General features: G+C 70.2%; 55 protein-coding genes (2 of these 55 running past the window's edge). 32 read left to right on the top strand and 23 right to left on the bottom strand.

From position 1 onward, the window contains the following. On the bottom strand, positions 1–82 hold the start of the coding sequence (locus ACWGE0_RS07345; protein WP_452260061.1) for a hypothetical protein. It extends 104 nt beyond the left edge of the window; 82 of the gene's 186 nt are visible here — the first part of the coding sequence; its start codon is at positions 80–82; the stop codon falls past the left edge of the window. Positions 83–219: 137 nt separating this feature from the next. On the opposite strand from ACWGE0_RS07345, the gene ACWGE0_RS07340 reads away from it, so the two are divergent. Together ACWGE0_RS07340 and ACWGE0_RS07335 are read left to right on the top strand one after the other, a co-directional pair. Further along, on the top strand, positions 220–2,157 hold the full coding sequence (locus ACWGE0_RS07340) for a protein kinase domain-containing protein (RefSeq protein WP_452260060.1): 1,938 nt from the start codon (positions 220–222) through the stop codon (positions 2,155–2,157). A gap of 35 nt (positions 2,158–2,192) precedes the next feature. Beyond that, a complete protein-coding gene (locus tag ACWGE0_RS07335; RefSeq protein ID WP_452260059.1) occupies positions 2,193–2,819 on the top strand; it encodes a maleylpyruvate isomerase family mycothiol-dependent enzyme in 627 nt (208 codons plus the stop codon). Positions 2,820–2,823: 4 nt separating this feature from the next. On the opposite strand, the gene ACWGE0_RS07330 is transcribed toward ACWGE0_RS07335, so the two are convergent. Beyond that, positions 2,824–3,372: a TetR/AcrR family transcriptional regulator gene (locus tag ACWGE0_RS07330; protein ID WP_452260058.1), complete on the bottom strand. Its 549-nt coding sequence runs from the start codon at positions 3,370–3,372 to the stop codon at positions 2,824–2,826. Positions 3,373–3,485: 113 nt separating this feature from the next. On the opposite strand from ACWGE0_RS07330, the gene ACWGE0_RS07325 reads away from it, so the two are divergent. Together ACWGE0_RS07325 and ACWGE0_RS07320 are read left to right on the top strand one after the other, a co-directional pair. Continuing rightward, positions 3,486–4,952: an aldehyde dehydrogenase gene (locus ACWGE0_RS07325; protein ID WP_452260057.1), complete on the top strand. Its 1,467-nt coding sequence runs from the start codon at positions 3,486–3,488 to the stop codon at positions 4,950–4,952. Next, entirely contained in the window at positions 4,949–6,319 is a 1,371-nt protein-coding gene (locus tag ACWGE0_RS07320; RefSeq protein ID WP_452260056.1) for an MDR family MFS transporter, read from the top strand. Before ACWGE0_RS07325 ends, ACWGE0_RS07320 begins: the two co-directional genes overlap by 4 nt. 4 nt (positions 6,320–6,323) lie before the next feature. Here ACWGE0_RS07320 and ACWGE0_RS07315 read toward each other — a convergent pair whose 3' ends face one another. After that, complete coding sequence (locus tag ACWGE0_RS07315) at positions 6,324–7,178, bottom strand: LLM class F420-dependent oxidoreductase (RefSeq protein WP_452260055.1); 855 nt, start codon at positions 7,176–7,178, stop codon at positions 6,324–6,326. Beyond that, complete coding sequence (locus ACWGE0_RS07310; RefSeq protein WP_452260054.1) at positions 7,175–8,524, bottom strand: GMC family oxidoreductase; 1,350 nt, start codon at positions 8,522–8,524, stop codon at positions 7,175–7,177. The genes ACWGE0_RS07315 and ACWGE0_RS07310 overlap by 4 nt, the downstream gene beginning before the upstream one ends. Before the next feature lie 253 nt (positions 8,525–8,777). On the opposite strand from ACWGE0_RS07310, the gene ACWGE0_RS07305 reads away from it, so the two are divergent. The 10 genes from ACWGE0_RS07305 to ACWGE0_RS07260 all read left to right on the top strand — a co-directional run bounded on the left by ACWGE0_RS07305 (position 8,778) and on the right by ACWGE0_RS07260 (position 23,523). Then, entirely contained in the window at positions 8,778–11,243 is a 2,466-nt protein-coding gene (locus ACWGE0_RS07305) for a TIR domain-containing protein (protein WP_452260053.1), read from the top strand. After that, positions 11,240–13,909, top strand: coding sequence for a hypothetical protein (locus tag ACWGE0_RS07300; RefSeq protein WP_452260052.1), 2,670 nt, complete (start codon positions 11,240–11,242; stop codon positions 13,907–13,909). Before ACWGE0_RS07305 ends, ACWGE0_RS07300 begins: the two co-directional genes overlap by 4 nt. Positions 13,910–13,911: 2 nt before the next feature. After that, on the top strand, positions 13,912–14,355 hold the full coding sequence (locus ACWGE0_RS07295; RefSeq protein WP_452260051.1) for a J domain-containing protein: 444 nt from the start codon (positions 13,912–13,914) through the stop codon (positions 14,353–14,355). Then, positions 14,355–15,020, top strand: a complete 666-nt coding sequence (gene grpE / locus ACWGE0_RS07290) for a nucleotide exchange factor GrpE (protein WP_452260050.1) — start codon at positions 14,355–14,357, stop codon at positions 15,018–15,020. The genes ACWGE0_RS07295 and grpE overlap by 1 nt, the downstream gene beginning before the upstream one ends. A gap of 8 nt (positions 15,021–15,028) precedes the next feature. Then, positions 15,029–16,978 carry an Hsp70 family protein gene (locus ACWGE0_RS07285; RefSeq protein ID WP_452260049.1) on the top strand — a complete coding sequence of 650 codons (1,950 nt, stop codon included), beginning with the start codon at positions 15,029–15,031 and terminating at the stop codon, positions 16,976–16,978. Between the two features lie 2 nt (positions 16,979–16,980). Further along, positions 16,981–18,399, top strand: a complete 1,419-nt coding sequence (locus ACWGE0_RS07280) for a tetratricopeptide repeat protein (RefSeq protein WP_452260048.1) — start codon at positions 16,981–16,983, stop codon at positions 18,397–18,399. Further along, the gene (locus ACWGE0_RS07275) at positions 18,366–20,306 is read left to right on the top strand and encodes a hypothetical protein (RefSeq protein WP_452260047.1); all 1,941 of its coding nucleotides are present in this window, start codon (positions 18,366–18,368) and stop codon (positions 20,304–20,306) included. The genes ACWGE0_RS07280 and ACWGE0_RS07275 overlap by 34 nt, the downstream gene beginning before the upstream one ends. Positions 20,307–20,311: 5 nt before the next feature. Next, positions 20,312–20,530, top strand: coding sequence for a hypothetical protein (locus ACWGE0_RS07270; RefSeq protein WP_452260046.1), 219 nt, complete (start codon positions 20,312–20,314; stop codon positions 20,528–20,530). Further along, positions 20,523–22,070 (top strand): hypothetical protein, encoded by a 1,548-nt coding sequence (locus tag ACWGE0_RS07265; RefSeq protein ID WP_452260045.1) that lies wholly within the window; start codon positions 20,523–20,525, stop codon positions 22,068–22,070. Before ACWGE0_RS07270 ends, ACWGE0_RS07265 begins: the two co-directional genes overlap by 8 nt. A gap of 73 nt (positions 22,071–22,143) precedes the next feature. Further along, positions 22,144–23,523, top strand: a complete 1,380-nt coding sequence (locus tag ACWGE0_RS07260; protein WP_452260044.1) for an amidohydrolase family protein — start codon at positions 22,144–22,146, stop codon at positions 23,521–23,523. On the opposite strand, the gene ACWGE0_RS07255 is transcribed toward ACWGE0_RS07260, so the two are convergent. Next, positions 23,524–24,255 carry a TetR/AcrR family transcriptional regulator gene (locus tag ACWGE0_RS07255; RefSeq protein WP_452260043.1) on the bottom strand — a complete coding sequence of 244 codons (732 nt, stop codon included), beginning with the start codon at positions 24,253–24,255 and terminating at the stop codon, positions 23,524–23,526. A gap of 86 nt (positions 24,256–24,341) precedes the next feature. On the opposite strand from ACWGE0_RS07255, the gene ACWGE0_RS07250 reads away from it, so the two are divergent. Next, positions 24,342–25,205: an NAD(P)H-binding protein gene (locus ACWGE0_RS07250; protein WP_452260042.1), complete on the top strand. Its 864-nt coding sequence runs from the start codon at positions 24,342–24,344 to the stop codon at positions 25,203–25,205. A 4-nt stretch (positions 25,206–25,209) separates the two neighbouring features. Here the strand turns inward: ACWGE0_RS07250 and ACWGE0_RS07245 are convergent, their stop codons facing one another. Further along, the gene (locus tag ACWGE0_RS07245) at positions 25,210–25,854 is read right to left on the bottom strand and encodes a dihydrofolate reductase family protein (RefSeq protein ID WP_452260041.1); all 645 of its coding nucleotides are present in this window, start codon (positions 25,852–25,854) and stop codon (positions 25,210–25,212) included. Positions 25,855–25,931: 77 nt separating this feature from the next. Continuing rightward, on the bottom strand, positions 25,932–26,603 hold the full coding sequence (locus ACWGE0_RS07240; protein ID WP_319972373.1) for an AIM24 family protein: 672 nt from the start codon (positions 26,601–26,603) through the stop codon (positions 25,932–25,934). A 414-nt stretch (positions 26,604–27,017) separates the two neighbouring features. Between ACWGE0_RS07240 and ACWGE0_RS07235 the strand changes: the two genes are divergently transcribed. Both ACWGE0_RS07235 and ACWGE0_RS07230 read left to right on the top strand, forming a co-directional pair. Next, on the top strand, positions 27,018–27,458 hold the full coding sequence (locus ACWGE0_RS07235; RefSeq protein WP_452260040.1) for a hypothetical protein: 441 nt from the start codon (positions 27,018–27,020) through the stop codon (positions 27,456–27,458). Positions 27,459–27,560: 102 nt separating this feature from the next. Beyond that, positions 27,561–28,700 carry a carboxylate-amine ligase gene (locus ACWGE0_RS07230; protein WP_452260039.1) on the top strand — a complete coding sequence of 380 codons (1,140 nt, stop codon included), beginning with the start codon at positions 27,561–27,563 and terminating at the stop codon, positions 28,698–28,700. A gap of 8 nt (positions 28,701–28,708) precedes the next feature. On the opposite strand, the gene ACWGE0_RS07225 is transcribed toward ACWGE0_RS07230, so the two are convergent. Next, entirely contained in the window at positions 28,709–29,935 is a 1,227-nt protein-coding gene (locus tag ACWGE0_RS07225) for an amidohydrolase family protein (RefSeq protein WP_452260038.1), read from the bottom strand. A gap of 86 nt (positions 29,936–30,021) precedes the next feature. On the opposite strand from ACWGE0_RS07225, the gene ACWGE0_RS07220 reads away from it, so the two are divergent. The 5 genes from ACWGE0_RS07220 (at position 30,022) to ACWGE0_RS07200 (ending at position 33,608) form a co-directional block, all read left to right on the top strand. After that, positions 30,022–30,480, top strand: coding sequence for a MarR family winged helix-turn-helix transcriptional regulator (locus ACWGE0_RS07220; RefSeq protein ID WP_452260037.1), 459 nt, complete (start codon positions 30,022–30,024; stop codon positions 30,478–30,480). A gap of 63 nt (positions 30,481–30,543) precedes the next feature. After that, complete coding sequence (locus ACWGE0_RS07215; RefSeq protein ID WP_452260036.1) at positions 30,544–31,671, top strand: sensor histidine kinase; 1,128 nt, start codon at positions 30,544–30,546, stop codon at positions 31,669–31,671. Further along, positions 31,668–32,381, top strand: a complete 714-nt coding sequence (locus ACWGE0_RS07210; RefSeq protein ID WP_452260035.1) for a response regulator — start codon at positions 31,668–31,670, stop codon at positions 32,379–32,381. Before ACWGE0_RS07215 ends, ACWGE0_RS07210 begins: the two co-directional genes overlap by 4 nt. 54 nt (positions 32,382–32,435) lie before the next feature. Then, positions 32,436–33,116, top strand: a complete 681-nt coding sequence (locus ACWGE0_RS07205) for a DUF2306 domain-containing protein (protein WP_452260034.1) — start codon at positions 32,436–32,438, stop codon at positions 33,114–33,116. 210 nt (positions 33,117–33,326) lie between these two features. After that, complete coding sequence (locus tag ACWGE0_RS07200) at positions 33,327–33,608, top strand: DUF3040 domain-containing protein (RefSeq protein ID WP_452260033.1); 282 nt, start codon at positions 33,327–33,329, stop codon at positions 33,606–33,608. Positions 33,609–33,612: 4 nt separating this feature from the next. On the opposite strand, the gene ACWGE0_RS07195 is transcribed toward ACWGE0_RS07200, so the two are convergent. After that, the gene (locus tag ACWGE0_RS07195; protein WP_452260032.1) at positions 33,613–34,206 is read right to left on the bottom strand and encodes a class I SAM-dependent methyltransferase; all 594 of its coding nucleotides are present in this window, start codon (positions 34,204–34,206) and stop codon (positions 33,613–33,615) included. A gap of 289 nt (positions 34,207–34,495) precedes the next feature. Further along, complete coding sequence (locus ACWGE0_RS07190) at positions 34,496–35,836, bottom strand: endo-1,4-beta-xylanase (RefSeq protein WP_452260031.1); 1,341 nt, start codon at positions 35,834–35,836, stop codon at positions 34,496–34,498. Positions 35,837–36,189: 353 nt separating this feature from the next. On the opposite strand from ACWGE0_RS07190, the gene ACWGE0_RS07185 reads away from it, so the two are divergent. The 5 genes from ACWGE0_RS07185 (at position 36,190) to ACWGE0_RS07165 (ending at position 40,728) form a co-directional block, all read left to right on the top strand. Beyond that, on the top strand, positions 36,190–36,840 hold the full coding sequence (locus ACWGE0_RS07185) for a TetR/AcrR family transcriptional regulator (protein ID WP_452260030.1): 651 nt from the start codon (positions 36,190–36,192) through the stop codon (positions 36,838–36,840). Then, positions 36,837–38,501 carry an FAD-binding dehydrogenase gene (locus tag ACWGE0_RS07180; RefSeq protein ID WP_452260029.1) on the top strand — a complete coding sequence of 555 codons (1,665 nt, stop codon included), beginning with the start codon at positions 36,837–36,839 and terminating at the stop codon, positions 38,499–38,501. The genes ACWGE0_RS07185 and ACWGE0_RS07180 overlap by 4 nt, the downstream gene beginning before the upstream one ends. A 133-nt stretch (positions 38,502–38,634) precedes the next feature. After that, positions 38,635–38,925: a DUF4342 domain-containing protein gene (locus ACWGE0_RS07175; protein ID WP_452260028.1), complete on the top strand. Its 291-nt coding sequence runs from the start codon at positions 38,635–38,637 to the stop codon at positions 38,923–38,925. 235 nt (positions 38,926–39,160) lie between these two features. Further along, the gene (locus ACWGE0_RS07170) at positions 39,161–40,198 is read left to right on the top strand and encodes a DUF1996 domain-containing protein (protein ID WP_452260027.1); all 1,038 of its coding nucleotides are present in this window, start codon (positions 39,161–39,163) and stop codon (positions 40,196–40,198) included. Then, positions 40,198–40,728: a DUF305 domain-containing protein gene (locus ACWGE0_RS07165; RefSeq protein WP_452260026.1), complete on the top strand. Its 531-nt coding sequence runs from the start codon at positions 40,198–40,200 to the stop codon at positions 40,726–40,728. Before ACWGE0_RS07170 ends, ACWGE0_RS07165 begins: the two co-directional genes overlap by 1 nt. A gap of 13 nt (positions 40,729–40,741) precedes the next feature. Here ACWGE0_RS07165 and ACWGE0_RS07160 read toward each other — a convergent pair whose 3' ends face one another. Genes ACWGE0_RS07160 through ACWGE0_RS07150 form a run of 3 tightly spaced genes read right to left on the bottom strand, consistent with a single transcriptional unit; the run spans position 40,742 to position 43,690 of the window. Further along, on the bottom strand, positions 40,742–41,305 hold the full coding sequence (locus ACWGE0_RS07160) for a TetR family transcriptional regulator (protein WP_452260025.1): 564 nt from the start codon (positions 41,303–41,305) through the stop codon (positions 40,742–40,744). A 41-nt stretch (positions 41,306–41,346) separates the two neighbouring features. Beyond that, positions 41,347–42,732 (bottom strand): alpha/beta hydrolase fold domain-containing protein, encoded by a 1,386-nt coding sequence (locus tag ACWGE0_RS07155; RefSeq protein WP_452260024.1) that lies wholly within the window; start codon positions 42,730–42,732, stop codon positions 41,347–41,349. 22 nt (positions 42,733–42,754) lie between these two features. Beyond that, positions 42,755–43,690, bottom strand: coding sequence for an oxidoreductase (locus ACWGE0_RS07150; RefSeq protein WP_452260023.1), 936 nt, complete (start codon positions 43,688–43,690; stop codon positions 42,755–42,757). A gap of 153 nt (positions 43,691–43,843) precedes the next feature. On the opposite strand from ACWGE0_RS07150, the gene ACWGE0_RS07145 reads away from it, so the two are divergent. The 4 genes from ACWGE0_RS07145 to ACWGE0_RS07130 all read left to right on the top strand — a co-directional run bounded on the left by ACWGE0_RS07145 (position 43,844) and on the right by ACWGE0_RS07130 (position 46,553). After that, positions 43,844–44,422, top strand: a complete 579-nt coding sequence (locus ACWGE0_RS07145) for a hypothetical protein (RefSeq protein ID WP_452260022.1) — start codon at positions 43,844–43,846, stop codon at positions 44,420–44,422. 18 nt (positions 44,423–44,440) lie between these two features. Further along, positions 44,441–45,076 carry a TetR/AcrR family transcriptional regulator gene (locus tag ACWGE0_RS07140; RefSeq protein ID WP_452260021.1) on the top strand — a complete coding sequence of 212 codons (636 nt, stop codon included), beginning with the start codon at positions 44,441–44,443 and terminating at the stop codon, positions 45,074–45,076. 83 nt (positions 45,077–45,159) lie between these two features. Beyond that, the gene (locus ACWGE0_RS07135) at positions 45,160–45,885 is read left to right on the top strand and encodes a hypothetical protein (protein ID WP_452260020.1); all 726 of its coding nucleotides are present in this window, start codon (positions 45,160–45,162) and stop codon (positions 45,883–45,885) included. Further along, the gene (locus ACWGE0_RS07130) at positions 45,882–46,553 is read left to right on the top strand and encodes a DUF4166 domain-containing protein (protein WP_452260019.1); all 672 of its coding nucleotides are present in this window, start codon (positions 45,882–45,884) and stop codon (positions 46,551–46,553) included. The genes ACWGE0_RS07135 and ACWGE0_RS07130 overlap by 4 nt, the downstream gene beginning before the upstream one ends. Before the next feature lie 21 nt (positions 46,554–46,574). Here ACWGE0_RS07130 and ACWGE0_RS07125 read toward each other — a convergent pair whose 3' ends face one another. From ACWGE0_RS07125 to ACWGE0_RS07095, 7 genes are all read right to left on the bottom strand, one after another. Further along, on the bottom strand, positions 46,575–47,021 hold the full coding sequence (locus ACWGE0_RS07125; protein ID WP_452260018.1) for a hypothetical protein: 447 nt from the start codon (positions 47,019–47,021) through the stop codon (positions 46,575–46,577). A 125-nt stretch (positions 47,022–47,146) separates the two neighbouring features. Beyond that, positions 47,147–48,022, bottom strand: coding sequence for a CU044_5270 family protein (locus tag ACWGE0_RS07120; RefSeq protein ID WP_452260017.1), 876 nt, complete (start codon positions 48,020–48,022; stop codon positions 47,147–47,149). After that, positions 48,015–48,584, bottom strand: coding sequence for an RNA polymerase sigma factor (locus ACWGE0_RS07115; RefSeq protein WP_452260016.1), 570 nt, complete (start codon positions 48,582–48,584; stop codon positions 48,015–48,017). Before ACWGE0_RS07115 ends, ACWGE0_RS07120 begins: the two co-directional genes overlap by 8 nt. A gap of 186 nt (positions 48,585–48,770) precedes the next feature. After that, positions 48,771–49,439, bottom strand: coding sequence for an RraA family protein (locus ACWGE0_RS07110; RefSeq protein ID WP_452260015.1), 669 nt, complete (start codon positions 49,437–49,439; stop codon positions 48,771–48,773). 58 nt (positions 49,440–49,497) lie between these two features. Continuing rightward, complete coding sequence (locus ACWGE0_RS07105) at positions 49,498–50,403, bottom strand: AAA family ATPase (RefSeq protein ID WP_452260014.1); 906 nt, start codon at positions 50,401–50,403, stop codon at positions 49,498–49,500. A 144-nt stretch (positions 50,404–50,547) separates the two neighbouring features. Beyond that, the gene (locus ACWGE0_RS07100; protein ID WP_452260013.1) at positions 50,548–50,892 is read right to left on the bottom strand and encodes a hypothetical protein; all 345 of its coding nucleotides are present in this window, start codon (positions 50,890–50,892) and stop codon (positions 50,548–50,550) included. 28 nt (positions 50,893–50,920) lie between these two features. Continuing rightward, the gene (locus ACWGE0_RS07095) at positions 50,921–51,412 is read right to left on the bottom strand and encodes an RICIN domain-containing protein (RefSeq protein WP_452260012.1); all 492 of its coding nucleotides are present in this window, start codon (positions 51,410–51,412) and stop codon (positions 50,921–50,923) included. A 187-nt stretch (positions 51,413–51,599) separates the two neighbouring features. Here ACWGE0_RS07095 and ACWGE0_RS07090 point away from each other — a divergent pair, with 187 nt between their 5' ends. Beyond that, the gene (locus ACWGE0_RS07090) at positions 51,600–51,803 is read left to right on the top strand and encodes a hypothetical protein (RefSeq protein ID WP_452260011.1); all 204 of its coding nucleotides are present in this window, start codon (positions 51,600–51,602) and stop codon (positions 51,801–51,803) included. A 327-nt stretch (positions 51,804–52,130) separates the two neighbouring features. Here ACWGE0_RS07090 and ACWGE0_RS07085 read toward each other — a convergent pair whose 3' ends face one another. From ACWGE0_RS07085 to ACWGE0_RS07075, 3 genes are all read right to left on the bottom strand, one after another. Further along, entirely contained in the window at positions 52,131–52,496 is a 366-nt protein-coding gene (locus ACWGE0_RS07085) for a DsrE family protein (protein ID WP_452260010.1), read from the bottom strand. A 70-nt stretch (positions 52,497–52,566) separates the two neighbouring features. Continuing rightward, positions 52,567–54,123: an HD domain-containing phosphohydrolase gene (locus tag ACWGE0_RS07080; protein ID WP_452260009.1), complete on the bottom strand. Its 1,557-nt coding sequence runs from the start codon at positions 54,121–54,123 to the stop codon at positions 52,567–52,569. A 183-nt stretch (positions 54,124–54,306) separates the two neighbouring features. Further along, positions 54,307–55,519: the 3' portion of a hypothetical protein gene (locus tag ACWGE0_RS07075; protein ID WP_452260008.1), read on the bottom strand. The gene runs 218 nt beyond the window's last position; the window shows 1,213 of its 1,431 coding nt (coding positions 219–1,431); its start codon lies beyond the right edge, outside the window; the stop codon is at positions 54,307–54,309.

The raw sequence follows: 55,519 nt of genomic DNA, 5'->3' as shown, positions 1-55,519 counted from the left end.
GATACCCGAGCCCTTGCGTGGTCCACACCGCGCCGATGAGGACCAACAGGACACCAAGCCCGATCAACAGTCCTTTGCGCATGATCCGACCCTACGGGGCTGCCGGAAGTGCAACAGATGCCGGTGCCGGAACGATTTGTTCGTTGCTGCGGCTGACGGAACCCGCGGCGGTCGGCGCGCGTCGACTCGGACGGACAAGGCGCTCGGGACACGGGGACGATGACGGAAGAGACGTTCGGGCCGTACCGCATCGAGCAACTGCTCGGTCGCGGCGGGATGGGCGAGGTGCACCGGGCCTACGACACGGCGCACGACCGGTTCGTGGCGCTCAAAAGGCTGTCGCCCGGCTACCACGACGACGAGGACTACCGCGCCCGCTTCCGCCGCGAGGCCCGCATCGTCGCCCGGCTGCGCGAGCCGCACGTCATCCCCATCCACGCCTACGGCGAGATCGACAACCGCCTCTACCTGGACATGCGCCTGGTAGAAGGCTCCGACCTGTCCGACATGATCCGCGACAGCCCCCTCGAGCCGGCACGCGCCGTGCGCATCGTCGAACAGGTCGCCAGCGCCCTCGACGCCGCCCACGCCGACGGCCTCGTGCACCGCGACGTGAAGCCGTCGAACATCCTCGTGACCTCCGGCGACTTCGTGTACCTGGTGGACTTCGGCATCGCCCGCAGCGTCGCCCCCTCCGCAACGGGCCTGACCGCCTCCGGCTCCGTGGTCGGCACCCTCGACTACATGGCCCCGGAACGCTTCGAGAGCGGCCCGGTAGACGGCCGCGCCGACATCTACGCCCTGGCCTGCGTCCTCTTCGCCTGCCTGGCCGCCCGCCGCCCCTTCACCGCCGACAGCACCGCCGCCCAGATCTGGGCCCACCTGAACGAACCGCCACCCAAAGCGGCCCCGCTGAACCCGGCGGTCCCGGCAGCGCTCGACGAGGTCATCGCCCGAGGCATGGCCAAGAACCCCGCCGACCGCTACGCCACGGCAGGCGCACTCGCCCAGGCAGCGGCCCAAGCTCTGACCGGCCCGGCAGTCGCGACCCCGCCCGCAGGACAGCCCGGACTGGCCGGCCCTGCGGGCTGGGGTGTGGGACAGCCCGGCGGTGCCGCTGCGACCCCGCCGGGTGGACAGCCTGGACTTGCCAGTCCTGCCGGCTGGGACGTGGGTCAGGCCGGACTCGCTGGCGCTGCGACCCCGCCGGGAGGGCAAGTCGCGTCCGCGGGTGGTCAGCTCCCACCGGCGAGCAATCCGGTCGGCCGACCGTGGCCCGCCGCCCCAAGTCCGCAGGGTCCCGCGCAGTTCCTCGGATCGCCAGCACCCGGACCCCAACACGGGACACCGACCCCGCCCGCCTTCCACCACACCGCGACCGGCCCCCAACCCATTCACGCGCAGCCTGGTCATCCGCAGCCAGTCTCCGCGCAGTCCGGGCACCCGCAGCAGTACCCGCCCACCCGCGCCCATCCCGGCGGCACGTCTCAGGCCAGGCGGCTCGCCCTCGTCGGCGCCGCCCTCGCGGTCGTGGTGGGGATCGTCGCCACGGCGCTGATCATCGGGAACGGCGACAAAACCCTCGGCTCCGGCCCGTCCAGCACCCCGACCAGCGCCACGAGTACGACCGGCACCTCCAGCAGCGGCACCACGAGTGCGGTCACCACCACGACGCGGCCGCCGCAGCTCGATGCGTTGCTGGCCGCGTTGCCGACCGTGTACCGGACCGCGAACTCGTGTGTGCAGGCCACGCCCGACGGCGGTGCGGTCGCCGCCGTTCGCTGCACCAAGGCGAACTCCTCCTACGACCCGAGGTTCCCGCCGCCGGCCGAGGCCGAGTTCCGGTTGTTCGGCGATCGCGCGACCCAGGACGCGTTCTTCCAGGCGTTGGTGACCAGCCGGGGGATTCCGCGGATCGACGAGCGGGGTGGGTGCCGGCCCAAGTCCGACCCCATCCACTACGCGCTCTACTACCGCGACACCTCCGGGCCGTTGCCCGGCGAGTTCACCACGTGCTTCCTCGCCGACGGCAACGCCGAGGTCTGGTGGGTCGACAGCAAGACCCTCACCATCGGCGCGCTGAAGAAGCCGGGCGACATCGACACCCTCGACAAGCTCGACCTGTGGTGGAACACCTCGATCCTGTCGGCGTTCTAGAACCCCGCTGAACAAGCGGTCGCTATCGTCACGTCATGGTCGACTTCCCGGAGATCCAGAAGCGCGAGATGGCCGCGCTGGTCGACGACCTCAGCGCGCTCGGCCCGCAGCAGTGGCGCTCGAAAACTCTGTGCGCGGACTGGGATGTCGAAGAGGTTCTGGCCCACCTCGGTGCGGCCGCGACGATCACGCGGTGGGGCTGGATTCGCAGCATCGTCGGCGCGCGGTTCGACGCGGATCTGCACAACCGGCGGCGCCTGGAGGAGTTCCGCGGCGCCAATCCGCAGGAGACGCTCGAGCGGTTCCGGCGCGTCGGGACGATCACGTTGCCGGTGAAGTCGTCTCCGGCCGGGCTGGGCGAGGTGATCGTCCACGCCGAGGACATCCGCAAGCCCCTGGGACTGCGGCACGACCCCGATGCCGCCGGCCTGCTCGCCGTCGCCCGCTTCTTCGCCACGAAGGACTTCGCGGTCAACAGCAGGACCCTGGTCAAGGGCCTGGCGCTGCGGGCGGCCGACGCCGACTTCGAGGAAGGCAGTGGTCCCGAAGTGAGCGGGCCGTTGCTGTCGCTGGTCATGGTGATGGCGGGCCGTCGCGCGTTCCTGCCTGACCTCAGCGGTGACGGAGTGCCCGAGCTGAGCGGACGACTGACGTCCCCCTAACGCCTCACACGGGCGCGGCGGCACACCCGCGCAGGAACGTGTCGACCAGAACGTCCGCGGCCTGCGCGTCGTCGTGATCGAGCAGCTGTTGGCCACCGAGGTGCAGCAAGTGTCCGAGCACGGCGCCCATCCACCCCGCCGGTTGTCCCGTACGCAGGAACCCCTCGTCGACGGCCCGTTGGATGAACAGCTCCACCTCGTCGACGGCGCGGTTGCGGCGCGCCCAGGCCTCCGCGTCGGCCGTCATGCGGCTGAGCTCCACCGGCCACTTGCGGTTCACGCCGATGATGCCCTCGACGTACCGGTGCAGCGCGATCGAGACCGGTGACTCCCGCAGTCTCGCGGCGCTGATGGCCTGCTCGATGGCGTCGAGGCGGGACTGGTAGACGGCGGAGAGCAGCTCCTCCCGGCTCGCGAAGCGCCGGTAGACGGTCCTGCGGTCCACTCCGGCCTCCGCCGCGATCGCCGCGATGGTGGCGGAGGGGTCCGCGGCGAGCATCCGGGCACCGGTGGTCAGCACGAGTTCGAGGTTGCGGGCGGCGTCTGCTCTCACCCGCTGAACATAGCACTTGGTGTGACGCTTCCAACAGTTACTGCCTCATCAAGATGGCATTTAAAATCTGAAGCGCTACATTGGTGTGACAGTTCAACTTGAGGAGGATCGTGATGATCACCTATGACCAGCTCTTCATCGGCGGCTCGTGGACCACGCCGAGCAGCGACCAGCTGCTGGACGTCGTGTCCCCGCACGACCAGTCGGTGCTCGGCCGCGCGGCGCAGGCGTTGCCCGCCGACGTCGACCGCGCCGTCGCCGCCGCCCGTGAGGCGTTCGACGAGGGACCGTGGCCGCAGACCCCGCCCGCCGAGCGGATCGCCGTCGTCCGGCGGCTGACGGAACTTCGCGAACAGCACGCGGACGAGATCGCCGCTCTCATCTCGGCGGAGAACGGGTCGGCGCTCTGGTTCACGAAGGCGGGCCAGGCCGGCCTGGGCCGCCAGGCCGCCGCCTACCTCAAGGCCGCGCGGGAGTTCGGCTGGGAACAGACCCTGGAGCCGTCCGACCCGGCCGCGCCGTTCCGGTCGGTCGTGCGCAGGGAGGCGATCGGCGTCGTGGCCGCGGTCATCCCGTGGAACTCCCCGTTCTCGGCCGCGCTCGCCAAGATCATCCCGGCGTTGCTGGCGGGCAACACCGTCGTGCTGAAGGTGTCGCCGGAGAACTCGCTGAGCATGAACTTCCTCGCGCGCCTGCTGGAACAGACCGGTCTGCCGAAGGGCGTGATCAGCGTGCTCCCGGCCGACCGGGAGACCAGCGAGTACCTCGTGCGGCACCAGGACGTCGACAAGGTCGCCTTCACCGGTTCCACCAGGGCGGGCCGCCGTATCGCCGCGCTCGCGGGCGAGCAGCTCAAGAGGGTCAGCCTGGAGCTGGGCGGGAAGTCCGCCGCCGTCGTGCTGCCCGACGCCGACCTCGCCGCCGTCGTCGCGGGCCTGAAGTTCGGTTCCCTGCTGAACAACGGAGAGTCCTGCATCGCCCAGACCCGGATCCTCGCGCCGCGCAGCCGTTACGACGAGGTGGTCGAAGCGCTCGCCGGCCTCGTGGAGTCGCTGCCGGTCGGTGCTCCCGACGACGAGAAGACCTTCATCGGCCCCATGGTGCGCCGCGACCAGCAGCAGCGCGTGTTCGACTACATCCGCACCGGGATCGCCGAGGGCGCCCGGCTGGTGACGGGCGGCCCGCACGTCCCGGCGGGTCTGGAGAACGGCTTTTACGTCACCCCAACGCTGTTCGCGGACGTCGACAACTCGATGCGGATCGCCCAGGAGGAGATCTTCGGCCCGGTCCTGGTCGTGATCGCCTACGACGACGAGGACGACGCCGTCCGCATCGCCAACGACTCGGAGTTCGGCCTGTCCGGTGGCGTGTGGTCGGCGGACGAGGAGCGGGCGATGGCCGTGGCGCGGCGGATCCGGAGCGGCACGGTCACCGTCAACGGCGCTCCGATCGGTTTCGACGGCCCGTTCGGCGGCTTCAAGGCCAGCGGCCTGGGCCGGGAGTACGGCGCCGTCGGCCTCGGCACCTACACCGAGTACAAGACCGTCACCGTTCGCGCGGATGTGGCGGTGCAGGCATGACCGCGACACTGGAAGCACCTGCCAGAACCTCAGTGCGGGCGCCGATGACGGCACTGGTGCTGGCGGTCTTGCTGGCCTCGCTGGACTCGACGATCGTCGCCACCGCGCTGCCCCGCATCGCCGGCGAGCTCGGCGGGTTCCAGAACATCGCCTGGGTCACCGCGGGCTACCTGCTGGCGTCGACCGCGGTCACGCCGGTGTGGGGCAAGCTCGGCGACATGCTCGGGCGCAAGCGCCTGTACCTGGTCGCCACCGCCACGTTCCTGCTCGCCTCCGCGTTGTGCGGACTGGCGCAGGACCTGCCCCAGCTCATCGCCGCGCGGGCACTGCAGGGCGTGGCCGGCGGCGGCATGATCGTGCTGACCTTCGCTCTGGTGGGCGACATCGCCGGACCTGGAGAACGCGGTCGCTACCAAGGAATGTTCGGCACGGTCTACGGGGTGGCGAGCATCTTCGGACCACTGCTCGGCGGCCTGTTCACCGACCAGCTCTCGTGGCGCTGGGCGTTCCTGATCAACGTCCCGGTCGGGCTCGTCGCCCTGGTCATCGCCGCACGATCGCTGCCGATGACGCCACGGCGTGCACCGGAGCGCATCGACTACCTCGGTGCCCTGCTGACCGCGGGTGCCGCCACCGGCCTGGTGCTGATCGCGTCGTTCGGCAGCGAGTGGGGCTGGACCTCACCACGCGTGCTGGCGCTGGCGTTCGTGACGATCGCGTTGGCAGCACTGGTGATCCCGGTCGAGCGCCGTGCCGCGGCACCGATCATGCCGTTGTCGATGTTCACCACGCGGCCCGTCGTGATCGCCTCGCTCGTGGGGTTCGTCGCCAACGTCGCGATGTTCAGCGCCCTGGTCTACCTGCCGACCTATCTGCAGGTCGTGGGCGGAGTGTCCGCCACGGCCTCCGGTGTGCACATGCTGCCGCTGGTCATCGGACTGGTGCTCAGCCAGTCGCTCGCCGGGCGGTGGATCGCGAACCCGCGCCGGGTGCGGCCCGTCCTGGTGGCCGGGATGGCGATCACCGTGGCGGGACTCCTGCTGCTGGGCACCCTGGACGCGGACACCTCGCTGCTCGTGCTCGTCGTGGCGTTCCTCGTCATGGGGATCGGCATCGGCATGGTGCCGATGGTGGCGCTGACCGCGGCGCAGAACGCCGTGCCCGCGAAGGACATCGGCGCCGCGAGCGCCGCAGTCACGTTCTCCCGCTCCATCGGTGCCGCGTTCGGTGTGACGGTCTTCGGCGCGTTGCTGACCGACGACATCGCACGCAGCATCGGACCCGGTTTCCTCTGGATCGCCCCGCTGGTCGCCGTCGGCGTGGTCCTGGCCGCGTTGCTGCGCACGCCCGCCGACCGTCCACAGTGAACAGTCAGATCTCCCGCAACGGCCTCAAGGTGGTCTCGGCGAACTCGGCGAACGCATCTGCCAGCTCGTCGACCGGCACCATCGGCGGCAGCACGATCACCTCGGTCACCCCGAGTGCCGCCAGCCGCTCCACGCTCTCCACGGTCGCGGGCACCACCCCGCACATCAGCTCGATCGACGACGGGTCGCGCCCCGCCTCCTCCGCCGCGCGCCGGCACTCGGCGAACAGCGGCGCCGGGTCGTCGGCGATCGGGCAGAAGGCGTCGGCCAACCTGCCGGCGCGCCGGGCCGCCGCCTTCGAGTGACCGCCCATGACCAGCGGAATCTGGCCGGCGGGCTTGGGGTAGCAGCGGGCGTCGCGGAACTGGAAGTGCTTGCCCTCGAAGGTTTCCTCCGAGCTCCACAACGCGCGCAGCACGCCGATCCACTCGTCGAAGCGTTCCACGCGCGTGTCGAAGTCGGCACCGATCGCCTCGAACTCCTCGCGCATCCAGCCGAGCCCCACGCCCAGCGACACGCGGCCGCCGGAGAGGTGGTCGAGGGTGGCCACCTGCTTCGCGGTCACCACCGGATTGCGTTGCGGCAGCACGAGCATGCCCGTCACCAGCCGCACCCGTTCCGACGCGCCGGCCGCGAAAGCCAGCCACGTCAACGAGTCCGGGTGCGGCTGTTCGGGCGGGTGTGGCATGTCGCCGTCCGCCGAGTACGGGTACGGCGTCGTGCGGCCGGCCGGGATGACCACGTGGTCGGCCACCCACAGCGAGTCCACGCCGTGGTGCTCGGCGAGCCGGACGACCTCGCGAGCGGCCCGCGGCGAGTCGAAAGGCGGCGTGCTCACGGCCATCAAGCCGATCTTCATCGTCCAGTACCCCATTCCTGTGCGAGAAGCGTGGCCATCCGGTCGGCCACCGCGACGGTGATGACGTGCGTGTTCGCTCTCGGTGCGATCGGTATGACGGAGGCGTCGGCGACATGGACGTTCTCGATGCCGTGCAACCGTCCTAAGTGGTCGGTCACCGGGCCCATCGCGCACGTGCCGACCGGGTGCCAGTAACCGCTGTACTCGCCTGCTGGAGCGGCGTCCACCTCGGCAAGACCCTTCATCAGGTCACGCGCGATCTCCAGGCCGTCCCGCAGCTTCTGCTCGTCCCGGCCCTCCGGGTCGGTGAAGAAGCCGTGATCGATCACCGGCAACGCCTGCGGGTCCAGCGATGTCGTGCGCACCGAGCCGCGCGACACCGGATCCATCACGTAGACGTGCGTGCCCGCCCGGCCGGTTTCCGACCACGGCACGAGGTGCAGGTCCCAGTACTCGTCCGCCAACGACGACCGCGCCTTCACCAGCGTCTGCGTCACGTGGTCATCGGGCCGTGCCACCAGCGCCGGCCGGGCCGTGGCGAACAGACCGACACCGCCGTGATCGGCCAGACCTTGTCCGACTTGCGGTACCGCGTGCAGCACCGGCACACCCAACTCCTGCAACGAAGATGGCGGCCCGACACCGCTGCGGGCCAGCAGCGGGGGATTGCCGTAAGCGCCGGCGCACAACACGATTCGATCCGCCGTGATCAGCTCCGGGCGGCCGGACCGCAACACGTGCACGCCCGTGGCGCGGTCGCCGGAGAACTCCAGCCGCACGGCGAGCGTGTCACCCAGCACCGTGACGCGCGGCCGAACCGGGTCGAGGTAGGCGAACGCCGCGTGCCAGCGCAACCGGCCGACCGCGTTGAGCGGCACCCAGCCCACCCCCGAAGACGGCGCGTTCACGTCGGCGAGCTCTGGCAGTCCCAGCTCCGCCGCACGCGCCACCACGGCCTGATGCCACGCGGTGCGGTCCTCGAACGGTCGAACCCGCAGCGTTCTCATGGCCGACTCGACGTGCGGGCGCAGCAAGACATCGGTCCACGACGCGTTCCACTCGAGGTCCGGTGGCGCGGGAAGCACCGCCCAGCAACCGTTGTGCGCGGACGACCCGCCGATCACCTTGGCCCGCGAACAACACGACGGGCCGTCCGGCTCCCAGTCGTGGGTGCGCGGCGCGGCCCTCGCGTCGATCATCTCCGGAGGCCACCCCGCCGCGTCGTGCGGGCCGTGATCAGGCCCTGCCTCCAGTAGTCCCACGGTGATGCGGTCGTCCTGCGACAGCCTGGCCGCGACTGCACAGCCCGCCGCGCCACCACCGACGACGACAACGTCGAATCGCACGCACTACCTCCCCCGAGCCCCCCATGGCGTTCTTGATTCAGGACTACCACGTATGAGCGCCCGGCGTAACCGTTCAGTGACGCACAGGGACCAGTCGATGGATACGACTGGCCGGGACCGGTCCCGGCCCGTTGGACGAACAATGGCTCCTTACTGTCCTGTTTTTGGCAATTCAAGGTCACATCTGTCGCTGATAGGTTGCGGTCAACTTGGATCCGATCACCGACGAAATCGTGAGGAGGGGGTTTCCGAGGTGATTGACCGGGACGACTCGGCCCCCGCATTCGACGTCTTCATCAGCTACGCGCTCACGGACAAGGACGTGGTCGCGCCTTTTGTCACGGCGCTGCGGCGGGACGGTTTCGAGGTCTGGATCGACTACGAGCAGATGGCCGGCGGCGTGCCCGTCCTGGAACAGCTGGCGGACGGCATCTCGCGGTCGGCGCACATGATCGTCTGCCTCTCCGACGCCTACCTGCAGCGGGACTGGACCAAGGCTGAGCTGGACATCAGCGTCACGCGCGACCCCGGCGCCCGCGGCGCGCGGACGATTCCGGCGGTGTTCCGCCCGCTGACCGTGGAGATCCCGCCCTACATCGGCCGGTTGACCATCTGCGACCTCACGAATCAGCGCAACGACTACGACCAGCAGTACGCACTCGTGACCAGGAGGATTCGCAGGAGGGTCACTTCCGCGGCTCCCGGAAAAGAAGCGATCGGCCAGATCTGCGCGACGCCGTTCGGGCATGCCGACCAACCCGAACGCGCCCTGTTCGAGGCGTACCGCGCCTATCGGGAACTGTGCCAGTTCCTGTACCGGCAAGAAATAGGAGACATTCCGCAACACGTGGAATTCTCCTGGATCACCGACAGACTGATGATGAGGTCCAGCCTGCCGGCCGAGATCCGGGACTCGCTGGCGACGATGGAGGGCTACGGCAGGCAGGTCGTGCCCGGATACGTCAGCGGCGCGGCCGTGACGGCGGAGACGATCGAGTCCCCGCTGAAGACGCTGGCGATGCTGACCCAGTGGGTGCTGCCGGACTGGCACCGGCCGGACGAGGTGGTGGACGTCTGGGACGCCCTGCCGTCCGACGAGGACGGCACCAGGCAGCTGCCCGGCACCGACTACGTCCTGAGCGCACCCGTGCTGGGGCGCGCCGCGCTCGGCCGGCTCTTCGGCGCGCGGGACACCAGCCGCGACAAGCCCGTCACGGTGCTGCTCGTCGAACCGCCTCCGGAGGACGAGCGGGCCTTCCGCCGGCACGTGGCCCGGTTCGAGCACGGCCTGGGCGGTGGCGTCCTGCAGGCGAACGACGGCGGCGAGCTCGTGGTCAAGGGCCACCGGCTGCACTACCTGGCGATGCCCGCGATCGACGGAACCTGTGCCGCGAGTCTGGGCGAACTGTCGCCCAGGTCCGCCTGCGAGCTGGTCCTGGGGGTCGCGGAAGCGTTGCGCGGACTGCACGAGACCGAACCGCCGGTCGTGCACGGCGACGTCGTGCTCGCGAACGTCGTCGTCGGTGCCCTCGGCACGGTGAAGCTGTGTCCTGGCCGGCCGATCGCCGAGACCAGGGCCGAGGACCTGCGCGCGCTGGCGGCGTTGCTGGAGGAGTTGTCGCCCGGCCCGCTCGCCGGACGGCTGGCGTCCTGCACGACCGCGGCGCGTGCCTGCCAGATCCTCCGCGTGGCGTGCCGCGACCTGCCGCAGGAGGACAGCCTGGCGTCCGTGTACCGGCGCTACCGCAACGCGACGACGAGCACCACGACCGGTCCGCGCCGCACCGGCCGCGCCACCCAGCTGGTCGAGACGTGCCGGATCGAGAGCAACGCGGCGTGGCCCCTGGGCGACGGCCGGTTGGTCGTGTGGGAACGGGGGACCGACACCCTGGTCGTCCGCGAGGGCGAGGAGACCGTCTGGCGGGACACCAGCGCGGTCAGGGTGCGCCGGGTGGCGCACGGGCCGGCAGGCAGGCTCGCCATCGGCGGCTGGGACGGGGCGGTGCGCTGCTTCTCCTGCGAGTCTCCCGTGGTCAGCGCGCAGCTGGACGGCGCCGTCGGCGACCTGTGCTTCGTCGGTGACAGCCTGGTCGCCGGGTCGTGGCGGCAGCAGCTGTGGCGGTTCGCGCCGGACGGGCAGCGCCACGAGCTGCTGGACGTGAAGGCCGGGGTGCACCGCATCGCCGCGGCCGCCACCCGCGACCGGTTCGCCGTCGCGGACCTGTCCGGTGGTCTGGCGATCTACGCCGACAACCGCCGTGTCGCGAACATGCCCGCGGTGGGCTTCGTGACCGACCTCGCCTACGCGGGCACCCGGCTCGTCCTGCTCACCGGTGAGACGCTGACGAGTCTGTGGCTCGACGGCTCGACCGGCGTCGGTGAGGCGAGGCCCGGCGCGCGCAGGCTGCTGCCAGGTCCGGCACCCGGCCACTGCACCTTGGTGGTCGAGACGAGCGCCGGCACCGAGACGTGGCTGATCGACGAGGCGGACCGGCACGTCCGCGACCGCGTCTTCCCGCTGGGGCATCAGTTGATCGGCACGTGCGGTGGCGCCGGCCGGTTCGTCGTGTCGGATCCGGACGGTGGGTGCGCGTACTGGCGTGACGGCGAGCAGCAGACCCTGTGGCGCAACGCGGCCTCGGCCACCCTTTCCGGCGACGGCGGGCAGATCGCGGTCAGCAGGCCCGGCGTCGTCGAACTCTACGAGGACTTCGCGTGACGACAACGGAGACGGAAGACGCGACCAGGACGCCGCTGCTGGCGGCGATCGACGAGCTGCGGGCCCGCGAGGCCACGCCCGCGGTGCGCATCGCGCTGGCCGAGGCCGAGTTCCGGGTCGCGATCGCGCCGGAGACCCCACCGGCGGAGGCGATCGAACGACTGCGCGCCGCCATCGTTCAGGATCCGTTCTGCCCCAAGCTGTTCCTGCACCTCGGCCGGCTGCTGCACCGGACCGCGGGTGCGACCGCCGCGCTGCCCGAGTACCGCCACGCCCTGCGCCTCGCACCCGGCAGCCGCCGGACGCATCTGTTGCTGGCGCTGGCGTTGCTGGACGTGGGAACGGAGACCCGCGACCTCGGCGACCGGCTGATCGTGGCGCTGAACAGCGGGCAGCAGGCCGACCTGAAGACCGCGGTCGCCGAGGTGGACGCCTGGCTCGAGGAACAGAGCGCGCCCGCCACTCCCGGCACCGAGGGTGCGCGGAAGTCACGGCGGCCCGCCGTGAAGCCGGGCAAGCAGGGCGCGCCCGACGCGTGGCGCGTCGCGCTGCACGAGCAGATCACCCGCGGCAAGGCCCAGGCGAGCCAGCTCTCCGTGTTGCTGCGCACCGGACTGGCGCGGGTGGCCGACGCCGGTGAGATCGGCGAGTACGCCACGGCGTGCGTGATGTTGCTGGCCAGTGGTCAGACGCCGCGGTCGGTGCGGGACTTCGCGAAGTCCGTGCTCGCCGGGCACCCGGACCATCCCGCCGTCGTGCTCCTGGCCGCCGCACTCGACCTCGCGGAGGCGGGGGACGCGGTGGCGTTCGCGGACCTGGCCGCCGACCACGTGGAACGCGGTGTGCTGCCGCTGGAACTGGTGTGCTGCCTGCACTTCAGCGCCTTCGGCCCGGACCGGGAGGGCACGGTCGTCGACGCGCTGGCGCAGCTCGACCGGTACCCGTTGCCGATCAAGGACTCGCACTGCTTCGACGAACTGCGGCTCGCCGTGCTGGACGGCCACGCCCGCAAGGCGTGGACGGGGGAGCGGTTCGACGAGGCGAGGCTGTTGTGGCAGGAGGCGGCCGCGATCGACCCCTTCCGCGTGCCGGTGGCCCGCAACCTCGCTCTCCTCGCCGCACGGACGAAGTCGGCGCAGGAGTACGGCTCGGCCTGGGCGCGGCTGAGTGAGCTGCTCTACCTCCAGCCGGCCGGTGCCGGTGACGTCCAGCTGTTGCTCGAGGACCGCAGGACGATGCACCTCGCGCTGGCCCAGCACGCCCAGCAACGGCACTGTGAGAGCCGTGAGCCGCGGGCCGTCCCGAGCCAGGAGCAGATCAGGGCGTGGCTGGCCGACGAGGGCGCGCTGACCGAGTGGCTGCACCAGTGGGATCTGCACTACGTCAACGCGCGCCTGGGTTTCCGGTCGCCCTCCCACGTGCTCGGCCTGCTCTCCGACGCGGGGCAGGAGGACCGCGCGGCGGCCGCGGAGGCCTTCGTGCGGCACGTCGAGCTGGCCATGAGCGGACGGGACTGGGCAGGTCTGCAGGCGTTCGCGAACCTGGCCGCCACCCAGGCGCAGCAGGCGCTCGCGTCGATCGGTGAGGTGCGCGACGCGTACTACGAGCCGGAGCGCGCGGAAGCCCGAAATCTCACGCGGGCGGCGGCGATCCGGGGACTGACGCTGCGGTGGATGATGCAGGAACTGCACCGCGACCCGTCCGGCGAACAGCTGAAGCTGGGACTCGAACTCGCTCGCCGGCAGCTGGCGCTGCCCTGGCGGCTGCTGCGGCCGATCTGCGTCGAGATCGGCGCGATCAGGGACGACGTCGATCCCGTCAAGATGTTCGAGGGTGACCTCGTCGTCCTCGCGACGTACTGGGACGCACCCGAACCGACGTCACCGGAGGAGTACGCCGACCGGCTGTCCACTTTGGAGGGTTGTGTCGCACTGGTGCCGCACGACCTCACGTTGCGACTGCTGCGTTGCCGCGCGTTGCGTGCCGTGGATCGACAGGCCGACGCCTACGCGGCCGCCCTGGAGGCGTTGGAGCTCCCGGCGCCGGATGACGATGACGAGAGCCGGCAGACGATGATCGACCGGTTGATCAACCTGGTCGACGTGATCGGCTGGGACGACATCCCGGAGTCGGTGCGCAATCCCCCGACTCCCCAGGCGGCGCCGACCAGGGACTACGTGATCCTGACGGCCCGGCGTGCCCTCGAGCGGTATCCGCGCAGTGCGCTGGTGCGGCGCGAGCTCGCGAAGCTGCTGGCGGCGACCGGCGGGGTGGACGAGACGAACGAGGCGATCGCCCTGCTCAGCGAGGGCATCGAGCTGGCACTGAGCGCGGAGCAGCGGACGGAGCTCGCCGAGCGGCTCACCGCGATCGAGCCGCTGGCCGCGGTCGCGCCGATCCGAGCGTCCATCCGGCAGCTGGTGGACCCGGCCCAGGAGTCGGCCCGTGCCGCGATCGACGCCTACGTGCAGAACCCGGTCGCCGAGACGAAGAAGGCGGCGGTGGCGGCGTTGCGCGCGGCGATCGACAAGGTCGTGGAGGGACAACGGATGGCCGACCAGGCCGGGCTCGGTGACGAACACGCGTCGCTGGACGAGGCCCTCACCCGGCTGCGGCTGATGGTGGCCGAGCTGGACGACACCGAGACGAACGAAGGGGGGAGCTGACCATGTTCATGATCGACCTCGCCGGGGACTCCCTCTACTCGCGGCTCGGCGTGTCCCCGGACGCGAGCGCGGAGGAGATCCGGCAGGCGCGCGACCGGTTGATCCGCGAGCTGCGCGAACAGGTGCGCAGGGAACCCGGGCGGAAGGCGGAGCTCACCGAACGGCAGCAGCAGATCAACAGCGACGCCGACGTGCTGGTCCGGCCGGTGAAACGCGAGCAGTACGACAAGGAACACGAGCACCTGCGGTTCTTCACGATCCGTTCCGCCGCCGCGCCGATGTTCACCAGCACCCCCGATCGCATCGACGTGCTGCACCGTGCGATCAGCGCGCACCTGCTCGGGCAGGGCGTGCGCGTCCGTCCACTGTCCGATGTGGACCGAAGTGACTTCACCTCCGACGTGACCCCGAACACCCTCCTCGACGAACTGATCGGACAGTGCTGATGGACACCGCGCCGGACATCGACACCGACCCCGCGACGGAAACCGACCCCGCTCCCGCCACGGACACGGGCCCGGACCCCACGATCGAGCGGCTGGACCGGATCGCCACGCTGCTGGACGAGGTCGTCGACGACAACACCGCCGTGACGACGTCGATGAACCAGCTCGGCCAGGCGCAGCGCGCGCTGAGCGCCGACGTGACCCGCGAGCTCTCGGGCCTGCGCAAGGAACTCGCGTCGGGCCTGGCCTACCGCACCCTCAAGGACCTGTGCGTCGAGCTGATCCGCCCGCTGGGCGCGATGGAGGACATGCTGCGGCGGGCCGACTTCACCGACACCGAGGCCGTCTCGGGGCACGTGCAGAGCCTCGTGCTCACGCTGAACGGCGTGCTGAACCGGATGGGTGCCGAACGCATCCCCGTCGGGGTCGGCGAGGAGCTGTTCAACCCCGCGAGGCACCGCTGCGTCGGCGTGGTCGGCCCGGACACCTCGCCGTTCCCGGACGCGCCACCACGCACGATCGTCCGCCTGCTCGAGGACGGTTACGTGTTCGAGGACCGGCTGCTGTCCCCGGTCGCCGTGGAGATCCAGGCCGACCGGCCGGCCGAGCAGGACACCACCGCCACGACCACCGCCGGCACGTCCTCCGACACCGCCGACGCATAGGGAGAGTCATGCCATTTCACAAGGTCATCGGAATCGACCTGGGCACCACCTACTCCGCGGTGTCCATCTGGGACGGCAAGGACACCGTCGTCATCGAGAGCGCCCTCGGCACCAAGACGGTGCCCTCCGTGGTCGGCCTCGACCCGGAGGGCCAGGTGATCGTCGGCGCGCCCGCGCAGAACAACCTCGCGAGCGATCCCGGCAACACCGTCATCGAGGTCAAGCGCGACATGGGCGTGTACCTGAAGGAACCGACGGGGCCGGACGAGCCCGGCGTGCCCAAGCGGGTGCGCTTCCGCGGCCGGGAGTACCTGCCGCAGGAGATCTCGGCGTTCATCCTGATGGAGCTCAAGCGCCAGGCCGAGAACTTCATCGGCGAGCCGATCCACGACGCCGTCATCACCGTGCCCGCCTACTTCCGCGAACCGCAGCGCGGCGCGACCGAGGACGCGGCGAGGATGGCCCGGCTGAACGTGCGCCGGCTCGTCAACGAGCCGACCGCGGCCGCCGTGTGCTTCGGCGCGGACAAGATCGAGGACGAGGACACCCACACCTACGCCGTCTACGACCTCGGCGGCGGCACGTTCGACGTGTCGATCATCCAGGTCAGCCCCGGCAACATCAGCGTCGTCGGCACCGGTGGCGACCCGCGGCTGGGCGGTGGTGACTTCGACGACCGCATCACCGGGTACGTGCTCAACCAGATCAAGGAGCAGCACGGCACCGACCTGTCCGGCGACCACGCGATCTGGCAGCGCGTGAAGCGGGAGGCCGAGATGCGCAAGCGCGAGCTCTCGGTCGCCGGCGCCGCGACGCTGAACCTGCCGTTCCTCACCCCGCAGCTGTCGGTGAACGTGCCGCTGACCAGGACCGTGTTCGAGTCGCTGATCAAGGACCTGCTCGACCGCTCGCTCGCGTGCCTCGACGAGGCGATCGAGTCGGCCCGCGAGAGCAACGGCATCGAGCGCGACGAGATCGAACAGGTGCTGCTGGTCGGCGGTTCCACCCGGATCGCCTGCATCCGCTCGATGCTGGCCGAGCACCTGGGCCTGGAGCTCAAGGACGTCCGCTCCGACATCAGCCCGGACGAGGTGGTCGCGCGCGGCGCCGGCATGGTCGCGCGGGACTATCCAGCGGCCGACGGCTACGAGGGCGAGGACCTCGAGATGGCCGCCGTCGAGCACGAGAACGGACTCGACCTCGGCGGGTCCGGGCCGGAGGGCGGGATCGTCGTCCTGCAGGACGTCACCAGCCACACGCTCGGCATCCTGGTGAACAAGTCGGACTTCGCGCCGATCCTGCCCAAGGACAGCCGGATCCCCGGCAGCGAGACCCAGGACAACTTCGTCAACGGCGGCAAGGGCAAGCAGCTCATCGTCCGGATCTTCCAGGGCGAGAACCCGGTCGCCTACGAGAACGACCTCATCGGGAAGCTGCCGATCGACCTGCCGGAAGCCAGGGAAACGGGCTTCTACCGGTTCGCCGTCACGTTCTCCATCGACGAGAGCGGGCTGCTCGGCGTCTCGGTGAAGTGCCTGAACGACGACCAGATCTGGCGCACGGAGCTGCAGTGCGACGTGCGTGCCACGCGGGAGCAGATCGAGAGCAGCGCGGCGCATCTGAAGGAAGTGATGGCGGGCCAGCGGACCGGCCTGCCGGAGCCGCCCGGCGGCGCCGAGGACGTGCGCGACGGACTGCCGAAGCCGCCGGGAGCCGCACCGTCCGAAGTGGACCAGGGGGACGATGGGGACACCTTGCCGCCACCGCCGGAGAACACCCCTGCCGAGTTCAAGAGCGTGGCGCGGCGGTCGTACAAGCTCGCCTCGCAGCTGCCGGAGTCGCGGCGCGCCGAGCTCGCGTCGGCGTACCTGATGTTCGTGATCGCCGTGCGCAACGGTTCCAGCGAGGTCGAGGACCTCGGCGACAAGCTCAGCGACGTCTTCTACGAGCACAAGTAGCCATGCAGGGACCACCAGGGGCCGAGATGGTGGCCGCGGTCGGCATCACCGACCGCGGCGTGCTGTGGCGCGCCAGCAGGCGGGAGCCGAACGACCGGATCGTGCGCGTCGTCGAGCCCCGGTTCGCCGACGGCGCGTTCCGGCGCGCGGTGACCGCCCTCGGCCATCGGCAGCCGGCCGGCATGGTCGAGATCACCGGACACGACTGGACCGCCGACGGCCACTACTACATCGAGTACGACACCGGCGGTGCCTGGCTGACCCTGGCCGAACAGCTCGAACAGCTCGAGGACTGGCAGGACCGGGTGGCGTTGCTGGAACGGGTCTGTTCGCTGTTCCCGCGGTGGCAGCGCAGCCCGGTCCACCCGCTCGGGCTGAGCCTGCACAACATCGTGGTGGTGGCAGAGGAGGACCGCCGGCTGCCGTGGCTGCTGCCGTGCCCGCCGGTCGCGCTGGGCACGCCGTGCGACCTGTTCGGCGTGGACACCGTGGCGGTCGCCGCGCTGGCGCCGGAGGTCGTGCGCGGTGTTCAGCACGACAACCGGTCGGTGGACTGCTACGCCCTGGGAACCCTGGTGGCACAGGGTCTCGGTGCCACCGGCACGCCGCCGGTGGTGACCGACGAGGAGCGGGTGGAGGCGCAGGCGCGCGGCATGCTGTGGCCGGCGCTGACGGCCGGTACGCGGATTCCGAGCACGCTGGGCAGCACTCGCGAGGGTGAGGACCTGTTCCGCTCGGTCGAGCAGTGCCGCCACACGGTGCGCAGCGCCAGGCCCGCCGACGCCGAGCAGCTGCGGTCGGCGCTCGCGGCACTGGCGGACCCGGTGTCGATCGCGAGCCGGTTGCGCCGCACCGATCCGGTCCGTGCGCTGGACATCCTGCAATGGGTGCCGGAGCACGACCGCGACGCACGCGCGCGGGCGAGCCTGCTCGGGTCGGAGATCGCCGCCGAGCGCGGCGACGACGAGACCGCGCTGCGCTACCTGAACGAGGCCGTCCAGTCCGCCCCACACCGGTTCGACCTGCGCCACCGGCGGTATGAGGCCGCGTGGAAGGTGTTCGAGTCGCGGCCGGCGGATCGCAGGCTCGGCAACGTGATCCTCGACGACATCGCGCTGCTCAAGCAGACGATGGAGGAGGACGACACGACGCTGTACCAGCGGGCCGCCGAGGTGCAGCTGCGCCGCGGTGATCCGCGCACGGCCGCGCGGGAGCTCTTCACGGCGCTCACCCGCGATCCCGGTGACCTGGCCGCACTGGTCCTGTACTGCCGCTGCTGGCTCGAGCTGGGTGACCTCCCGAACGCCAGGCGGACCGACGTCGAGGCGCGCCGCCGCATCGCGCGCATGGTCGACACGCAACTACTCACCACGGGGGAGGCGCAGCAGTGGTACGAGAAGTTCGACCGGCTCTTGTCCTGATCACCGCGATCGTGGCCGTCCTGGTGGCGGCCCCGGCCTACGGTGCGACGGAGGACGATCCGATCACGGTCGTGCTGCCCAGCGGCACCGTCCTGCCGCCCGGCCGCTACGAGGCCGGCATCAACACCGGTTCCGGCACGGTGCGGGCCGAGGTCGTCGTGCCGGGCACGCCGGTCGCACCCCAGTCGTCCGCACCGTCGGTCCCCAGTGGACAGTCCACGCCGAACACGAGCGCACCGGCCACCGGGCAGACGTCCGCGCCGGCGGCCGCTGACCCGTCCACCGGACCGAGCCCGTGGCCGGTGATCTGGACGACGCTGCTCGCGATCCTCGGCACGATCCTGGTGCTGGCCGGCGGGTTGGTCGGCTACCGAAGGTTCCTGGTGCCCCGCAGGCAGATCCGCGAGTACCGCGCGGTGGTGGAACAGGTCCGCGGTGGCGAGCACCAGCAGGCCCTGCTCGCGCTGGAACGCCTGGAGCCGCGGCTGCCCGAACGACTGCGGATCGAGGCCAGGTTCTTCGCCGCCTTCGCGTTGTTCCGGATGGACCTGGTGGACGAGGCGGAGTACCGGCTGGCGGCGCTGCACCGCGAGGCACCTCACGACGTCGACGTCGCGTACCTGCTGGCGTACCTGCGGGTGGAGCGTCGCGACTACGACGGCGCCGAACCCGTGCTGGAAGCCGCCGAGGCGGCGGGCGGCATGAGCAGGCGGCTGGTGCGCCGGCTCTACGGCGTCGTGAAGTTCCACCGTGCGCTGGAAGCGTTGCGCCTCGGCCGGGTCGACGCTGCGGCCGTGCTGTTCCAGAAGGTCGAGAAGCTCGGCGACTTCGCCGAGCGGGTGCCGCCCGACCTGCGCAACCAGCACGTCGTGCTGGGCGCTCAGGCGTTGTTCGACCGGGACCTGGTGGCCGCGCGCGGCCAGTTCGAGGACCTCGCGCGAGCGGCGGAGAACGCGGCACCGGAGCAGCGGGACCAGATGCTCGCGTCGGCGGAGATCGGCCTGGCGCTCGCGGCCTGGCTCGACAACACGCTCACGTCACTCGGCCAGATCGATCAACTGCTGGTGAGCGCGGCCCGGCGCCTCGACCCCGACGGCGACACCGAACTGCCCTGGACCTTCACCCCGGACGAGGAAAGCGTGCGGGAGCGTCTCGCCGCACTGAGCGAACGCCAGGGCAGGGCCGCGGACGTCAACGACCGCGACCTCACCCTGCGCTCCATCCACCTGGTGCGCGCCGCGGCAGGGCTTCGGCTGTGGGCCGCGGCCAAGACCACGCCCGCAGAGGACGTCGGCCGGCGCGACGAGGTGCTCAGCAGGCTGGCATGCGCGCGGGAGTACGACCCGGAGTTCAGCGACGTGTACCTGGTCGCCGGTCTGCTCATGTCCTACTTCTCGAAGACCGCCGAGGAACGCGCGGACGGCGTCGCGGTGCTGCGTCAGGCGCAACGACTCGGCGTCCGCGAACCGGAGCTGGTGCGGATCCTCAACGAGGAGGCGCGGCTGGGCCAGGCCCGCAGGGACGCGGCGGACCGGTACCTCCAGGTGCTCGACCAGTTCATCGCCGACCCGTCGGTCCGCGACGAGGTCCGGGTCAGCCTGCTGGAACGGTTGTCCCGCTTCAGGAAGGTGCGTCCGCTCGACCGCAGGCCCGAGCTCGTCCGGGCGCGGACCGTGGCGCCGACGGTGGACGAGATGAACAGCCGCACCGAGCTGCTGCGGGAACGGGTGAGCCAGCTGATGACGGTCCAGGCGGGCGGCGAGAACCTGACCGCCGCCCAGCAGCTGGTGCACAACCTGGAGAACGACAGCAGGGTCCTGGCCGAGCAGGCGCATTCCGTGGAGACCAAGGAAGCGGACCTGCTCGTGCTCATCGGCGACTGGCTGCTCGGCGACAACGAAGGGTGATCTCGATGGTGCGCAAGCAGGTGTCTCCCGCGGACCTCCTGGGCGAGCTCCCGGAACCGGAGCTCGAGTTCAGCGACGACGCGGCCGGCGACACGATGCGCCGGATCGAGCTGCGCCGCTCGATCCTGGCGATCGCCGAGCTCGACCACGCGACGGAGACGGCGCTGGTGACCGCGGTGGTGTCGAAGAGGCGCAAGGAAGGCAGGGCGGGCAGGCGTGGCTGACACCGACGAGGACGACGGCCTGGCGTTCGCGCCCCGTCACGACTGGGCACCGGACATCGTCAGGGCGGCCGCCGGGGCGTTCGAACCACCGCCCCTCGACCTCGGCCGCCGGGCGTTCGCCCTGGAACCCGAGGCCGTTCCCGACCGCATAGGCGACCGGCTCGCGCCCCACGACGACGGCCTGCGGACCGGCACCGGCGGCGACTGGCTGAGCGAGGACCTCGCGAGGCTGCGCGAACACGAGGCCGACCTGAAACTGCGCGCCCTGCTGGACAAGGCGGAACAGGCGCTGCACGACGAGCGGCACGCCGACGCCTGGGCACACGTCGAGGCCGCACTGGGGATCGCGCCGGCCACCGTCGCCGCGCTGGTGCTCGGCGTTCGGTGCCAGGACGTGCTCGGCCAGTACGAGACGGTCCTGGACCGGCTGATCGCGGCCCGCCCGCACATCGCGGACGACGCCGACGTGAAGGTCGTGGCGCAGCTGGTGTCCACCTGCGAACTGCGCCTGGTCGACCAGGTCAGCGAAGTGGCGGACGACCTGCTGGACGGCGACGAGCCGGAGGAGGCCGTCGAGTACGTCGAGCAGCGGGTGTCCCGGCACCCGGAAGTCGCCGGGCTGCACTACGTCCACGGCGCGGTGCTCTACCACACCGGCCAGTTCCCGCGGGCCCTCGAAGTCGTCGAGGCGGCCCTCGACGCGGACCCCGAGATGTTCGAGGACCTGCACCTCGCGATCCAGGCGAGGCTGTGCGCACCCCGTGTGGAACGCGCTCGCCAGTCGCTGCGGGCGGGGGACCCCAAGGCGGCGATCGAGCACCTGACGGCCTGTGGCGAGATGCTGTACTCCGACACCCGTTACGAGTTGCTGTGGTCCTACGCCCACGAGCGGTACGCGAAGAGCTCGAAGGTCCCGTTCGTCGGCTGGCGCCGCACGCGCCGCGCGGGCGTGCCACCGTTGAGCCCGTCCGAGCTGCAGGACGTCCTCGGCTTGGTGCTGGCCGAGGAGTTCCACGCGGGGCTGACGGCGATGGGAACCCAGAACTTCACCGCCACCAGCACTTACTGCGCCCGCGCGGAGGCCATCGACGCGCGCTGCGGCGTGATCGCCTACCTGCACGCCACCGCCGAGGCGTTCGCGGCCGAGGTGGCGCTCGACCGGATCGACCTGGGCACTCTCGCGGTCGCAGAGCAACACCTGACCCGCGCCGCCGGCCTGGTGCCGCTGATCGCCTCGGATCCGGAGCTGGTCGAGCAGCGCCGGTGGCTCGAGTCCAGGGTCACCTCCGAGCTTGCCGACATCGCCCGGCTCGCCCGGTTCGTTCGCTGCGTGACGCGTTTCAACGATCTGATGACGCGCTACGAGCATCGGACCATCACGACCAGGAACGAGCTGTACAGCGTGCGGGGCGAGCTGATCTCGATCCGGTCGGACGCGCGGATCTCCAGGAAAGAGCACGCCTCGGACCCGTCGGCGCTGCGCGCGCTCGACAACCTGCTGGCCGCGCTGGACAACAACCTGCGGCAGCTGCTGGTGTAGGCCGGACGGGGTGTGGCGCACCCAGGTGAGCAGCGGCCTGGCTGCGCGCACGTCGCCGTCCCAGCCTGATCGCATGAACAACTCCCGTCAGCGGATCCTCGACCAACTGCGCGATACCGCTTCCGACTCGAATCGCCGCGTCCTGTTCACCGGCGCGGCCGTGGTCACGATGGACCCGGCACTCGGCACGCTCGCGCGGGGTGACGTCCTCGTCGAGGGCTCCCGGATCGCGGCCGTCGGCACCGGGCTGGACGCGGCGGACGCGATCGTCGTCGACGCGACCGGCACCGTCATCACGCCCGGTTTCGTGGACACCCACCGGCACGCCTGGGAAGCCCAGCTGCGGCGGATCATGCCGGACGTCGACGACCTCGGCGCCTACGTGACCACCACGCTCGTCGGGTACGCACCGGCGTACCGGCCGGAAGACATGTACATCGCGACGTTGCTGGCGGCACTCACCGCCATCGACTCCGGCATCACCACGATGCTGGACTTCTCCCACAACTCACGCACTGCCGCGCACTCCGATGCCGCGGTGCGCGCGTTGCTGGACACCGGAATCCGCGGCGTGCACGCCGGTATGGCACCGCACTTCGGCGACTGGGACCACCAGTGGCCGGCGGACCTGGCCCGCCTGCGCGACGAACACGGCAGCGACCTGCTGACGTTCCGGCTCGCGTGCCTGGCCACCGGCGAGATCGCCGGGCCCGGCCTCGCCTACGGACCCGAACTCGCCCGCTGCGCAAGGGAACTCGGCATCGGCGTCAGCGTGGACGCGGTGTTCGGCGCCTCCTCCTCGGCCGCGATCCTGAGGTGGGAGAGGGAAGGGCTGCTGGGACCAGACCTGACGCTGATCCACTCGACCGGGCTGACCGAGGACGCCTGGCGCGCCATCGGCGGCAGCGGCACCACCATCGCGCTGGCGCCGACCTCCGACGCGCAGATCGGCCTGGAGAACGCGATCCCGGCGGTGGACGAGGCGTTGTCCGCCGGTGTCCGCCCCGGACTCAGCATCGACGTCGAGGTCGCGCTCGCCAGCGACATGTTCACGCAGATGCGCGCATTGCACACCATCCAACGCATGCGGGCGGTCAACGCCGTGTACGGCACCAGCCGCGAACCACGCCGCATCACCACGACCGACGTCCTGGACTTCGCCACGCTGCAGGGCGCCCGCACCAACGGCCTGGCCGGGGTCACCGGCTCGCTGACCCCGGGGAAGCAGGCCGACCTCCTCGTGATCACCGCGGAGGACCTCAACAACATGCCGCTGAACGACCCCATCGGCACCGTTGTGCTCGGCTCGGACGCCCGCAACATCGACACCGTCCTCATCGCCGGACAGGTCCGCAAGTGGGACGGCGTCGTGCTGGACGTCGACCTCGCCGAACTGCGGACTCAGGTCGCGGCGTCCCGTGACCACGTGCTCGCCACAGCGGGACAGCTTTGATCACTGCTTCCGGCGGTCCTGGAGTTCGGCGGCCGTGCGGGTGAGCCACTCGGACAGGAGCGTTCGCTCGGCGTCGCTCAGAGAGGGCAGCTGGGGGAGGGTCTCCCGGAACGCGACCACGAGGGCCATGGGATCGGCGGCGGGCGGCACCGGCGCCGAGGTGAGGATCTGGGCGAGCACCGCGTCCAGCAGTGCGTCGGTGAGCTCTGGATCCCGCTGAGCCTCCGGCCGGCCCAGCAACGCGAGCACCGCGCCGCTACCGGCGGCGTGGATCATGTCCACCGCCCGCGCCACGGAGACGTTCAGCAACCCCGCCGCCGCCAGCCGTGCCACCCGAGCGCGCAGGACCTCGGTCCCTGTGGTGGAGGCCGAGGAGTGCTGCGACCGTGCCGGGTCGACGAGCAGCAGGAACACGTCGGGGTTGGCGAGGCTGAAGGCGATGTGCGTCCGCCACGCGACGCGCAGGTCCTCGACCGGGTCGCCGTTCTCGTCGGCGGCCCTGGCGGTCTTCTCGGCGACGTAGTCCGCCATCACCTGCTCGGCGACCGCCTCCAGCAGGCCGTCCTTGTCCCCGAACAGCCGGAAGATCGTCGGGGCCGGTATCCCGGCCTCCTGGGCGACCGCGCGGGTCGTCACGGCCTTGGCGCCGCTGGTGCTGAGCAGGTGAGCGGCGGCGGCGACGATCTTGGAGCGGGCGTCGACGCGGGTCTCGGCAAGGGACGACTCCGTCATGGATCGATGATATCAGCGACGCGCTATCGTTGATTCGAATCGGTGATACGGTGATTCTGAATCAGTGATTCAGGCGAGGGGAAGTCATGATCATCATCACCGGAGCCACCGGCAGGCTCGGTCGCCAGATCGTCGAGAAGCTGCTCGAGAGCGTTCCCGCCGAGACCATCGGCGTGAGCGTCCGTGAGCCGGGCAAAGCGGCTGTCTTCGCCGACCGCGGCGTGCGGGTCCGTGCCGGCGATTTCACCGAACCGCCGACCCTGGACCACGCCTTCGAGGGCGCCGACCAGGTGCTCCTCATCTCGGCCGCGATCCGCGGCCCGCGTGCCGCCGAGGCGAGCAGGGCAGCGGTCGACGCCGCGGTGCGCGCTGGCGCGTCACGTGTGCTCTACACCAGCCATCAGGCGGCCTCACCCGACTCGTTGTTCGATCCCGGCCGGCAGCACGCGGCAACGGAGAAGTACCTGGCCGAGCAGAACATCGCGTACACGGCACTGCGGCACGGCTTCTACACGAGCACCTTCGAGCACTACGTGCCCGCGGCGCTGCAGTCCGGCGAGTTCCGGCTGCCCGCCGACGGCCCGGTCTCGTGGACCGCGCACGCCGACCTCGTCGTGGCCGACGTCGCGGCCTTGACGAAGCCCGGCCTGTTCGACGGGGCGAGCCCGCCGCTCACGGCCCCCGGCCTGCTCGATTTCGCTGACGTGGCAAGCATTCTCAGCGAGCTCACCGGCCGCACGATCGCGCGCGTCGTCGTGGACGACGAGGAGTGGAAGGCGACCGTGATCGCCCAGGGCATGCCGGACGCGGCGGCGGAGTTCACCCTCGGCATGTTCCGCGCGGCGCGAGCCGGTCAGTTCGCGGTCACCCACCCGGCCCTGGAAGACCTGATGGGACGACCGGCGACCTCGGCCCGCGCCGTGCTCGAGGAGATCCTGCGGCGCGGCTGACCCGTCATTTCCGCCAGAACAGGTGGTGGGTCACGCCGCTGGAGCTGGGCACGACGTCGACGTGGAACCGGTCGAGCAGCTCGTCCGGCGACTTCCACAGCGGCACCCCGTGACCGAGCTCGACCGGGGACACCGCCACGTGCAGGGTGTCGATGAGATCGGCGTCGAGGAACGACCGGATGGTGGTGGCGCCGCCACCGATCCGGACGTCCTTGCCCTGCGCGGCCTCCTTCGCGAGCTTCAGGACGTCGGCAGGGTCGCCGTTCACGAAGTGGAAGGTCGTGTCGGAGAGCGTGAACGACGGCCGTTCGTGGTGGGTCAGCACGAAGACCGGCGTGTGGAACGGCGGCTCGTCGCCCCACCAGCCCTGCCAGTCGTGGTTCTGCCAAGGACCGCGGTGCGGGCTGAACTTGTGGGCGCCCATGATCTCCGCGCCGATGTTCTGCGCGAAGTCGCGGGTGAGGTAGTCGTCGAGGCCGCGGCTGCCACCGGGGTCGGTCCGGTTGGGCCAGCTTGCCGTGGCGCCCGCCCACGCGAACATGGTGCCGGGATCGGCGTGGCCGAACGGCCTGTCGAGGGTCTGGTCCTCACCGGCGCCGAACCCGTCCTGCGACACGACGAAGTTCTGGACCTTCACCAGCTGGGTCATGGGGCTTCCTTCCGCTCTTGGTCGATGGTTGGACCGCGGGAGCCGCGAGAACTCATCGGCCGCGGCCCGGCAACCACCTACTGGGCCGTCGGCACGGGGTGACCCTCCGACGCCTGCACGACGACGATGCCCTGACCCGACAACGCGAGCTGGTACGCCTCGCCGGAGCCGCGTCCGATGACAGCACCGAGCTTCGCCGTCTTGCGGATCGAGGACTGCAGCGAGGTGGACCACAGGACGGCGGACTGCATGTCGACGTACGTCGGCACGTCCACGTTCAGCACGACCGGCGTCCCGTAGGCGGTGACGGCCAGCGCGCCGGTGCCGGTGAACGTGGTGTTGAACAGGCCGCCGCTGAGCATCGACGCGCCTTCGGTGCGGTTGATGTCCCACTTGAGCGAGCTGTCGAAGGCGAGCACGTTCTTGCCGTTGACGGTGACGCCCTCGTTCTCCAGGTACAGCACGAAGATCTCGTCCGCGTCCTGGGCGAGGAACACGTCCCCGCTGCCCGACACCTTCATCAAGGACATGCCTTCACCGGTGAAGGCCTTCTTGAACAGCTTGCCGAGGCCACCGCTGCCTTCGTAGGCGAAGTCGACGTCACCCTGGTAGGCGACCATCGATCCCTGCTTGGCGAAGAAGAACCCGCCGCTGCCGGTGAGGTCCACCTTCAGCATGCGTTCGTTCTGCAGTTGGAAGCTTCCGGGCTCGACGGGCCGTTCCGCGTGGTTGAACAGTGAGCTGCGCATGCTCAGAGAATCTAGGTGATCATGCGCTCGCGCGTGGTCCGATCAGCCCGACGGCGGCTGACAGGTCCAGGAACGTGGCACGACGTGGCGCCCCTGCGAGTGCCACGCGCTGCCGTGCGCTGTCGTGACCAAGGTCGGACCCGTCATCTCATCCACGTGGCAGGCGGCGTCGAGTTCCCCATGGCCGGGGATCACTCGACTGCGCTGTCCAGCCGAACGGAACTGTCCTGGCCATCGGCGGCGCCACTCCTGTCAGCCCCGTCGTAGTCAGGATTCTCGACGACGTGGATTCCCTGTGGCTCAAGCTTCACGACCTGGATGGTCAGTCCTCAGCGGACAGTCTGCCGAGGAAGCCGGTGGTGCACGATCAGGTGCGATGCGCGGGGCGGCTGCCTGGCAGGCTAGTTTGCCCCGGTGAGTCTCCTCGATGACGTGGCCGAGCGCGACGGCTGGCGCTGCTGGGTGTGCGACGAACCGGTCGACCCCGGCATGTCGGTGAACGACCCGCGAGGGCCCAGCGTCGACAGCAGGACCGCCGACCGGAAGGCCAAGGTCGCCGAGCGGCTTGCGCACCGCGGCTGCAACACCCGCAAGGGTGCGGTCAAGGTGGTCATCGCCTGGCCGGATCGCCTGCACGTGGCCGAACCCGCGCCGCTGATCACCGTTGCCGGGAGGCTGGAGCGCAAGGGCGGCCGCGAGATGGTGGGCCGTTGTCCGACCAAGAAGGACGCCCAGGAGGTGGCGGACTGGCTGGTGGACCGGTTCTCGCGGCTGGTACCGGGGTTGCCGGTGACCGCCAGCGTCGAGCCGGGCGGGGGCCAGTTCCTCGTCGTCCTGGCCACTGGACGCCGCTGACCGCGATCACCGAGCGCGCGAATGGTGTTTCTGTTCGCTGCACAGGGGTATACGCCGATTCCCGGGCAGTGCGCATTGGTGCCATGAGCAGGATGGTGAGACGTGGAGAATGCGCCATCGAAGAGCGCGTGGAGTCCGACGGTCGGCGTCGAGGAGGAGTTCCTCCTGGTCGATCCGGTGACCGGTGTCCCGGTGAACCGGGCGGACGAGGTTGTCGACGTCGCGCGTGAGCAGTTCGGTCTCGAGCTGCAACACGAGCTGACCGGTGCGCAGGTGGAGATCAACACCTCGGTGTGCGTTGACGTGGAGCAGGTTCGGCGTGAACTGCTCGAGACGCGTCGTGTGGTGGCGAAGGCCGCACGGGCGGCCGGCTGCCGGGCTGTTGCGGTCGGGGCGCCGCCGCTGGGTGACGCGACGGGCGAGATCACGGACAGCTTGCGGTACCGGCGAATCGCGCACGAGTTCGGTGCGCTCGCCGAGCAGCAGTTGATCTGCGGATGCCACGTCCACGTCGCCGTGCCGGACCGGGAGGTCGCGGTGCGGGTGTGCAACCACGTGCGGCCGTGGTTGCCCGTGCTGGGCGCGGTGACGGCGAACTCGCCCTTCACCGGCGGGGAGGACTCCGGTTTCGCGAGTTGGCGCTCCACGGTGTGGTCGCGCTGGCCGGTGTCCGGTCCGCCGCCGGTCTTCACCTCGTGGCAGCACTACGAGGAAGTCTGCGACACCATGATCGCCGCGGGCACCGCGCTGGACCGGGCGATGGCCTACTGGGACGTCCGGCCCGCCACGGAACTGCCGACGGTGGAGGTGCGGATCTCGGACGTCGCGGCGAGCGTGGACGACGCGGTGTTGCTCGCGGCACTCGTCAGAGCTCTTGTCGCACAGGCGATCGTCGACGTCCAGAACGGTGTGGAGGCCGAGCCGGTGCCCCAGCAGACGTTGCGGCAGGCTTGCTGGGGCGCGGCGAACGAAGGCCTGCGGGGCAGCATTCTGGACGTGTTCTCCGGGAAGTCGCGGCCGGTGCGAAGACAACTGGACGACTTGGTGCGCCGCCTGACTCCGGTGCTGGAAGCCAACGGTGATCTGCCTGCGGTGCAACGAGGTCTGCGGCTGCTCGACAGCGAGGGGTCCGGCGCGGACCGGCAACGTCGCGTGTTCCGCACGGGTCAGGTGGAGCCGTTGCTGAGCCTGCTCGACATCGACAACGCGAACGCCGAGCCCCGCGAGACCTCAGTGAAGTAGCGCGCGGTTCACCACTTGAGGCGGGCACCACGGCGCCACACCGCACGGGTGTTGAGGGTGTCCGAGATCGTGGTGGTGGGGTCTCCGTCGACGAGGAGGAGGTCGGCGCGCAGCCCTTCGGCGATGCGGCCGCGGTCGGACAACGCGAAGCGCCGGGCCGTCGTGCTCGTCGCGGCGCGCAGGGTCTGTTCTGGCGTGAGTCCTGCCCTCACCAGGTACTGCAGTTCGTGGTGCACGCTGGCGCCGTGGGCGAGCCCGCCGAGGAACGGCAGCGGAAGGGACGCGTCGGTGCCCACCAGGACGTCGACGCCGGCGTCGCTGAGCACCTTGATGGTCGTCAGAACGTCTTCGATGTCGCCCTGCGGGTAGCAGTTGAAGCTGGAGCGCAGGGTCTTGTCCCAGTCCTCGTCCAACCGGGAGGAGACTCGTGGGTCGTCGGCGAGTTCGGCGCCGGTGATGCCCATGAGCGAGGCGTTGAGGGCCGCGCAGGGGACGACGAACAGGCCGGCGTCCTTGATCATGGCGATGATCTCGTCGTGGTGCGGTTCGACGAACAGGTGCGCCAGGCCGTCGATTCCGGCTTCCACCGCCATCCTGGTGGCGTCGATCGTCAGCGCGTGCGCGACGGTGAGTGCGCCGTACTTCTTCGCCTCGGCGACGCCTGCGTTCAGGGTGGCCTGATCGATCATCGGAAGACCGGGGTGCCCCTCGACGCTGCCGTCGTCGATCATGAACTTGACGTAGTCCGAGCCGTGGGCGAGCAGCTGGGGGATCGAGGCCGCTGCTCGCTGCGGGCTCGTGGCGTCCGGCTGGAAGGGCGGTTCGCCTGTGGCACCGGCCGGGCCTCCCTCACCGCCGGGGTTGAAGCCCGGCGGGAACAGTTCGCTGGGATGTCCACCCGGAGGCGTGAGGCCGAAGCCCGCCGAGCGCACGTCCGCGACCGCGTCGTTCTCGCTGATGGCGGCACGCCGGTCGCGCGTGTTGACGCCCTGCATCTCCAGTTCGGTGGTCACGCCGAAGCGCAGTGCCAGTGCGAGGGCTTCGGGACTGGTGTGGACGTGCGCGTCGATCAGGCCCGGCAGCAGTGTCGCGCCGGTCCCGTCGACCACTTCGGCGCCTTCGGGTACCTCCCGGCCGATTTGGACGATCTTTCCGTCCTCAATGGACACGTTGGTGACACCCAGGGTCTTCTCGCCGTCGAACACCCAGGCGCCGGTGATGGTGGTTGCGGTCATGGCCCCACTGAATCAGATACCTTAAGTTATGTAAATACTCGAAGGTATGAAGATGCTCTCTGGTCTGTAGTTGCTACAGTGGGCGGATGAGCAACTCGCCCGTGCCTGAGGCCGACGACGAGGGCCTGCTGGACCAGGTCGGGCCCGCGCTGTCCCGGCTGCGCCGCCGGACCTCCGGTGGACGGGCAGACCTCACCCGCAATCTCCTGCTGAACCTCGTCCACGAGTGCCCTGGCGAGATGACGGTCGGCGGGGTCGCCGCCGAGATGGGGGTCGCCCAGCCGGTCGCCAGCCGGACCGTGGCCGCCTGCATCGCGGACGGCCTGCTGAAGCGGGCCGTCTCGCAGGCGGACGGCCGCCGCACGGTCCTCGAGCTCACCGAGGCCGGTGAGGCCGAACGCGGCCGCTTCGCTTCCGAGCAAAGAGAAGCGTTCGAGCTCATCACGACCGAGTGGACGACTGCCGACCGCGACCAGTTCGCGCGATATCTGGTTCGCTACAGCCAGGACAGCTCGAACTGGTCGAGCCGGCAACAGCGCCGGTGAACCGGGTTGCGTCTCGTTCTTCGGACTGATCTGTCGTGGCACGGGCTCTCGTACGATGAGGCCGTGTTCGCCTATCTGCGGTCGGTGTGGGACGAGCCCCGGCCGCCGCGTGCGGCGGCGCGGCTGTGGTGGGACTGGGTGCTGGTCGCCGTGCTCCTGCTGGCCGCGGTGCTCGAGGCAGTGCTGCGGCCGGACCTGACCTCGCGGGCCGGCTCGCTGGTCGTGGCGGTGGTGCTGCTGCCGCTGTTGTTGCTGCGCCGGAGCAGGCCTCTGCTGGCGGTCGCCGGCGCGTTCGGCGTGGCCGCGGTCGCTTCGCTGGTGTTCTGGGGCGAGCCGGAACTCAACGTGCTGGTGTTCATGCTGCTCTTCCCGTTCTCCCTGTTCCGGTGGGGTTCCGGACGTGAGGCGGTGATCGGGCTGGCGATCATGCTCGGCAAGGTCGGGCTGTCGGTGGCGCTCGGGTTCATCAGCGTGGGCGAGGCGGGCAGCGGGAGCGCCGTGCTGGGGACGGCCTGCGCCATCGGATCCGCCGTGCGGTACCGGGGACGGGCGCGGGCACGGGAGCTCGACCAGGTCAAGCTGCTCGAACGGGAGCGGCTGGCCCGGGATCTGCACGACACGGTGGCGCACCACGTGTCGGCGATGGCGATCCGGGCGCAGGCGGGCCTCGCGACGGCGGCGTCACGGCCGGAGGCGGCGACCGAGGCGCTCGGCCTGATCGAGTCGGAGGCGTCGCGGGCGCTCGCCGAGATGCGCACGATGGTGCGAGCCTTGCGCCGCAACGAGTCCGCGGACCTGGCGCCCAGCCCGACGGTCGCCGACGTCGCACTGCTCGCGAGCCCAGGCCGGCCAGGACCCGAGGTGGACGTGCGGATCGAGGGTGCCGTCGACGACCTCCCGAACTCGGTGGGGACCGCGATCTACCGGCTCACCCAGGAGTCGGTCACCAACGCGCGGCGGCACGCCCGGCACGCCACCCGCATCGAGGTGCGGGTGGTTGTCGATGACTCGTCGGTGCACCTGCGGGTGAGCGACGACGGTGACACCGGCAGCGCCGCGGTGCACGGGCACGGGTTGATCGGCATGATGGAACGCGCCGACCTGCTCGGCGGCAGCTGTGAGGCAGGCCCGAATCCCGGCCGCGGCTGGACCGTGACCGCCGTGCTGCCCCTCACCGGGGCGGGTGGATGAGCATCCGCGTCATCGTCGCCGACGACCAGGAGATCGTCCGCACCGGACTCTCGATGATCCTCGGCGCCCAGCCGGGCATCGAGGTCGTCGGCGAGGCACCGGACGGACGGCAGGCCGTCGAACTGGCCAGGCGGCTGAGGCCGGACGTGTGCCTGTTCGACATCCGGATGCCCGGAATCGACGGCATCGAGGCGACCCGCCTGCTGGCCGGGCCCGGCGTCGCCGACCCGCTCGCCGTCGTGGTGATCACGACGTTCGACCTCGACGAGTACGTCTACGCCGCGCTCCGTGCGGGCGCCAAGGGGTTCCTGCTCAAGGACGCCGGCCCCGCCCTGCTCTCCCAGGCGATGCACGCCGCGGCCTCCGGCGACGCCCTGATCGCCCCCAGCGTCACCGCCCGGTTGATCGAGGCGTTCGCGGACGTCGAACCCGCCGGCCGTGTCGTGCAGCCGATCGAGCCGCTCACCGAACGGGAGGAGCAGGTCCTCGCCGCCGTCGCGGGTGGGCGCACCAACAGCGAGGTCGCCAAGGACCTGTACATCACGCTCAGCACCGTCAAGTCCCACGTCGCCAGCCTGATGGCCAAGATCGGTGCCAGGAACCGGGTCGAGATGGCCATCTGGGCCTACGAGACCAAGCGCGTCCGGAGCGGATTCCGGCCGCGGTCAGCCGAAAGTACGACGACCGCGCCGGACCATCGGCCGGGATGATCGCGTCCCTTCTCCCGATGAGCTGACCCCGCCGCACGCGCGACGATCTCGGGCATGACCTCCTCGACCAAGTGGGACAGGCTCATCCCGGCCGCGATCATCGTGTTCAGCGTCATCCCGGTGCTCGGCGGTGCTCTGCGGCTGGCCGAGCTCGGCAGCGGCGCGGAGATCACGCCGGACAACGCGCGGTTCTTCGCCTCACCCGTGCCCGTGGTGCTGCACGCCATCACCGTCACCGTGTACTGCCTCCTCGGAGCCTTCCAGTTCGCTCCCGGCTTCCGCCGCCGCAGACGGTTGTGGCACCGGGCGGCGGGGCGTCTTCTGGTCCTTTGTGGACTTCTGGGAGCGCTGTCAGGTCTGTGGATGACCGTGTTCTACCCCAAACCCGCTGACGTGGGCGTCCTGCTCACCGGCATCCGGCTGGTGTTCGGCACGGCCTGGGCGGTGTTCATCGTCCTCGGTCTCGCCGCCGTCCTCCGCCGGGACGTCGCCAGGCACCGCGCCTGGATGATCCGCGGTTTCGCGATCGGGCTCGGCGCCAGCACACAAGCGGTGATGCTGACCGCGTGGCTCGTGGCCGTCAGCACGCCGGACCGGCTCAGCAAGGCGTTGCTGATGCTCGCCGCCTGGCTCGTCAACCTCGCCGTGGCGGAGTGGATCATCCGCCGCTCGGTGAAGCCACCTCGCGTGGCCGTCCCGGTCCGCGCCGGACTCGCGCTGGGGGAGACCCGATGAAGGCGATCGTCACCTGGCGCGGCTCACCGGGATCGGCGTCACCGGCCCCGGCAGCAAGATCCGCGGCCGCGACCGAACACGCCCGCGCGAAGGTCGTCATCACCACGTGAGGGAATGCGGGCCGGAAAATGTCCACGTTCGAGGGGAACCTTGGCCGGTTTCGTGCGTTGGCTTTGGTGAAGCCTGAGCAGACCACCGGGAGGACCGGACGTGAAACTGCCGGACCACGAACAGCAGGAACTGGACGAGATCGAGCGCCGCCTCGCCGAGGACGACCCGAAACTGGCCGCGAAGCTCAACCGCCCCGCGCCCAGGGTGCCGCGCCGGACCCTGGTGGTCGTCGCGATGCTGGTGACCTATGCGGTCGGGTTGATCGTGGTGATGGCCGGGGTGACGCTGTCCTCCGTGCCGCTCATCGCGCTCGGCGCCTGCGTCACCCTCGGAGTGTTCGCCTGGTTCGCGGTGCGGATCTGGCGCAAGCACCGCGAGTAGCCGTTCAGCTCCTGCTGACGAGCAGGTAGCGCTCGTCGTCGATCGCGCGCCCCCACAGCGCGGGATCGTCCAGCCGCGTGACGTCAGCCTCCTGCCGGACCTCGAGCACGAGCGCGCGGCACTCGGCGGCGGTGAGGCCTGCGCCCGTCGACCAGCGCCCCTCGACGAGAACGAGCAGCCCGCCCGGTTTGAGCAGGTTCACCCAGCACCTGAGTGCGGCGGCGGGGTCCGGCAACGCCCAGAGCACGTGGCGGGCGAGCACGACGTCGCAGGACGCCGGCGGGTACGGAGGGTGAGAGGCGTCGCCCTGCACGAACACGGCCGGCACCCCGGCGTTGTCCGCTTTCGCCTGCGCGGCCGCGACCATGCGTGGTGAGAGGTCGACGCCACGAACGTCGTGTCCGGCCTGTGCCAGCAGCACGGACAGACTGCCGGTGCCGCAGCCCAGGTCGGCAACGGACGCCGAACCGGCTGGCAGCAACGGCAGGAGCACCGCTGCCCACGCGGCACGCACTTCCGGGTCGAGCAGCCCGTGATCAGGCTCCTGGTCGAAGGTCTCCGCGTGTTCGTCCCAGAAGTCGCGCACTTCGCTTGTCATGCCTCAAGTTTGCAATAACGCGGGTTTGTTAAGGCTTGCTCAATTACAGCTGCGATCAAGGTCATATGGTCCCTAACCTTGGTACATGAAGCTGCTGCTGTGGTTCGCGCTGGCGTGCATGTGCGCGCTCAGCGGTGACCACCTGCTCGCTTTCACCACCGCGATACTGCTCGTGGGGTGCGCAACCGACCGCACTCGCCACTGACTCCGTGGCTGGTCAACGGGGTGGAGGTCGGCCGTGCCCCGGAACCTGTCCCGCCGGCGCGGGACAGGTTCCGGGAGACACGTCTCAGCTCGCGGCGCAGGTCGGGTTGAGCCCCGCTCCGCTGCCGGTGCCCTGGAAACCGAACTCGGTGGACTGACCGGCAGGCACGGTGCCGTTGTAGTCCACATTGGTCCAGTCGACGGTTCCGCTGGTGCCGCTGCGGTTGGCGCTCCACGAGCTGGTGACCGTGCCGTTCGACAGGGTCGTCGTGACCTTCCAGCCGCGCAATGCGGAGGAGCCGGCGGTGACCTTGATCGTGGCGACGAACCCGTTGTCCCACGAGTTCAGCGAGACCGACGCGGTGCAGCCACCCGGCCCTGGGTTGTTGGTGGTCGTGGTGGTGGTCGTCGTGGGGCCGGGGCCGCCCGCGTTCAACGCGTCGAGCACCGCGTTGTACGCGGGCTTCTTGGCGCCGGAGCCGGTGAACAGCAACGGGTTCTCACCTGTTCGCCACGAGTCGGTGTCGCGAATGCCCCACACGGTGATGCCGGCGCAGCGGACGACGGCCATGCAGGCCCGCGTGACGGCGCCGTAAGCGTTGGCCTGGTTGCCACCGGCGATGTCGAGCTCGGTGATCTGCACCTCGACGCCGAGGTCGGCGAAGCGCTGGAGGTTCGCCTGGTAGTCCGACGGCGCGTTGTTGGTGAGGTGGGACTGGAACCCGACGCAGTCGATCGGCACGCCGCGGGACTTGAAGTCGCGCACCATGTTGTAGATGCCGGTGGACTTCGCGTTGATGCCGTCGGTGTTGTAGTCGTTGTAGCAGAGCTTCGCGGCGGGATCGGCGGTACGGGCCGCGCGGAACGCCGCCTCGATCCAGTCGTTGCCGGTGCGCTGGAGGTTGGAGTCGCGCCGGCCACCGCTGCCGCCGTCGGCGAACGCCTCGTTGACCACGTCCCAGGCGTAGATCTTGCCCCGGTAGTGGGTGGCGACCTGGGTGACGTGGTTGATCGCGGCCTGGCGCAGGTCGGAGCCGCTCAGGCCCTGTGCCCAGCCCGGTTGTTGCTGGTGCCACAGCAACGCGTGGCCGCGGACCCGCTTGCCGTTGCTCACCGCCTGGTTCAGGATCCGGTCACCGTTGGAGTAGTTGAACTGACCGCGGTTGGGCTCGGTCGCGTCCCACTTCATCTCGTTCTCGGCGGTGACCATGTTGAACTCGGTGTTCAGGATGTTCACGTAGGTTCCGTCGCCGAGCTTGCCCGCCGCGACGGCGGTGCCGTAGTAGCGGCCGGACTGCGCGGCGGCGGCGCCGAGGGCGGTCGCCGCGTTCGCGGTGGCGGTCACGATCAACGTGGCTCCCAATGCCGCCGCCGCGACGGTGGCCACGAGCGGGACCAGTGCCACTGACCTCGATGTCAGTTTCATTTTCCACACTTTCGAAAACTCGCCCGGATTGTCGGGTCGCAGAGGTGAGGACGATGGAATCGCACGGAGAGCGCTCTGGTGCGCGGAGGAGTGTGGCAGCCCGGTGTTTGCGCTTACAACAGCGCGTTCGACGCATTCGACGTCGAATTGCCCCGAACGGGCTAGCAAAATGAGTGGGCGCTCCCATTTTCGAAATGAAAGCGTATGCAGTCGTTCTTGCAGAAAGTCCGCAAGCGGAATTTGCTAAAAGTCTGCGCTCGCATTTAGCGCGCGGTGCGTGGTGTCGCCATCGTCGCTCACCTGTTGCATACACCGGCGTATCCGATACGGTGGTGTATCGAACGGAGGCGGGCATGGAGACGATCGCGGACGGGGCGCCCAGGCGCGAGCCGCGCGTGACCAAGCGGCGCGTCGAGACCCGCCAGCGGCTGCTCGAAGCGGCCCTCGCGGTGTTCGCCGAGCAGGGCTTCGGGCGGTCGACCGTGGAGCAGGTGTGCAGTCACGCCGGCTACACCCGCGGGGCGTTCTACTCGAACTTCTCGACGCTGGACGAGCTCTTCCTCGCCATGTGGGAGCAGCGGTCCGCCGAACTGGTCGCCCGGATGCGCGCGGCGTTCGAAGCCGTGGAGCGCGCGGCCGTGCACGATGTCGACGGTGTCGTCGCACATCTGCTGGAGGCGGTGCCGCTGGACGAGGACTGGTACCGCGTCAGCGCCGAGTTCACCGCTCACGCGCTGCGCAATCCGGAGCTGCGCCGGGTGATCGCCGACCGGGAGAAGGCGATCGCGGCGTCGTCCACGCCGTTCGTGCTCGCGGCGCTGGCCAGGATCGGACGCGAGGTGCCCGATCCGGACGCCCTCGCGCAGGCGCTCGTCGCCGTCCACGACGGCACGGCGCTGCAATGTCTCAGCGAACCGGACAACGCCGTGGTGTGGCAGCGCCGGACCGCACTGTTCACCCGTGTCGTCACCGCGTACAGCAACGAAAGCAGGGAACGGGCATGACCGAGGAAGCGGACGTCATCGTCGTCGGAGCCGGGCTCGCGGGCCTGGTCGCGACCTACGAGCTCGCCAAGGCGGGGCGCCGGGTGCTGGTCGTCGAGCAGGAGAACCGCGCGAACCTGGGCGGTCAGGCGTTCTGGTCGCTCGGCGGGCTCTTCCTCGTCGACAGTCCTGAGCAGCGGCGCAACGGCATCAAGGACTCCTACGACCTCGCCATGCAGGACTGGCTGGGTTCCGCGGGGTTCGACCGGGACGACGAGGACCACTGGGCCCGGCAGTGGGCAGCGGCCTACGTCCGGTTCGCCGCCACCGAGAAGCGGCAGTACCTGCACGATCTGGGACTGCGGTTCACCCCGGTGGTCGGCTGGGCCGAGCGCGGAGGTGGCCTCGCCGACGGCCACGGCAACTCGGTGCCGCGGTTCCACCTGACCTGGGGCACGGGCCCCGAAGTGGTGCGCGTGTTCGTCGAACCCGTGCTCGCGGCCGAACGCAGTGGCCTGGTCCGCTTCGCGTTCCGCCACCAGGTCGACGAGCTGGTGGTCGAGGACGGCGCCGTCGTGGGTGTGCGGGGCAGTGTGCTGGAACCGTCCGACCAGGAGCGGGGCAAGGCGTCGTCGCGGACGGTCGTCGACAGCTTCGAGCTGCGGGCCAAGGCCGTGATCGTGACGTCCGGCGGCATCGGGCACAACCACGACCTCATCCGCGCCAACTGGCCGGCTGATCGCCTCGGTCCGTGCCCGGAGACGATGATCTCCGGGGTGCCCGCCCACGTCGACGGCCGGATGCTGGCCATCAGCGAGGAGGCAGGCGCCACCCTGGTCAACCGCGACCGGATGTGGCACTACACCGAGGGCCTGCACAACTGGGACCCGATCTGGCCCGACCACGCGATCAGGATCATCCCCGGCCCCTCGTCGCTGTGGTTCGACGCCACCGGCAAGCGGCTGTCCGCACCGAACTTCCCCGGCTTCAACACCAACGAGTCGATGAAGGCGGTCCTGTCGACCGGGTACGACTACTCGTGGTTCGTGCTGAACCAGACGATCATCGGCAAGGAGTTCATGCTGTCGGGCTCCGAGCAGAACCCGGAGTTCACCGGCAAGGACATCCGCGCCGCGCTCGCGAGCCGGCTGGCCAAGGGCGCGTCGGGCCCGGTGGAGGCGTTCAAGCAGCACGGCGTGGACTTCGTCGTCGCCGGCAACGTCGCCGAGCTCGTCACGGGCATGAACAAGCTCGCCCGCGGCCCGCAGCTCGACGCCGCCGAGATCGAGCGCCAGATCGTGGCCCGCGACCGGGAGGTGCGCAACCCGTACTCCAAGGACCTCCAGCTCATGGCCATCGCCAACGCCCGCCGCTCCCTGGGCGACAAGATCGCGCGGGTCGCGTCGCCGCACCGGATCCTCGACCCGGCGCACGGCCCGTTGATCGCGGTCCGGCTCAACGTCCTGACCCGCAAGACGCTGGGCGGCGTCCAGACCACCCTCGACTCGCAGGCGGTGCGGTCCGACGGCACGCCGTTGCCCGGGCTGTACGCGGCGGGCGAGGTCGCGGGCTTCGGCGGAGGCGGTGTGCACGGCTACAACGCGCTCGAGGGAACGTTCCTCGGCGGGTGCATCTTCTCCGGCCGCGCGGCCGGCCGAGCCCTGGCCCGGACGCTCACCTGAGCCGCTCACGCCTGGAACGCCGGCCGTTCTGAGGGGTAGATCAGGTGGAGGTCAGGGGGAAACCCTGATGGCAGCGTGCTCGATCGCGGGCAGGCTGTAGTTGTCAGGGGAGATCCGCAGTTCAAGGAGAGTCATGAGCGAGTCCAAGCCCGAGTCCGCCCGTACCGCCGTCGACTCGGTGGTCGACGCCGTTCGCGGGCTGGTCAGCGAGGGGATCAACCGTCGCGTCGTCGTGCGTGACAGCAAGGACGACGTGGTGCTGGAGGTGCCGGTGGCCCTGGGTCTGGTCGCTGCGCTGGCCGCTCCGGTGGCCACCACGATCGGTGCCGGCGTCGCGCTGGTCGGCAAGTGCGACATCAAGCTCGAGGACCGCCGCAAGCCCGGCAGCCAGCCGGCGACGACGGTCGAGACCGAGCAGGGGTAGTCAGCAGCCGCGGGTTGCCGCGGCGGGGGACGTCCGCGAGGACGGGGATGCAGCAGGCCGGCGCCGTCACCACTGGTGACGGCGCCGGCTTTGTGTCGTGGGCCCGGCGGGCCGCGGGATGAGGAAATCGCTGCGAGCCGCGCGACAAAGATCGGCGAAGTCTTTTCTGTTATCGCGGGGCGTCCAGGACATCTCCTGGTCAGAAGACTCCTGGCGCTGCACGAAAGGACTTTCCATGCCCCACGTCCTCAGTTCACGGTTGCGGCGGCGCGTGTGGATCGCCGCTCTCGCCGTGGCGGGCGTCGCGGCGTCCGCGGTGACCGCGAACGCGATGTTCTTCACCCCGCCCGCGCAGCCCGAGGCGAGCCAGACCTCGTCGGCCACGGTCGTGACCTCGTCGCCTCGAGCCGCGGACACCACGACGCCACCGGCCGGCACGCCCGCGCCGCCGGCCGAAACAACGAAGGCCGCCGTGGTCGCGCCGCCGAAGGCGCAGGAGCCGATCCCGCCGAACGCGGTGCGCGTCGCGGAGTTCGTCGCCGAGTGCCCGTTCACCCACAAGCTGCCGGACGACCCGATCGTCCTGCCGAACCTGCCCGGCGCCTCGCACATGCACAGCTTCTTCGGCAACACCTCCACCAACGCCCACTCGGACGTCACCAGCCTGAGCAAGGCCGCCAGCACGTGCAGTCCGAAGGTGGACCTCTCGTCGTACTGGGTGCCGACGCTGCTGGTCGACGGCCAGGCCGTCGAGCCGACCGGCACGACGTTCTACTACCTCGGTGAGGGCGTGCGTGACGACGTGACCGCGCGCATCCAGCCGTTGCCGTACGGCCTGCGCATCGTCGCGGGCAACGCCAAGGCCACCGCGCCGGACAACACCACGATGTCGCGCTGGTCGTGCCTGCACGCCGGTCACGTCGGGGCGTCCAAGGACTTCGTCAACTGCCCGGCGGGCACCATGATCGAGTCCTATCTGGACTTCCCGCAGTGCTGGAACGGCAAGGACCTCGACTCCGCGGACCACAAGAGCCACATGTCCTACCCGGTCGCTGGCGACTGCCCGGCCACGCACCCCGTGCCCGTGCCGAAGCTGCGCCAGGTACTGCGCTACCCGGCGAGCGGCGACCCGGCGCGGTTCAGGCTGTCGTCCGGTCCCGGGTTCACGATGCACGGCGATTTCTTCAACGTCTGGCCAGAAGCCGAGATGGCGCAGCGAGTGCGCGACTGCATCAACCGGATCGTCAAGTGCGGACCGGACGGCCGCCCCTAGTGCGGGCCCTCCTCATCGCGGCGCTCCTGCTGGCGACGGGCTGTGGCGCACCGGCCGGCGACGCCCCGCCGGCCGGTGCCCCGTCCGACCTCACCGCCACCGATCTGGCGTTCGTGGACCTGGTGATCCCGCAGAACGAGTCCGCGCTCGCCGCGGTCGAACTGACGGCGAACCGGCCCGGCTCCGCGCTGCACCCCGTGGCCGTTCAGGTCGGAACCCGCTACCGGGCCGAACTCGCGCAGGTCCGGGAATTGCTCGCCAGGTCCGGCAGGCAGGAGAGCGACCAGCACGACGGCCACGACATGCCCGGCATGATCACGGCCGCCGAAGTGGCCGCCGTCGGGTATGCCGAGGGAGCCGCCTTCGACGAGCAGTTGAAGGCGTTGTTGCGCACCCAGTTCGAGGAGGCGCGCACCGTCGCCCGCGCGGAGCTGTCGTCGGGCACGAGCAAACCGGTGCTGGAACTGAGTGCCCGCATCGACAGCACGCGAGCGGAGTTCCTGGAGCTGCTGGGAGACGCCCAGCAGTAGAGCGCCCCCCAGATCAGGGCGTGACCAGTTGCCTGACCGTCTCCACGACCACACGACGACGTTCGGTCTCCGCAACGAGGCCGCGCACGTCCTCTCCCAGCCGCTGCCACATGTTCGCCACGGTCAGGACGAGAGCGAGCAGCTCGGCGGCGGTCCGGTCACTGGTCACGACCCCCCGGCGTTGAGCGTCCTCGATGGCCGCGGTCTTGTCGGCCATGGACTTGGCGACGCTCGGGCGCTGGGCCTGTTCGGAATCACCGCGTTCCAGGGCGTACCAGGCGACGAACCGCATCACCTCCGGATGCTGCACTCCGGCGTCGTACAAGCCGCCCGCGTACTCGGGGAGGTTGTCGGCGTCGAGGGGGAGCGACGACACGGTCAGCTCGACGATGGAGTCGTAGACGGCCTCGAACAAGCCCTCTTTGTTCTCGTAGAACGAGTAGACCAGGCCGGCGCTCACTCCGGCCCGTGCGGCGATGCGGTCCACCCGCGCGCCGCCGATGCCGTGCTCTGCGAACTCGGCGAGCGCGCCTTCCAGGAGCTGCTGCCGCTTGCGTTCGGGGTCTCGGGTCCGCACCGCACCACTATCCCTAGTGAACGTTCATTCGACAAACAGGCTCAGCCGGGCAGCGTGACGGCACCCAGCTGGACGAGCATGCCCAGGACGTCCTCGCCGAACCACGCTTCGGCGATCTTGCCGTCGCGGACCGCGTAGATGCCGATCCCGTCCCACGCGGCGTGCCTGCCGCTCGCTTCGACGCCGAGGAACGGGCCGTCGTGTGTGCCGCTGTTGGTGAAGCGCAGCACGACGGTGTCGCCGTCGACGAGTGTGTCGTGGACGGCCAGGTGCATGCCCGTGAACGCTCCGCCGACGGCGGCCCGCAGTGAGGCCCGGTAGTCGTCGATGCCTTTGAGGTCACCGGCGCTGCCCGCGTGCCACCTCAGGTCGTGGTGCCAGAACCGGTCGACGGCATCGATGTCGCCGCCGTTGAGAACCTCGTCGACGAACCCCTGCACGACAGCTGCGGGATCGTGTCGCGGCACGCGGTCGAGGACAGCGTTGATCCACGCGGTGGTGCGGTCCGCCGCGACCTCACCGAGCGGGGTGGCCATGTTGGTGAACGCGTGCGCGCCTTCCGGCCAGACGTCCAGGTCGGCCTCGCCGCCCGCCAGTCGCAGCCGGGCGGCGAGCAGGATCGAGTCGTCGAGCAGCGGATCGAGCTCGCCCACGGTGAGCAGCGCCGGCGGCAGGCCGCTGAGGTCGGCCAGCGCGGGTGACAGTGCCGCGCTGCGGCGCTGCGCGACGGTGTGGCCCGGAAGTCCGAGGTCGAGCAGGCCGTCCAGCCAGGACCGGGTCAGTACCAAGGTGTCGTCGGTCGCGGCCGCCGCACTGGGTGACATGCCGAGGTCGTACGGGCCGCAGTCGAGCACAGCGCCGGCGAACTTCCCGAACGCCGGATCACCCATGTCGCGCAGGGCGAGCAGGCTCATGAGGGCGAGATGGGCTCCGGCGGAGATCCCGCCGATGAGGAGGGTGTCCGCGCCGAACTCGGCCCCGGCGTGCCGGCCGAGCCACCGCGCGCCTTCGACGACCTCCTGGATCTGGTCCACGACGGTGACTTCGGGGGTCAGCCGGTAGTCCGGGCTCACCACGACGGCGCCGGTGGTGCGGGCGATGAGGTCGTTGAGCAGGTCGTCGTCCTCGGGGGCGCCCGCGGCCCACCCTCCGCCGTGGACGCGGTACAGCACCGCGCGTGGCTGTTCTGGAACGAAGACGCGAAGACGGATCGGACCGGACGGGCCGCTGATGTGGAGGTCAGCCGGCGTCAGCAGGGGCGCTCCGAGGTTGTGCGTGGTGCCGGCGCGCAACGCGGCAAGTCCGTCCGGCGTGCGCACGTCCGGGTGGGGCATCGTCGCGAGCGCCACGTTGACGGCGCGTTGCGCTTCGAGGACCGCGGGATCGATGTCGGTGACGCGCGGACCGGTGGCGGGGAAAGCAGGCATGACGACGTGAGTCCTTTCGGGATCAGACCGTGAACCGGATGCCGGTCAGCCGTTCGGTTTCGCGCCACAGACTCGCGCCTTCCGCCGGGTCGCTCGCGCCGCGCGGGAGCTTGACCTGCTTCGGTGCGCCGGACGTCTGATCGGTGCCGGCAGGCCCGTAGTAGCCGCCGTTCACGACCTCCGGAGCGGTCGCCGCGTACAACGACGGCCAGGCCGCGCCCTCGGGTGAGCCCATGGCGACGCGGCGGAGCAGCGCGACCCCGACTCGGGACACCAGGCCCTGGCTGTGGCGTTGCAGGTTGGTGACGGCCGAGCCGGGGTGCACCGCGACGGCCGTCATGGCGGTGCCTTCCAGACGACGAGCGAGTTCCTGGGTGAACACGACGTTGGCGCGCTTGGACTTGGCGTATGCGGTCATCGCGCCGTAGCGCTTCTCGCTCATGAGGTCGGTGAGCCGGCCGTTCGGCCAGGCAGCGGCGAGAGCGCTGACCGTGATCACGCGGGCGGACTCCGCCCGGCGCAGGGCGGGCATGACGCCGGCGGTGAAGGCGAAGTGCCCGAGGTGGTTGGTGCCGAAGGTCAGCTCGAACCCGTCGGTGGTGGTGCGGCGGCTGGGCACGTTCATCACGCCGGCGTTGTTGAACAGCAGGTCGATCGTCTCGGTTGCGGCCAGTCGCCCCGCCGCCGCGGCGATCGAGGCCAGCGATCCCAGATCGAGCACGAGCGTGTCGAGTCTCGCGCCGGGCTGATCCGCGAGCAGGGCGGTGACCGCCGTGTCCAGCTTGTCCTGGCTGCGACCGGCGAGGATGACGCGGGCGCCGTGACCGGCCAGGACGCGGGCCGTCTCCAGCCCGATTCCGCTGTTCGCGCCGGTGATCAGCGCGGTGCGGTTGCTCAGCTCACCGATGTGGTCGGGGGTCCATCGCGCCGAGGACCGCTGTGTCGCGGGGTGGCTCATGTCTGCCTCCTAATGAACGTTCATTCATTTACAAGATGGCACGACGCCACGTCAGAGTCAAATGAACGTTCATTCAGTACGGTCGGCATGCTGTGGTGACTGACGTTGATGATCTCCACCTGCTCGGGGTTTCGGCTCCGGCATACTCGCGGGATGCCGGAGGATCTTTCGCTCACCGACTATCAACGGGACCTTCGGGCGAAGTTCCTGGCCGCGCCGGCGGTGCCGGCACCCCCGCCGTGGCGCCCGGCCGACCATCACGTGATCGCCGTCGGCGGCCTGCTCGGCGTTGGCTTCGCCGCCGATCCCGGCAGCGGGCGCGACCTGTTGCTGGTGGCGTCGACGCGTGGGCTCGGGCTGATCGACACCGTCACCGGTGAGCGCCTGGCCCGCGACAGCGAGTCTGATTCAGGCTGGCCGGACGACAACGACCTGACGTGCCAGGGGATCGGGCCGATCGCGGGGCATCGCGTGCCGATGGCAGGGATGGCCGGCGGTGGTCTGCACACCGGCACCGAGGGGTGGTCGGTGGACGTCGCCAGCCCGGACTGGCCGCACCAGCGGGTGTTGTTGTCCACCGGGAGTCCGTACACCGGCGGGGCGCACGGCGAGACCTGGTGGCACATCTTCCACTCGCGCTACTCCGAGCTGCGTGCGGCCGGGTTCTCGCCGTCCGGGGCGACGCTGGTGGTGGCGACCAGCAGCGACGTCACCCTGTGGACCAGAGCGTGACCCCTCTACGGTGATGCCGTGGCCGACACCCGACAACGCCTGATCGACGGCGCCATCGAGACGATCCGCACGCACGGCTTGACCGGCACCACAGCGCGGAGCATCGCGGCCACCGCCGGGATCAACCAGGCGCTGGTCTTCTACCACTTCGGCACCGTCCACGACCTGCTCCAGGCCGCGTGCCTCGCCGCGACCCAGGCCAGGGTCGAGCCGTTCGCCGAACACCTCGACCAGATCACCGACCTGCGGCAGCTGCTCGCGCTCGGCCGCGCCCTGCACGCCGAGGAGCGCGCCCAGGGCAACGTCATGGTGCTCGCCCAGCTGCTGGCCGGCGCCCAGGCCGACCCCAAGCTCGCCGAAGCCACCGCCGCGTCCCTGCAGCTGTGGATCACCCCGATCGAGCGCGCCCTGACCAGGTTGCTGGTCGGCTCCCCGGTGTCCGAGTTGATCGACACGGCGGGTCTCGCCCGCGCGGTGAGTGCCGGATTCATCGGACTGGAGCTGTACGAGGGCGTCGACCCGGAAGGTGCTCAGGCGGCTCTGGACGCCCTCGACCGGCTGGCCGTGCTCATCGAGGTGGTGGACGACCTCGGGCCGGTCGCAGCCCGCGCACTGCGCGGCAAACTCCGCAAGACGGCCAAGAACGCGCGGTAACGCCAGCTCAGCCGACATTTGAGCATCTGCTCAAATGTCGCTACCCTCGTGTTTGAGCAGATGCTCAAACACGAGGGGGTCACATGGCGCGGCGACGAGCGCTCTACGTGGAGACGGTGATCCGGGCCGACCTCGACGACCTGTGGCGGCAGACCCAGGAACCGCACCTGCACCAGCGGTGGGACCTCCGGTTCACCCGGATCGAGCACCTGCCGAAGGCGGAGCCGGCCGCGGAACAGCGTTTCCGGTACTCGGTCCGCGTCCTGCCCGGTCTGACAGTGGACGGGACCGGCGTCAGCGTCGGTGAGCGCACCAAGCGCGACGGCTCACGGACGTCAACGCTGCGCTTCAGTTCGGCGCATCCGTTGTCCTTGATCCGCTCCGGGGCGGGCTACTGGCGGTACGTGCCGACCAGCGCGGGGATCCGGTTCCTCACCGGATACGACTACCAGCCCGGCTGGGGTCGGCTGGGAGCGCTGGCCGATCGCCCGTTCCGCCTTCTGATGGGCTGGGGCACGGCCTGGTCGTTCGATCGGCTTCGGCTGTGGCTCGAACGCGGCGTACCACCAGAGGTGTCGCTTCGGCGGGCGCTGCTGGACGCGGGCACGAGGGTCGCCGTCTGCGCGGTCGCCTGGTGGGCCGCCGCCTGGTGGTCCGCGCCGCTCTTGCTCGCCGCGGCCCTCACTCTCGGTGCCCTGCTGGCCCCGCCGTTGCCGTCCACCCCGGCTGCCAGGAGGTGCCGGCGGACACCACCGGACCGCCGTTCGTCGACGGCGCCATCGACCCTGCTGACCTTGGAGCACCCATGACGTCGATCTTCCAGCGCGCCCTCGGCGACGACTTCGACCGCCTGCACCCGCAGCTGCAACGCCGGTTCGGCTTCGCCAGTGGCGACGGCATCGCCTGCGTCGGCACGGGCACGATGGACCGGGTGTGGCACGGCCGCGGTTTCACCCGGCCGTTCCTCTGGCTCGGAGCCAAGCGGCACATCCTCCTGCCCGGCCACGGCAACGACATCCCGTTCACCATCGAGAACTACCCCTACCGCGACTCACTCGGCCGCGAGACGGTGACCTTCGTCCGCACCTTCACCTTCGACCGGCCCCGGCGCTGGGACGCCACCATGATCTACAGCCCCGAGCGGGGCTGCGTCGTGGACTACCTGGGCACGCACCAGCACGTCTCCGTCGACCTGCACCTGTCCGTGGACGAACGCGGCGGGCTCCTGATTCGCACCGGGGAGCAACGGTTTCACGAAGGCCCGCTGCACTTCCGCATCCCCAGTCTGGTGACCGGCACCGCGGAGGTCCGCGAGTCCTACGACGAGGACCTGGGCCGGTTCCGCATCGACGTCGAGGTCACCAACCACCGGTTCGGGCCCCTCTTCGGCTATCACGGCACCTTCACGTGTTCCTACCCCGAGGGCGAACTCGTGCCGGACGCGGTCAGGCCGGTGCGGGAGCAGGCAAGGGTCTGACCATGTGACGGGCGGGCAGGTCTACTCCTCGGGCTGGATGACCATCAGCCGGAACGTCGTCGACGGCGACTCGCGCCCGCACGTCTGCAGCATGTGCCAGGCCAGGTTGCCGGGACCGTTGCCGGCCTGGGGGAGTCGCTGCCTGCTGATCCCGAGGACGCCGTCCGGGCTCTCGTCGAGGACCTCCGGCGTGCCGACGAGCACCGCCAGGCCGAACGCCAGCACGTCGGCGCGCAGGTCGTCGTCCAGGTCGTCGGTGAGTCCGATCATGCACTGCGGCTCGCCGTCCTTGTCGGAGCCGAGGCCGACCAGGCCGGCGAGTCCGACGCTGCGTGCCGCGGGCACGTCGAACACGCGGACGTCTGTGCCCATGGCCAGTGCCATCAGTCTGGCCACCGGTGTGGTGAGCAGGGGGTCGTTGATGGAGGCGTCGCCATTGCCAGCGGGGTCGTTCGTGGGCTCCGACATGATGCGTCAGATCGTATTGGCAACGGCGCCGACCGGCGGCACGGGGATGCCGCCACCCACAGTGCCGTCGGGGAGATCGACCGAACTCGAGCCGGTCGATCTCCCCAGCGGCGCCGGCGGTGGGGTTAGACGCGGTCACCCACCTGGTTCACGAACCCGGACGCTTCCTGCGGCTGGTTCTTCGTGCCGAGGTACTCGTAGGTGTCCTTGTCGAACACCATCACCGTCGGCGTGGCCTCCGGCAACGAGCCCTCCGGCACCGGCCAGCTGATGCCGATCCCGGGACGGCCGGCCGAGACGTTCTCCACCACCGTGAGCCCCGGCACGCGGGAGGCCGCCTCGAACAACGCGGCCCGCTGCGGCCCGGGCAGGTACGAGCCGCTGACCATGGCCAGCACGTCCTTGCCGTACGAGTTGACCGGCCGGCCCTTGTCCTCGCCCTGCAGGAACTTCAGCATGTCGTCGGCCGTGGTGGGCAGGTCGTCCCGGTACGCGCGTTCCGGTGTGCACGGCTCGGTTTTGCCGGTCGGCCGGTCGTACTTGTCGAACAGCCTGCGGTGGCCGTCGACGCAGCCGGCGATGGTGTCCCCCGCGGCGCCCGTGGCGGTGACGATCCGGCCGTCACGGGTGCCGTCGACGGAGTGCCACGCCTCGTACCCGCCGAGGCGCAGGTAGTAGAACTGGTCGGGCCGAGGCACCTGGTCGGGCTTCGAACGTGCTGCCGCGGCGGCGTGGTTCAGCAGCTGCACGGCGGCGTCCACCGGGGCCGCGGACGTGGGGAGCGCGTCGTGGTCGGTCGAGTCCGGTGAGTCGAACGGCTGCACCATCACGACGGCGGCGACCGCGGCCGCCACGGCGATGGTGGCGACGGCGATGATCCCGGCGCGGCCGCGCTTGGGCGGCTTCATGCCCGCCACGAGCTGTGCACGTGCGGCCGCCAGCTGGTCGGCGGACTTGAGCGGGGTCTCGTCCAGTTCCCGGACGAGCTGAAGGTCATCCATTGTTGAGCAGCTCCTCGACCTCGGTGTGGTTGTCGGTTCCCAACGCTTCCCGGACCTTGCGGCGGGCGCGGTTCAGCCGGGACCGCACCGTGCCCACCGGAATCGCCAGCGCTTCGGCGATTTCGAGATAGCTGAGCTGTTCCCACGCGACCAGCAGCAGCACGTCCCTGTCCTCGGCCGACAACGCCGCCAGCGCGCCGGTCAGCATCGACCGCATGGCCTGCGCGGTGACGTCCGCGGCCACCCGGTCGGCGTGGTCGTCCACGGAGGCGACGACCAAGTGCATCCGGTAGCGGCGCACCTCGTCCCGCCGGTGCTGACCGACCAGGTTGGTCGCGATGCCGTACAACCACGGCCGGGCGTCCGGGCGGGAGGAGTCGTAGCGCTCCCGCTTCGAGAACGCCACGAGGAACGTCTCGGCGAGCAGGTCGTCGGCGACCTGCTGACCGAGCCGCCGTGCGAGGTAGCGCTGGATGTGCGGTGCGTGCCGGTCGAAGATCAGAGCGAACTTCTCCGGCACGGGCAGCGACGCTTCTATGAGCTCCGCGTCGGTTGCAGTCATGGTGGCCTTTCGAGCGAAGGGTCTTCGCCCTGTTATCAGCAGAACGGGCAGATCGAGTTCACGGCCGCCTGCTGTCCGGAGGCAGTCGGTCTCCCGGAGGACGGATCTTGACGCGCCACACGTTCATCACGCTGGTCGAGCTCGGTGACGGCCAAACAGCCCGAGACCCGCGCCTCCCTCCCGCGATCAGCCGGATCCCAGAGCTCGCAACACCGACTGCTCGCCGCGCTGGAGAGCCTCGACGTGCTCTGCCACGTTGAACGCGCCGCTCAGCGTCGCTCCACCGTCGAGCAGGTCGATCACCTGGCGCTCGGTGTTCTTGACGGCCAGCGCGGCGTCGAGGAGTGACTCGACCCGCCGCGGGTCGACGACGACGAGACCTTCGTCGTCGGCGAGGACCAGGTCGCCGGGATTGACCGCGACCCCGCCGCACGACACCGGCACCTGGAGTTCGCCGAGCTGCGACGCGGTGCCGGCGCGCGGCGTGACGAACCGGCTGTAGACGGGGAGCGCGCAGGTCGAGACGTAGGACATGTCGCGGTAGCCGCCGTCCACGACGATGCCGCCCAGCGACCGCACCAGTGCGGCTCGCGCGAACATCTCGCCGCCGAGAGCGGTCTCGCGTGCCCCGCCGTCGACGACGATCACGTCGCCGGGCACGGCCGCCTCGACCGCGCGCAGCACGCCCAGGAAGTCCTCGCGGCAGCGGACCGTGAACGCCGGTCCGAGGATCCGGGTCGCCGCGGAGCGAGCGCGGATCGCGCTGTGCATGACCCTCGTGGTCCGGTCGGCGTCGCAGATGGCGGTCGTGTCGACGGCGAGAAACCGTTCCAGCAGGTCGTCGTTGACTGGCATCGGGCGCGATTCCTTCGTCTCGGCGGTGGAGCTCTCCACGCAATGAGTTGCGGACTCGTCAGGCGGCGATGTGCCGGATGACCGCGGCAACGGACCGCTCACGTGGTTGAACGGTGTCCAGTGAGAGCGCCTCCCCGCTCCAGGAGGGGAAGCTCGCCAGTCGCTGCCGCACGTCGTGCCAGTCGCCGGCGTCGTGCCAGCCGGGGATTCCGCGGCTGCGGCCTTCGAGCCTGGCACGGTGGACCTGCTGGTCGGAGCAGTGGCACACGACCGCACGGAACTGTGCACCGGCCCGGCGGGCCAGGCTGCGCCAGCGTTCCCTGGTCGCGACCCGTTCGGTGGGATGATCGAGGATGACGGACTGTCCGGCGACGAGTTGGCGGACAGCGAGCGTGGTCAGCACCTCTTCGGCCATCGCCAGTGGATCCTCGAAATAACGCCCGCCGAACGGGGTCAGCGCGCCGAGCAGCCAGTCGGTGGCGAACACCGGAATCCCCAGCTCGGCGCCCGCGGCGTCGGCCAGGGTGCTCTTTCCGCTGCCGGGCAACCCGGAGAACACGACCAGCCGGGCATCCGTGGCGACGGTAGGCAGGTCGTAGTCGGTGAAATCGGCCGGCAACCTCGGTGTGAGATCGGCCGGCACCAGCCCGGCAACCCACGTGGAGACAATTCGGTACGGCTGTGCGGCCTCGACGACGCAGGACACGACATCGACGGTGCCGTCGTGGCGGCGGATCCGCGCCCGTGCGGTGGTCTCTTCGACGTCGAGACCGACCACGACGACCGGCGCGTAGTCGGCAGCTCGACCGCGGGTGACCTCGACGTACCTCTCGGGCGAGACGACGGCGGTGAACGCGGCCGCGAGCATGTCGGACGCGTCAGCTCCCCAGCCGGGCTTCCCGTCCAGGCCGTCGAGAATCCATTCCAGCCGCGCCAGGGCAGGACTGGCCGCGAAACGGTGCACTGTTCCCCCAGGCAAGGTGGTCGAGGCGAGCCGATCAAGCCTAGCGAGCGTGCCCGGAGACAGACCCGGAGACAGGCAGGAGAGTGCCCCTCGAGCTCGGCGAGCTCGAGGGGCACTCGGCACCTCCCACCTGGAAGCGGGAGATCACCACCAACCGGAGCAGCGGCCGGTGAGGTTGTCGCACAGCCGGAACGCGATCTTGCTGACGTTGCTGTAGCTGCCGGAGTAGGCCGAGTTCTTCACGACACCGTCCTCGCGGCGCTGCAGGTACGTGTGCGACGGCAGCGACGACGGGCCGTTCGTCCACCACTTGCCGTCGTAGTCGTTGCCGTCCCAGGTCCACGACTTGCACAGCGGCAGCGTGCCGCCTTCCGGACCACTCAGGTCGCCGCACTGCTGGGCCGCCGAGGCGGGGGAGGCGGCGAGGATGCCCGCACCGGCGGCGATGACGATCGCGATGCCGATCTTCTTGGCAGCGTTGAGAAGCATGAGAAACCCCAGTTCGGTTGAGTGGAGATCAGGCGTCGATCACGCGGGCGACGAACTGCCAGCCCTGCTCGCCGCCGCCGTTGGCGGACCACTGGATCACCTTGGCGCCGTTGGCGGTGCTGCCGCCGGAAGTCGAAGCGACCTTGCCGCTCTTGTGGTTGACGAGGTAGCCGTCCGACGGCGTCCACCTCTGCTCGGCGCCGTCGTTGCAGCTCCACTGGATCAGCTCGGCACCGTTCGCCGTGCTGCCACCGCCGGAGACGGACAGGCACTTGCCGCTCTTGCGGTTCTTGAGCTGGTCACCGACTCGGTACCAGAGCTGCTCGGAGCCGTCGTTGCAGCTCCACTGGATGATGTTGGCGCCATTGGCGGTGCTGCCGCCGTTCTCGACGGACATGCACCGGTTGCTCTTGTAGTTGACCAGGTTGTAGTAGGTCGCCGCGGTGGCCGGCGGCGCCACCGCGACGGCCGTGGCGAGACTTGCGAGACCAGCGAGAACAATTCTGCCGAAGCGAGACATCGAAACCCCGGGTTGCGTGGTCGGGCGGGTCGTTCGGCACGCTATGAGCGACCGCTGACACCGCGCTGACACCTGACGCCGGTCCGGAACCTGTCCTGCCCTTGGTGCCGAGGTGGAGCCTGCTCCACCCGACACAGGGGCGTCTGCGGTATCGGCGAGAACGGCGAAAACAACCAAACTCTGTGCCATGACAAAGGAACTGAACTCCTCGCCCACCCGCAACCGGGCACTGCTCGCCGCGCTCCTGGTCGCGAGCCTCGTAGGCAACGTCACCGTCCAAGCCCTCGGCCTGAGCTTCTACATCAGCGCTGCTTTCGGGCTGGTCGCCTTCGCCAGCGGTATCGCGCTCTTCCTCAGCTACCGCAGGAACCGCGGCGACTCGCGCAACTAGGCCGCGTCCTGCGAGCCTCGTCCGCGACAGTCGCCGTGACTCTCATCGAACGGACTTGCAGGACACGACCTGGTGTCCTGAGTCGCTGGTTCACGGTCAGCTTGTGGCGTGTGCAAGTACCACCAACTCAAGATCATCGGGCGTGTAACTACACCCAACCGGCCGGCCTGCTCCGGCGGTCACGGACCGCGGACCTGCTTGTTGGGTGTAGTTACAGGCGATTTGATCAAGAGTTGGCGGTACTTGCAGACGCCACCCAGCCAGACGGGATGACTGGCTGCGAACTTGCGACTCAGGAACCGGCCTAGGCGCTCGCAGGCACCGTCCTCAGTAGCTGAACGTGGTCGCGGGCTCGTCGCCGATCCACTTCCACATCGGAATGGTGCCGTTGATCTCCGCGCCGGGAATGAGCTCGCCGGCGTCGAGTTGCTTGGCGTTGAAGCAGAGCGGGCAGACGTAGTAGCGCCCGCCGGCCGCTTCGTAGCGCTTGAACAGGTCCGCCAGCGGCGGGCAGCCGTCGCACGCGGTGCCCGCGGCGGTGCCGGTCAGCGAGAGGCGCACCGCCTCCTTGGACAGGAACATCAGCGTCTCCCGTCCGGTCTCGGCGGCGCCGATCGCGACCAGGAACGCGACGGTCACCTTCTCCGGGTCCTCGAGTCCTGTCGAGAGGCTGATGACTGCTTTGTTCGACATGGCCTGCTCCTTTTTCGGTCGGGAACAGGACGTTAGAAGCGGGAAGGTCCCGTGTCGTCGGGCGTTCTCCCTACAGATCGAGCGGGTCGAGCAGGCCGTTGCGCAGCGCGAACAACGTCGCGGTCGAGCGGGACGATGCCCCGGTCTTGGTGTAGATCCGCTCGATGTGGGTCCCCGCGGTCTTGCGGGAGATGCCCAGCTGGTCGGCGACCTCACCGGTCTGGGCGCCGCGCGAGATCAGGACCAGCACCTCGACCTCGCGCGGGGTGAGCCCGGCCGGACCGGAGACCCGCCGCCGGACGCCGTTGCCCGCGGCGGAGAGGACGGCCTCGGCCGCGTCGCCGTCGAGTGCGCCGGTCCTGATCGCGTCCCGCACCGCGCTGATGGCCTGCTTGTCCGTCAACGCCGCCCGGTGCGCCCTCGGCTCGAGCATCGCCCGGTACATGCACGCCGCGGCCAGCAGGCGGCCGGTCATGGGCACGGCCGCGCCGGACAGGCTGCGGTGGTAGCCGCTGCCGTCCATGCGCTCGTGGGCGGTCGCCGCGATCGCGCCCGGCCTGGCCAGCGCCGCCGGACGGGCGAGCACGCGCTCGGTGTAGTACGAACTGAGCCGCACGCGCTCCCAGTCGGTGCTCGACAGCGGACCCGGCCGGTCCAGAATCGTCACCGGCACCCCGTGCAGCCCGATGTCGTGCAGCAGGCCCGCGCGCCGGGTGGCGATGACGTCGCCCGCGGGGAGCCCCATCGACCGAGCGGCCGCGCCCGCGAGCTCCGCGACGCCACGGGAATGCCCCGCCCGCGAGGCGCAACGCAGGTCGGTGAAGTCGGCCAACGCCTCCAGCGCGGCGTCCAGCTCGCCCTCCGTCAGAGGGCGCCGCAGCCCTGGATCCGCCGTGAGCGGGTCGATCCCGGTGCCGGCGTCGGCCAGCACCTCGGGCGCGTGCGCGACGAACGCGTCGACCACGTCAGGAGCGAACTGACTGCCACGCCGTGCTTTGGCGACTTCCAGCGCACCGTCGATCCCGCCGGTCCGATGGCGGACCTCGACGACGTCGGCCAGGTGCAGCAGCCGGATGATCGGCGCGATGTCCGTGCCACCCACCCCCTGCGGCACCCCGCGCCCGTCCCAGCGGGTGAAGAACTGCCGCAACGCCGTCACCACGTCCGGACCGAGCCCGAGCCGCTCCGCCAGCGCCGACGCCGTCACGCAGTGGGACTGCATGCCGTGCATGATGTTCTGGCCGCCAGTGGTCAGGATCGTCGTCGCCACCCGCACCTTGTGCCACATCGGCCCGCCACTGCCGGCGTGGCGCAGGAAGTAGCCGAACCCGGCCACTCCGGCGAGATCGACCTCGTAGCTGTCCGCGCGGAAGGCGATGTCGTCGCCGAACGACGCGGCCACCTCCGGCGAGTCCGCGACGCACCCCACCCAGGCGAGCATCGAGACGTAGAACAGCGACCGCCGCTGGTCCTCCGGCAGCCCCATCCGCTCGGCCAGCCGTTCCGCGATCCGCCACGACCGGAGCACGTGCTCCATCGGCTGACCCAGCCCGAGGTCCGTGGCCAGCGAGAACGCCGCCAGCAGCTGGGCCAGGTCGATCCCGGCGTCCCGATCAACAGCCTCCACCCGCGCAGCGTAACTCCGCGACGCGCCCCACCTGTGTTCATGCGTCGTCTGCCCACGATCGGGGCGTGGCGCGGTTCAGCCGGCACCCGTGCCGTCGTTCGGCTGGAGCGATCCGGCCCGTTGAACTTCCGACGGCGGCCGGGCAGCGTCCCGTCGAACGTGCTGCCCGGCCGCGCGGTCGAGCTACCTGGCCGCGACGACGGTCGTCTCGGCCGTCCGCTCGTTGTCGGCCGCGTTGTTGTCGTCACGGCCGTCCAGGCGCACGCGTGCCTTGAGCGTGGCCTTGCCCAGCGCCGCGTCGTCGGCGGTGTAGGTGTACGAGAACGGCACCACCGCGGTGCTGTCCTTCGCCACGTGCTGGCGAACCGTGCCGACGATGTTGTAGTAGCCGTCAGGCCTGCGGCGGAGCAGCTCGACCACCACGTCTTCCGCGTAGCGGGTGTTGCTGACCGACACCTCGACCTGGCCGGTGTCGCCTACCTTTGCGGTGACGGGCGCGACGACGTTCGACACCGTCACGTCGTGCGTCTCGACCTTCACCTTTTGGGTGGTGCTGCCGGAACGACCGTCCGCCGTGCGTCCGGAGATCGTGACGTCGTACTCGCCGTCGGCGGCGTACTTGTGGGAGACGGTCACCACGCCGTTGCTGTCGGAAATCGCGGCACTGGGCGTGCCGTCGCCGAACTCCACCAGGCCGCTCTTGAGCCAGCGGCCCGCCGGGTCACCCGGATCGACGTCGAACTTGACCTCGTCGAAGACGCCGGGCTGTGCCGGGCGCACCCACATCGCGTGCGGCTTGATCTCCGGCGCTTCCGTGAGTCGCAACGTCAGCTGTTCGCCGCCGTAGACGCCTTCCGCGACCCGAACGTAGTAAGTCTCGCCAGGGGTGGCGGCGAAGATCGCCGGGCTGTAGTTGCTGTGCAGGCAGTCCACTTCGGTCAGTGCGTCGAGTGCGGAGCCGCGGAAGACCGCGACGCTCGCGAGGCTGGTGCGCTGGGTGACCTTCGCCGAGACGAACCGGGCGCGGTCGGCGGTGTAGCGGAACCACACCGAGCGGGTGGCGGGGTACTGGCACGCCGGCTTGGGCTCGCCCGCCTCCACCGTGGCGGGACCGGTGTCGCCCGCGACGTCTGTGTCCATCGGCACGTCCGTGGCCGAGGCGAAGTCGTCGTTGGCGGACCTCGGCACGAGCTGCAGGCCGAACGTCACCGGCCCCGCGTACTTCTTGTCCTGCAAGAGGAAGTGGTAGGTCGTGCCCGCCTTCACCGCGAAGGTGTCCGACCCGCCGCCGTGCGGTTGCTGGCACGCGTCCGTCACCCACGTCAGCGCGCCGCGCTCACCGGTGTAGGCGGAGATGGCCGGCTTCGTGTCGTCCGGGCGGTCCGTGCTCATTCTC

It is taken from the genome of Lentzea sp. NPDC054927 (assembly GCF_053610285.1).
This window is presented reverse-complemented; position numbering and strand designations above follow the sequence as displayed.

Excerpts from the sequence above, each read along its gene's own strand:
- ACWGE0_RS07125 (WP_452260018.1), bottom strand. The coding sequence starts at position 47,021 with ATGTCGGAGCCCACGAACGACCCCGCTGGCAATGGCGACGCCTCCATC.
- ACWGE0_RS07095 (WP_452260012.1), bottom strand. The coding sequence starts at position 51,412 with ATGTCTCGCTTCGGCAGAATTGTTCTCGCTGGTCTCGCAAGTCTCGCC.
- ACWGE0_RS07340 (WP_452260060.1), top strand. The coding sequence starts at position 220 with ATGACGGAAGAGACGTTCGGGCCGTACCGCATCGAGCAACTGCTCGGT.
- ACWGE0_RS07085 (WP_452260010.1), bottom strand. The coding sequence starts at position 52,496 with ATGTCGAACAAAGCAGTCATCAGCCTCTCGACAGGACTCGAGGACCCG.
- ACWGE0_RS07090 (WP_452260011.1), top strand. The coding sequence starts at position 51,600 with ATGACAAAGGAACTGAACTCCTCGCCCACCCGCAACCGGGCACTGCTC.
- grpE (WP_452260050.1), top strand. The coding sequence starts at position 14,355 with ATGGACACCGCGCCGGACATCGACACCGACCCCGCGACGGAAACCGAC.
- ACWGE0_RS07195 (WP_452260032.1), bottom strand. The coding sequence starts at position 34,206 with ATGACAAGCGAAGTGCGCGACTTCTGGGACGAACACGCGGAGACCTTC.
- ACWGE0_RS07115 (WP_452260016.1), bottom strand. The coding sequence starts at position 48,584 with ATGACTGCAACCGACGCGGAGCTCATAGAAGCGTCGCTGCCCGTGCCG.
- ACWGE0_RS07295 (WP_452260051.1), top strand. The coding sequence starts at position 13,912 with ATGTTCATGATCGACCTCGCCGGGGACTCCCTCTACTCGCGGCTCGGC.
- ACWGE0_RS07210 (WP_452260035.1), top strand. The coding sequence starts at position 31,668 with ATGAGCATCCGCGTCATCGTCGCCGACGACCAGGAGATCGTCCGCACC.
- ACWGE0_RS07260 (WP_452260044.1), top strand. The coding sequence starts at position 22,144 with ATGAACAACTCCCGTCAGCGGATCCTCGACCAACTGCGCGATACCGCT.
- ACWGE0_RS07270 (WP_452260046.1), top strand. The coding sequence starts at position 20,312 with ATGGTGCGCAAGCAGGTGTCTCCCGCGGACCTCCTGGGCGAGCTCCCG.
- ACWGE0_RS07285 (WP_452260049.1), top strand. The coding sequence starts at position 15,029 with ATGCCATTTCACAAGGTCATCGGAATCGACCTGGGCACCACCTACTCC.
- ACWGE0_RS07280 (WP_452260048.1), top strand. The coding sequence starts at position 16,981 with ATGCAGGGACCACCAGGGGCCGAGATGGTGGCCGCGGTCGGCATCACC.
- ACWGE0_RS07240 (WP_319972373.1), bottom strand. The coding sequence starts at position 26,603 with ATGCGCAGCTCACTGTTCAACCACGCGGAACGGCCCGTCGAGCCCGGA.
- ACWGE0_RS07180 (WP_452260029.1), top strand. The coding sequence starts at position 36,837 with ATGACCGAGGAAGCGGACGTCATCGTCGTCGGAGCCGGGCTCGCGGGC.
- ACWGE0_RS07335 (WP_452260059.1), top strand. The coding sequence starts at position 2,193 with ATGGTCGACTTCCCGGAGATCCAGAAGCGCGAGATGGCCGCGCTGGTC.
- ACWGE0_RS07315 (WP_452260055.1), bottom strand. The coding sequence starts at position 7,178 with ATGAAGATCGGCTTGATGGCCGTGAGCACGCCGCCTTTCGACTCGCCG.
- ACWGE0_RS07220 (WP_452260037.1), top strand. The coding sequence starts at position 30,022 with ATGAGCAACTCGCCCGTGCCTGAGGCCGACGACGAGGGCCTGCTGGAC.
- ACWGE0_RS07250 (WP_452260042.1), top strand. The coding sequence starts at position 24,342 with ATGATCATCATCACCGGAGCCACCGGCAGGCTCGGTCGCCAGATCGTC.
- ACWGE0_RS07120 (WP_452260017.1), bottom strand. The coding sequence starts at position 48,022 with ATGGATGACCTTCAGCTCGTCCGGGAACTGGACGAGACCCCGCTCAAG.
- ACWGE0_RS07100 (WP_452260013.1), bottom strand. The coding sequence starts at position 50,892 with ATGCTTCTCAACGCTGCCAAGAAGATCGGCATCGCGATCGTCATCGCC.
- ACWGE0_RS07130 (WP_452260019.1), top strand. The coding sequence starts at position 45,882 with ATGACGTCGATCTTCCAGCGCGCCCTCGGCGACGACTTCGACCGCCTG.
- ACWGE0_RS07185 (WP_452260030.1), top strand. The coding sequence starts at position 36,190 with ATGGAGACGATCGCGGACGGGGCGCCCAGGCGCGAGCCGCGCGTGACC.
- ACWGE0_RS07155 (WP_452260024.1), bottom strand. The coding sequence starts at position 42,732 with ATGCCTGCTTTCCCCGCCACCGGTCCGCGCGTCACCGACATCGATCCC.
- ACWGE0_RS07110 (WP_452260015.1), bottom strand. The coding sequence starts at position 49,439 with ATGCCAGTCAACGACGACCTGCTGGAACGGTTTCTCGCCGTCGACACG.
- ACWGE0_RS07320 (WP_452260056.1), top strand. The coding sequence starts at position 4,949 with ATGACCGCGACACTGGAAGCACCTGCCAGAACCTCAGTGCGGGCGCCG.
- ACWGE0_RS07205 (WP_452260034.1), top strand. The coding sequence starts at position 32,436 with ATGACCTCCTCGACCAAGTGGGACAGGCTCATCCCGGCCGCGATCATC.
- ACWGE0_RS07145 (WP_452260022.1), top strand. The coding sequence starts at position 43,844 with ATGCCGGAGGATCTTTCGCTCACCGACTATCAACGGGACCTTCGGGCG.
- ACWGE0_RS07175 (WP_452260028.1), top strand. The coding sequence starts at position 38,635 with ATGAGCGAGTCCAAGCCCGAGTCCGCCCGTACCGCCGTCGACTCGGTG.
- ACWGE0_RS07150 (WP_452260023.1), bottom strand. The coding sequence starts at position 43,690 with ATGAGCCACCCCGCGACACAGCGGTCCTCGGCGCGATGGACCCCCGAC.
- ACWGE0_RS07245 (WP_452260041.1), bottom strand. The coding sequence starts at position 25,854 with ATGACCCAGCTGGTGAAGGTCCAGAACTTCGTCGTGTCGCAGGACGGG.
- ACWGE0_RS07225 (WP_452260038.1), bottom strand. The coding sequence starts at position 29,935 with ATGACCGCAACCACCATCACCGGCGCCTGGGTGTTCGACGGCGAGAAG.
- ACWGE0_RS07170 (WP_452260027.1), top strand. The coding sequence starts at position 39,161 with ATGCCCCACGTCCTCAGTTCACGGTTGCGGCGGCGCGTGTGGATCGCC.
- ACWGE0_RS07190 (WP_452260031.1), bottom strand. The coding sequence starts at position 35,836 with ATGAAACTGACATCGAGGTCAGTGGCACTGGTCCCGCTCGTGGCCACC.
- ACWGE0_RS07255 (WP_452260043.1), bottom strand. The coding sequence starts at position 24,255 with ATGACGGAGTCGTCCCTTGCCGAGACCCGCGTCGACGCCCGCTCCAAG.
- ACWGE0_RS07325 (WP_452260057.1), top strand. The coding sequence starts at position 3,486 with ATGATCACCTATGACCAGCTCTTCATCGGCGGCTCGTGGACCACGCCG.
- ACWGE0_RS07135 (WP_452260020.1), top strand. The coding sequence starts at position 45,160 with ATGGCGCGGCGACGAGCGCTCTACGTGGAGACGGTGATCCGGGCCGAC.